Source organism: Brevibacterium sp. CFH 10365 (assembly GCF_009299785.1).
Lineage (GTDB): Bacteria > Actinomycetota > Actinomycetes > Actinomycetales > Brevibacteriaceae > Brevibacterium > Brevibacterium limosum.
The window spans coordinates 56,474-114,144 of the sequence record NZ_VIGO01000005.1 but is presented as its reverse complement, the minus strand read 5'-3'; the positions used below and the strand labels follow the sequence as shown (position 1 = coordinate 114,144).

Annotated in this window: 47 protein-coding genes (2 of these 47 running past the window's edge); 25 read left to right on the top strand and 22 right to left on the bottom strand. The window is 64.9% G+C overall.

Annotation, left to right across the window (positions count from 1 at the left end; translation table 11 throughout):
- On the bottom strand, nt 1-860 hold the beginning of the coding sequence (locus FHG09_RS11345; RefSeq protein WP_152347778.1) for a heavy metal translocating P-type ATPase. 1,318 nt of this gene lie to the left of the window's left edge; 860 of the gene's 2,178 nt are visible here — the first part of the coding sequence; it begins with the start codon at nt 858-860; its stop codon lies beyond the left edge, outside the window.
- Nucleotides 861-1,249: 389 nt separating this feature from the next.
- Between FHG09_RS11345 and FHG09_RS11340 the strand changes: the two genes are divergently transcribed.
- The 5 genes from FHG09_RS11340 (at nt 1,250) to FHG09_RS11320 (ending at nt 7,727) form a co-directional block, all read left to right on the top strand.
- Complete coding sequence (locus tag FHG09_RS11340; protein WP_193627365.1) at nt 1,250-2,692, top strand: GntP family permease; 1,443 nt, start codon at nt 1,250-1,252, stop codon at nt 2,690-2,692.
- Nucleotides 2,689-4,098 carry a four-carbon acid sugar kinase family protein gene (locus FHG09_RS11335; RefSeq protein ID WP_227492716.1) on the top strand — a complete coding sequence of 470 codons (1,410 nt, stop codon included), beginning with the start codon at nt 2,689-2,691 and terminating at the stop codon, nt 4,096-4,098. Before FHG09_RS11340 ends, FHG09_RS11335 begins: the two co-directional genes overlap by 4 nt.
- A 65-nt stretch (nt 4,099-4,163) precedes the next feature.
- On the top strand, nt 4,164-5,210 hold the full coding sequence (pdxA, locus tag FHG09_RS11330; RefSeq protein ID WP_152347777.1) for a 4-hydroxythreonine-4-phosphate dehydrogenase PdxA: 1,047 nt from the start codon (nt 4,164-4,166) through the stop codon (nt 5,208-5,210).
- Between the two features lie 69 nt (nt 5,211-5,279).
- Nucleotides 5,280-6,005, top strand: a complete 726-nt coding sequence (locus tag FHG09_RS11325; RefSeq protein WP_152347776.1) for a DeoR/GlpR family DNA-binding transcription regulator — start codon at nt 5,280-5,282, stop codon at nt 6,003-6,005.
- Between the two features lie 360 nt (nt 6,006-6,365).
- Entirely contained in the window at nt 6,366-7,727 is a 1,362-nt protein-coding gene (locus FHG09_RS11320; RefSeq protein ID WP_152347775.1) for an MFS transporter, read from the top strand.
- A 128-nt stretch (nt 7,728-7,855) separates the two neighbouring features.
- On the opposite strand, the gene FHG09_RS11315 is transcribed toward FHG09_RS11320, so the two are convergent.
- Nucleotides 7,856-8,500 (bottom strand): TetR/AcrR family transcriptional regulator, encoded by a 645-nt coding sequence (locus FHG09_RS11315; protein ID WP_152347774.1) that lies wholly within the window; start codon nt 8,498-8,500, stop codon nt 7,856-7,858.
- 237 nt (nt 8,501-8,737) lie between these two features.
- Between FHG09_RS11315 and FHG09_RS11310 the strand changes: the two genes are divergently transcribed.
- On the top strand, nt 8,738-9,904 hold the full coding sequence (locus FHG09_RS11310; protein WP_152347773.1) for an acyl-CoA dehydrogenase family protein: 1,167 nt from the start codon (nt 8,738-8,740) through the stop codon (nt 9,902-9,904).
- 12 nt (nt 9,905-9,916) lie between these two features.
- Here FHG09_RS11310 and FHG09_RS11305 read toward each other — a convergent pair whose 3' ends face one another.
- Nucleotides 9,917-10,888: an NADPH:quinone oxidoreductase family protein gene (locus FHG09_RS11305; protein ID WP_152347772.1), complete on the bottom strand. Its 972-nt coding sequence runs from the start codon at nt 10,886-10,888 to the stop codon at nt 9,917-9,919.
- 176 nt (nt 10,889-11,064) lie between these two features.
- Between FHG09_RS11305 and FHG09_RS11300 the strand changes: the two genes are divergently transcribed.
- From FHG09_RS11300 to FHG09_RS11285, 5 genes are all read left to right on the top strand, one after another.
- On the top strand, nt 11,065-12,087 hold the full coding sequence (locus tag FHG09_RS11300) for a phosphotransferase family protein (RefSeq protein WP_152347771.1): 1,023 nt from the start codon (nt 11,065-11,067) through the stop codon (nt 12,085-12,087).
- Entirely contained in the window at nt 12,084-12,644 is a 561-nt protein-coding gene (locus FHG09_RS11295; RefSeq protein ID WP_227492715.1) for an SDR family oxidoreductase, read from the top strand. The genes FHG09_RS11300 and FHG09_RS11295 overlap by 4 nt, the downstream gene beginning before the upstream one ends.
- Nucleotides 12,634-12,867: a hypothetical protein gene (locus FHG09_RS20030; protein WP_227492714.1), complete on the top strand. Its 234-nt coding sequence runs from the start codon at nt 12,634-12,636 to the stop codon at nt 12,865-12,867. The genes FHG09_RS11295 and FHG09_RS20030 overlap by 11 nt, the downstream gene beginning before the upstream one ends.
- Before the next feature lie 72 nt (nt 12,868-12,939).
- The gene (locus tag FHG09_RS11290; protein ID WP_152347770.1) at nt 12,940-14,145 is read left to right on the top strand and encodes an acyl-CoA dehydrogenase family protein; all 1,206 of its coding nucleotides are present in this window, start codon (nt 12,940-12,942) and stop codon (nt 14,143-14,145) included.
- An 85-nt stretch (nt 14,146-14,230) separates the two neighbouring features.
- Entirely contained in the window at nt 14,231-15,967 is a 1,737-nt protein-coding gene (locus tag FHG09_RS11285; RefSeq protein ID WP_152347769.1) for a class I adenylate-forming enzyme family protein, read from the top strand.
- A gap of 43 nt (nt 15,968-16,010) precedes the next feature.
- On the opposite strand, the gene FHG09_RS11280 is transcribed toward FHG09_RS11285, so the two are convergent.
- From FHG09_RS11280 to FHG09_RS11270, 3 genes are read right to left on the bottom strand one after another with little or no spacing between them, the layout of a single operon-like run.
- Nucleotides 16,011-16,244, bottom strand: a complete 234-nt coding sequence (locus tag FHG09_RS11280; protein WP_152347768.1) for a hypothetical protein — start codon at nt 16,242-16,244, stop codon at nt 16,011-16,013.
- A 38-nt stretch (nt 16,245-16,282) separates the two neighbouring features.
- Nucleotides 16,283-18,886, bottom strand: a complete 2,604-nt coding sequence (locus tag FHG09_RS11275) for an AAA family ATPase (protein WP_152347767.1) — start codon at nt 18,884-18,886, stop codon at nt 16,283-16,285.
- Complete coding sequence (locus FHG09_RS11270) at nt 18,883-20,016, bottom strand: metallophosphoesterase family protein (protein ID WP_152347766.1); 1,134 nt, start codon at nt 20,014-20,016, stop codon at nt 18,883-18,885. Before FHG09_RS11270 ends, FHG09_RS11275 begins: the two co-directional genes overlap by 4 nt.
- Nucleotides 20,017-20,238: 222 nt before the next feature.
- Here FHG09_RS11270 and FHG09_RS11265 point away from each other — a divergent pair, with 222 nt between their 5' ends.
- The 4 genes from FHG09_RS11265 to FHG09_RS20025 all read left to right on the top strand — a co-directional run bounded on the left by FHG09_RS11265 (nt 20,239) and on the right by FHG09_RS20025 (nt 25,946).
- Nucleotides 20,239-21,063 (top strand): ABC transporter ATP-binding protein, encoded by an 825-nt coding sequence (locus FHG09_RS11265; protein ID WP_152347765.1) that lies wholly within the window; start codon nt 20,239-20,241, stop codon nt 21,061-21,063.
- An 86-nt stretch (nt 21,064-21,149) separates the two neighbouring features.
- On the top strand, nt 21,150-22,193 hold the full coding sequence (locus FHG09_RS11260) for an iron-siderophore ABC transporter substrate-binding protein (protein ID WP_152347764.1): 1,044 nt from the start codon (nt 21,150-21,152) through the stop codon (nt 22,191-22,193).
- 3 nt (nt 22,194-22,196) lie between these two features.
- Entirely contained in the window at nt 22,197-24,323 is a 2,127-nt protein-coding gene (locus FHG09_RS11255; protein WP_152347763.1) for an iron ABC transporter permease, read from the top strand.
- 51 nt (nt 24,324-24,374) lie between these two features.
- The gene (locus FHG09_RS20025) at nt 24,375-25,946 is read left to right on the top strand and encodes an alpha/beta fold hydrolase (protein ID WP_227492713.1); all 1,572 of its coding nucleotides are present in this window, start codon (nt 24,375-24,377) and stop codon (nt 25,944-25,946) included.
- A gap of 46 nt (nt 25,947-25,992) precedes the next feature.
- Here the strand turns inward: FHG09_RS20025 and FHG09_RS11245 are convergent, their stop codons facing one another.
- Nucleotides 25,993-26,892: a LysR family transcriptional regulator gene (locus FHG09_RS11245; protein WP_152347762.1), complete on the bottom strand. Its 900-nt coding sequence runs from the start codon at nt 26,890-26,892 to the stop codon at nt 25,993-25,995.
- A gap of 64 nt (nt 26,893-26,956) precedes the next feature.
- On the opposite strand from FHG09_RS11245, the gene FHG09_RS11240 reads away from it, so the two are divergent.
- From FHG09_RS11240 to nhaC, 8 genes are all read left to right on the top strand, one after another.
- Nucleotides 26,957-28,447: a malate:quinone oxidoreductase gene (locus tag FHG09_RS11240; RefSeq protein ID WP_152347761.1), complete on the top strand. Its 1,491-nt coding sequence runs from the start codon at nt 26,957-26,959 to the stop codon at nt 28,445-28,447.
- A gap of 215 nt (nt 28,448-28,662) precedes the next feature.
- Nucleotides 28,663-30,225 (top strand): ABC transporter substrate-binding protein, encoded by a 1,563-nt coding sequence (locus tag FHG09_RS11235; RefSeq protein WP_152347760.1) that lies wholly within the window; start codon nt 28,663-28,665, stop codon nt 30,223-30,225.
- A 2-nt stretch (nt 30,226-30,227) separates the two neighbouring features.
- Nucleotides 30,228-31,340, top strand: a complete 1,113-nt coding sequence (locus FHG09_RS11230) for an ABC transporter permease (RefSeq protein WP_227492712.1) — start codon at nt 30,228-30,230, stop codon at nt 31,338-31,340.
- Nucleotides 31,337-32,272: an ABC transporter permease gene (locus tag FHG09_RS11225; RefSeq protein WP_152347759.1), complete on the top strand. Its 936-nt coding sequence runs from the start codon at nt 31,337-31,339 to the stop codon at nt 32,270-32,272. The genes FHG09_RS11230 and FHG09_RS11225 overlap by 4 nt, the downstream gene beginning before the upstream one ends.
- On the top strand, nt 32,269-33,060 hold the full coding sequence (locus FHG09_RS11220; RefSeq protein WP_152347758.1) for an ABC transporter ATP-binding protein: 792 nt from the start codon (nt 32,269-32,271) through the stop codon (nt 33,058-33,060). Before FHG09_RS11225 ends, FHG09_RS11220 begins: the two co-directional genes overlap by 4 nt.
- The gene (locus FHG09_RS11215) at nt 33,057-33,887 is read left to right on the top strand and encodes an ABC transporter ATP-binding protein (RefSeq protein WP_152347757.1); all 831 of its coding nucleotides are present in this window, start codon (nt 33,057-33,059) and stop codon (nt 33,885-33,887) included. Before FHG09_RS11220 ends, FHG09_RS11215 begins: the two co-directional genes overlap by 4 nt.
- A 23-nt stretch (nt 33,888-33,910) precedes the next feature.
- Nucleotides 33,911-35,053, top strand: coding sequence for a beta-aspartyl-peptidase (gene iadA, locus FHG09_RS11210; protein ID WP_152347756.1), 1,143 nt, complete (start codon nt 33,911-33,913; stop codon nt 35,051-35,053).
- Nucleotides 35,050-36,501 carry a Na+/H+ antiporter NhaC gene (nhaC, locus tag FHG09_RS11205; RefSeq protein ID WP_193627364.1) on the top strand — a complete coding sequence of 484 codons (1,452 nt, stop codon included), beginning with the start codon at nt 35,050-35,052 and terminating at the stop codon, nt 36,499-36,501. The genes iadA and nhaC overlap by 4 nt, the downstream gene beginning before the upstream one ends.
- Before the next feature lie 34 nt (nt 36,502-36,535).
- Here nhaC and FHG09_RS11200 read toward each other — a convergent pair whose 3' ends face one another.
- On the bottom strand, nt 36,536-37,447 hold the full coding sequence (locus FHG09_RS11200; protein WP_152347755.1) for a helix-turn-helix domain-containing protein: 912 nt from the start codon (nt 37,445-37,447) through the stop codon (nt 36,536-36,538).
- Nucleotides 37,448-37,465: 18 nt separating this feature from the next.
- Here FHG09_RS11200 and FHG09_RS11195 point away from each other — a divergent pair, with 18 nt between their 5' ends.
- A complete protein-coding gene (locus FHG09_RS11195) occupies nt 37,466-37,888 on the top strand; it encodes a VOC family protein (protein ID WP_152347754.1) in 423 nt (140 codons plus the stop codon).
- Here FHG09_RS11195 and FHG09_RS11190 read toward each other — a convergent pair.
- From FHG09_RS11190 to FHG09_RS11140, 11 genes are all read right to left on the bottom strand, one after another.
- Nucleotides 37,863-38,471 carry a hypothetical protein gene (locus tag FHG09_RS11190; RefSeq protein ID WP_152347753.1) on the bottom strand — a complete coding sequence of 203 codons (609 nt, stop codon included), beginning with the start codon at nt 38,469-38,471 and terminating at the stop codon, nt 37,863-37,865. The genes FHG09_RS11195 and FHG09_RS11190 overlap by 26 nt on opposite strands.
- Before the next feature lies 1 nt (nt 38,472).
- On the bottom strand, nt 38,473-40,011 hold the full coding sequence (locus FHG09_RS11185; protein ID WP_152347752.1) for a sodium/proline symporter: 1,539 nt from the start codon (nt 40,009-40,011) through the stop codon (nt 38,473-38,475).
- Nucleotides 40,008-40,223 carry a hypothetical protein gene (locus FHG09_RS11180; protein ID WP_152347751.1) on the bottom strand — a complete coding sequence of 72 codons (216 nt, stop codon included), beginning with the start codon at nt 40,221-40,223 and terminating at the stop codon, nt 40,008-40,010. Before FHG09_RS11180 ends, FHG09_RS11185 begins: the two co-directional genes overlap by 4 nt.
- A 122-nt stretch (nt 40,224-40,345) precedes the next feature.
- On the bottom strand, nt 40,346-41,977 hold the full coding sequence (locus tag FHG09_RS11175) for a molybdopterin-dependent oxidoreductase (protein WP_227492711.1): 1,632 nt from the start codon (nt 41,975-41,977) through the stop codon (nt 40,346-40,348).
- A gap of 19 nt (nt 41,978-41,996) precedes the next feature.
- Nucleotides 41,997-42,317, bottom strand: coding sequence for a hypothetical protein (locus FHG09_RS11170; protein WP_152347750.1), 321 nt, complete (start codon nt 42,315-42,317; stop codon nt 41,997-41,999).
- Nucleotides 42,318-42,370: 53 nt separating this feature from the next.
- Nucleotides 42,371-43,888, bottom strand: a complete 1,518-nt coding sequence (locus FHG09_RS11165; protein ID WP_152347749.1) for an aldehyde dehydrogenase family protein — start codon at nt 43,886-43,888, stop codon at nt 42,371-42,373.
- Nucleotides 43,885-44,781: a dihydrodipicolinate synthase family protein gene (locus FHG09_RS11160; RefSeq protein ID WP_152347748.1), complete on the bottom strand. Its 897-nt coding sequence runs from the start codon at nt 44,779-44,781 to the stop codon at nt 43,885-43,887. Before FHG09_RS11160 ends, FHG09_RS11165 begins: the two co-directional genes overlap by 4 nt.
- 303 nt (nt 44,782-45,084) lie before the next feature.
- Nucleotides 45,085-45,879, bottom strand: a complete 795-nt coding sequence (locus tag FHG09_RS11155) for a Bax inhibitor-1/YccA family membrane protein (RefSeq protein ID WP_152348029.1) — start codon at nt 45,877-45,879, stop codon at nt 45,085-45,087.
- 236 nt (nt 45,880-46,115) lie between these two features.
- Entirely contained in the window at nt 46,116-47,699 is a 1,584-nt protein-coding gene (locus FHG09_RS11150) for an AbgT family transporter (RefSeq protein WP_152347747.1), read from the bottom strand.
- A gap of 255 nt (nt 47,700-47,954) precedes the next feature.
- Nucleotides 47,955-49,040 carry an inositol-3-phosphate synthase gene (locus tag FHG09_RS11145; protein WP_152347746.1) on the bottom strand — a complete coding sequence of 362 codons (1,086 nt, stop codon included), beginning with the start codon at nt 49,038-49,040 and terminating at the stop codon, nt 47,955-47,957.
- A gap of 152 nt (nt 49,041-49,192) precedes the next feature.
- Nucleotides 49,193-50,785: a peptide chain release factor 3 gene (locus tag FHG09_RS11140; protein WP_152347745.1), complete on the bottom strand. Its 1,593-nt coding sequence runs from the start codon at nt 50,783-50,785 to the stop codon at nt 49,193-49,195.
- A gap of 239 nt (nt 50,786-51,024) precedes the next feature.
- On the opposite strand from FHG09_RS11140, the gene FHG09_RS11135 reads away from it, so the two are divergent.
- Nucleotides 51,025-51,402: a hypothetical protein gene (locus FHG09_RS11135; protein ID WP_152347744.1), complete on the top strand. Its 378-nt coding sequence runs from the start codon at nt 51,025-51,027 to the stop codon at nt 51,400-51,402.
- Between the two features lie 321 nt (nt 51,403-51,723).
- Here the strand turns inward: FHG09_RS11135 and hrpA are convergent, their stop codons facing one another.
- The 3 genes from hrpA to FHG09_RS11120 all read right to left on the bottom strand — a co-directional run.
- The gene (gene hrpA, locus FHG09_RS11130; RefSeq protein WP_152347743.1) at nt 51,724-55,941 is read right to left on the bottom strand and encodes an ATP-dependent RNA helicase HrpA; all 4,218 of its coding nucleotides are present in this window, start codon (nt 55,939-55,941) and stop codon (nt 51,724-51,726) included.
- Nucleotides 55,942-56,000: 59 nt separating this feature from the next.
- Nucleotides 56,001-57,320, bottom strand: coding sequence for an Nramp family divalent metal transporter (locus FHG09_RS11125; protein ID WP_227492710.1), 1,320 nt, complete (start codon nt 57,318-57,320; stop codon nt 56,001-56,003).
- 243 nt (nt 57,321-57,563) lie between these two features.
- Nucleotides 57,564-57,671: the end of a DinB family protein gene (locus tag FHG09_RS11120; protein WP_152347742.1), read on the bottom strand. The gene runs 480 nt beyond the window's last position; the window shows 108 of its 588 coding nt (coding positions 481-588); its start codon lies beyond the right edge, outside the window; its stop codon occupies nt 57,564-57,566.

Genomic DNA, 57,671 nt, shown 5'->3' with positions numbered 1-57,671 from the left:
ATCGCGGTGATCTCGACGCGGAGTCCGGAGTCGGTGGCGACGGTACCGGCCACAACGGATTCGCCTTCGCCCCGTCGAACGGCGGCTGATTCTCCGGTGACCATGGACTCGTCCATATCGGCCGAACCGTCGATGATCCGACCATCGGCGGGAATCGAGGAACCGGGACGGACGAGGACGATGTCGCCGACGACGAGGTCAGCCGGATCGACGCTCACCGTCTCCCCGTCGACGACCTTCTCGGCTTCATCGGGCAGCAGTGCGGCGAGGCTGTCCAGCGCCGAGGTGGTCTGCGCCAGCGAGCGCATCTCCATCCAGTGACCGGCGAGCATGATCACGACCAGCAGCGCCAGCTCCCACCAGAAGTCGAGCTGCGGGTCGAGCAGACCCAGCGACGACCCCCAGGAGGAGATGAAGGCAACCGTGATCGCCAGAGCGATGAGCAGCATCATGCCCGGGCTGCGGCCCTTGATCTCGTCGAGACCGCCGGTCAGAAACGGCCTGCCGCCCCAGACGAACATGACGGTGCCGAGGATCGGCGAGAGCCATCGGAGCGCACCGAGGAAGCCGGTTTCCGGAACCTCGTATCCGACGAGGTGGCCGAACATCGGGCTGAATGCGACGACGGGAACGGCGATGACCAGCATGATCCAGAACAGGCGCCGGAACTGCGCGACGTGATCGCCGTGGCCGGCATGACCCGAGTGGCCCGAATGGCCGGAGTGCCCGTCGTGACCTGCGTGCCCGCCATGACCGTCGTGGTCAAGTTGACCGCGTTCGGAGTGGTCCATGGTCTCAGTGTGTTCGGAGTGGCCTGTTTCAGCAGGCCGCATATGCTGATGATTCTGCTGTTTGTCCATGCCTCCAAGATATACCCCTAGGGGGTATAAATCAATGGTGATTCCCCTATGTGCAATCGCATGCAACCCTGGCTCACACGCTGCGAGCGCCTGAACGAGCTCATCACGGGCGGCTTCGACGAACTCATCAACAACAACGAGCAGCACGTGAAGATCATCGTCGATCCGCGCGCCTGATCTCACGGTCAGAAAGACCCCAGCCGCCACACCCGAGCAGAGCGGTAAGGATTCTCCGCATACATTGCATAAATGCGCAGTTATGACACATACTTGCTCATACTGTTCAACTTCGTTCTGATCATCGTTGCCCCAGGCATCGCAGGTCGTGTCGAAGTCAATGAGAACCACACACCCTGGCTCCCCGAGCCGGCCTCACTGCGGAGGACCTTATGGACCTGCAACTCATCCTGGCGCTGATCGCCGGAATCGCGACGATCGTCGTCATCGTGCTCGCGACCCGACTCGACGCCTTCATCGCTCTGCTCCTGGCATCCGTCGTCACCGGAATCGTCGCCGGCCAGGACCTGCTCTCGATCGTCGACGCCATCACCACGGGCTTCGGCGACACCCTGGCCAGCATCGGCATCGTCATCGGGCTCGGGGTCGGCATCGGCAAGATCCTCGAAGTCTCCGGTGCTGCCGACTCCCTGGCTCGGGCCTTCCTCCGCGCCTTCGGCAAGGGCCGTGAGCCCTGGGCGATGGGCACGGTCGGCTCACTCGTCTCCATCCCGGTCTTCTGCGACTCCGGGTACGTCATCATGAACCCGCTGGCTCGTTCGATCGCGCGTGTGAAGAAAGGCGGTTACGTCACCCTCGCCCTGGCTCTGGGCTGCGGAATGACGCTCACCCACCACATGGTGCCGCCGACGCCCGGCCCGCTGGCGGCCACCGGCATCCTCGGAGCCGACATCGGATCGGTCATCCTGGCCGGCGTCGTCTTCACGGTCGTCCTGCTGCCGGTGGTCGTCGTCTACGCCCGCTGGATCGGACCCAAACTCGAACCCGTCCTCAACGCCCAGGTCAAGCACGACGTCTACGCCGAGGCGGTCGTCGAGCCCGCATCCGGTTCGACAGGCGGCGTCCTCACGGGTGAAGGCGGAGACTCGGTCGTAACCGATTCCACCCCTGGTTCGCCGAAGAAGCCGGGGGCCTTCCTCGGATTCCTGCCGCTGATCGTCCCGCTCCTGCTCATCGTCGCCAACACCGTGAGCACCGCGATCGACAAGAACGCTCAGGGCGAACTCGCCGGCGACGCCTACGAACCCTCCGGCTGGGTCGCACCTCTGGCCTTCCTCGGCAACCCCGTCGTCGCGCTGATCATCGGCCTCGTCCTCGCCGTCTACACGCTCCTGCCCCGCGTGACCCCGCGCAGCCAGGTGCAGAGCTGGCTGGCCGACGGCGCGGCATCGGCCGGGCTCATCCTGCTCATCACCGGTGCCGGCGGCAGCTTCGGACTGGTGCTGCGCGAATCAGGTGTCGGTGACGCCCTCGCTGAGGCGATCGCCTCCATCAGCCTGCCGGCCCTCCTCGTTCCGTTCCTCATCGCCTCCCTGGTCCGCCTGGCCCAGGGATCGGGCACGGTCGCGATGATCACCGCCGCCTCGGTGACGGCTCCGCTCATCGCCCCGCTGGGACTCGACCCGCTCGTGGCCGTGATGGCCTGCACCGCCGGTTCGATGGTCTTCTCCTACTTCAACGACTCCTACTTCTGGGTCGTCACCCGGTTCACCGGCCTCGACGGAATCAACGCCATCAAGGGCTGGTCGGGAATCACCACCGCCGTGTGGATCTGTTCCCTTCCGCTGCTGTTCGTGCTCGACTTGGTCGTATGAGCACCTCCCACATGCCCGACTCCGACACGACCGCATCTGCCGCCTCGGCGCAGGCGAGCCCGCGCGTCCTCATCGTCGCCGACGACCTCACCGGCGGCAATGCCTGCGGGGCCCTGTTCGCCGAGGCGGGCCTGCGGACGATCACCGTCACCGATACCAGCCCGGCGGGCAGCATCGACCTCAGCGGCCTGCTCGATGAGTTCGACGCGGTGGTCGTCAACACCGATTCCCGGCACCTGCCACCGCGGCAGGCCAGCGAGCTCTATACCGAACTCATCGATTCCGCTGGCGCCGTCGACCTCGTGGCATGCCGCATCGACACCACACTGCGCGGCAATGTCGGGCCTGCTGCCGCCGCCGCTCTCTCGGCGCGCAGGCGCGGACTCACCGCCTCCGGCGGTCCGCAGCACCGCGTGCTGGGACTGTGCATGCCGGCCTTCCCCGCCGCCGGCCGGACCACCGTGCAGGGACGGCAGCTGCTGGGCGGCCGACTGCTCGAACACACCGAGCTCGCCCACGATGTCCGCTCCCCCATGCGCACCTCCGTCATCGATGAGATCCTGGCCGTCGGCACGGATCTCGATTGCCGTCTCATCGACATCGCCACGGTGCTGGCCGGCCGTGAAGCCGTCCGCACCGCTGTGCTCGACGCCCTCGGCGAAGGGGCGGAAGTGATCATCGCCGATGCTCTGACCACCGACCACATCGACCTCGTCGGTTCCGTCGTCGCCGAGATCAGCCACGACATCGCCGAGGCGACCGATCCTGACGTTCGCAATCGGGCAGGTCTGGCCGCCGGTGAGCAGCTGGACTGGGTGACCATCGATCCCGGCCCCGGCAGCCTCTCCCTGGCCCTGTCCCAGCTGCCGACCCCGGCCGACGGCGTCCTGCTCGGCATTTCGGGCTCGGCCACCGAGGTCACCCGCTCCCAACTGGCGGCAGCCGCCGAGGATCCCACGATCACAATTCTCCGCCCACCGTTGGACGACGCGGGCCTGCCCGACGTCCAGGCCACACTCGGCCTCATCGAACGGGCCGCCTCGGCGCGGGCGATCATCATCGCCACCGTCCTCGAAACCAGCGATCTGCGCGAACTCACCGATGCAGAATCCGAACTGACGACACGGCGCCTGGCACTCATCGCCTCAGCGGTCATGTCCGCGATGCCGATCTCCGGCCTCTACACCACCGGCGGCGACGTCACCGCCACGGTGATGCGCGAACTCGGCGCACTGGGCATGGAGATCGACAAGGAGATCGTGCCCCTGGCGGTGGGCGGTCGCCTCGTCGGTGGGCGCGCCGACGGACTGCCGATCGTCACGAAGGGCGGACTCATCGGTGCAGCCGGCACCGCCGTCGAGTGCCTCGAGTTCCTCTCGACCACTGCCCGCGTCAGGCGGAACTGAATCGTGCGGGACGAACCCTGCACCCCATCGACCGACAATCATCCGAACCATCTGAGGAGACAGCAATGACAGCACCAGCACTCGCCGTAACCGTGGGCGACCCCGTCGGTATCGGACCGGAGATCACCGCCACGGTGCTCGCGGAATTCGCCGGCGGGGACGATCAGCACGGAATCGCCGTGGCGGATCTGGCCGTGATGAAACGCGCCGTCGACGTCCTCGGACTCGACGTCGAGCTGCGCGCCATCTCCGACTGGGCGACCCCCTCGGCGGGTGAAGGCGTCATCGACGTCTTCGATATCGGCGTCCTCGGCGACGACCTGCCCGAATGGGGCGTCGTCGACGCTCGTGCCGGCCGGGCCTCGGTGGCCGCGATCGAGATCGCCGCGCAGGCGGCCATGGACGAGAAGGTCGCCGGCATCGTCACCGGTCCCATCAACAAGGAGGCCGTGTGGAAGTCCGGTTCGCAGCACCTCGGGCACACCGAGATGCTCGGTGAGCTGACCGGAGTGACGAAGCAGGACACGATGTTCGTCGTGGAGAACACGAAGGACCCCGATCACAAACTCCAGATCTTCTTCGCCACCCGCCACATGTCCCTGCGCAAGGCTCTCGACGCCCTCACCGTGGACACGCAGATCGACTCCATCGAACGCGCCCACCGCGCCCTTCAGCTCTACGGTGTCTCCTCGCCGAGGCTGGCCGTCGCCGCGCTCAATCCACACGGCGGTGAGAACGGAGCCTTCGGCGACGAGGAGATCGAGATCCTCCGCCCGGCCGTCGAGCAGGTCAATGCCGACGGTGCCTTCGACGTCGCCGGACCGATCCCGGCCGACTCCGTCTTCCATCAGGGACTGACCGGCCGGTACGACGGGATCCTCTCGCAGTACCACGATCAGGGACACATCGCGTCGAAGACCTTCGACTTCGACGGCACCATCTCCGTCACCGTCGGCCTGCCGATCCTGCGCACCTCCGTCGACCACGGCACTGCCTTCGACATCGCCGGTCGGGGAATCGCCGATGCGGGCACCATGCGCTCGGCCTACCGCGCCGCCATCGGATACGCTCCGTTCGTCGACGGCATCCGCGCCGAGTACCTGCCCAAGTAGGCTGAGTCGCATGCCCGATCGCGGCGATGACCGCTGCGATCGGCCCCGTGCCGAAGGAGAGGAAGACAGATGGCGATCCGATCGGGCACTCAGCGACGCCGCGAAGCCATTCTCGGCCTGCTCAAGACCGGTTCGTGGAGCATTCCTCGCCTGTCCGGGGAGCTCGACACGTCGGAATCGACGATCCGCCGCGATCTGCGTGAGATGGCAGCTGACGGTGAGATCATCCGCACCATCGGCGGAGCCGCCGCGGCCGGCTACGTCGAACCGCCGTTGGGTGAGCGGATGGAGCAGCAGGCCGAAGCGAAGGACGCCATCGCCGCCCGGGCTCTCGAACGGCTCGACGAGGCCCGGGTGCGCACTGTGTTCCTCGACGCCGGATCGACGACCGTGCGACTGGCCGAGCGGATCAGGGACCGCAGTGAGCTCACCGTCTTCACCCGCGGCCTCGAGATCGCACTGACCTTGGCTCATCCCGCCGGCCCCAAGGTGATCATGGTCGGCGGTGAGGTCTCGACTCTGTCGCACGGAACCACCGGGGCACTGTCCGATCATGCGCTGTCCCGCATCCATGTCGACATCGCGTTCCTCGGCGCCGATGCCGTCGACCCGGCGCAGGGACTCGGCGAACCGAGTCTCGACGAAGCACGCACGAAAGAGCTCATCGCCGAGCGGGCAGACCACGTCGTCGTACTGGCCGACAGTTCGAAAGCCGGGCGTGAGGTTGCCGCCTGGGCACTGCTTCCAGCCGGCTGGACGTGGATCGACGAACGTGGGGAGCACGCTCAGAGCTGAGGCGAGCTCCCAGTCGAACAGACGTGATCTGCCCACAGCTGGGAAATGGTTCGGAAGACGCGAACGAGAACCATACTCCTCAGGAACGAAGGGACAAATTCAGCCATTGATCGAATTTTCTGTCAACCGGATTTCCATAACGATAACTTCACTGTTGCCTGTGAAGCCGTCTTGTCGTTCCAATTCTGAACGACATGAGCATTTATCCTGGTCAGAAGCATCACTGACGACTATTCTGTTAATGACACGCCGCTGATTTGACACAGATTCTCGATTGAGAAGCTGAACACGTGCTCGTAATGTTGCTTCGGTTCGAAAGAAGGATCATTTCGACAGTGGTCCGCATGAATGGAGGAATTCATGAGCATCCCCAGCACGTCCCCCACCGAGCCCGATCTCAAGACGGTCCGCAAGGCAGTCGCCGCCTCGGCGCTGGGCAATGCGACCGAGTGGTTCGACTACGGCCTCTACGCCGTCTCGGTCACCTACCTCGCCCAGCATTTCTTCCCCGGCGAGCATGCACAGCTGATGGCGCTGCTGACCTTCGCCGTGTCCTTCGTCTTCCGCCCCCTCGGCGGAATCGTCTGGGGCCCGATGGGCGACCGCCTCGGCCGCAAGCGCGTATTGGCGCTGACGATTCTCCTCATGGCCGGTTCGACTTTCTGCATCGCCCTGCTGCCGTCCTACGCCACGATCGGCGTCGCCGCCCCCATCGTCCTCGTCCTGCTCCGGGTTATCCAAGGCTTCTCCTCCGGCGGTGAGTACGGCGGTGCCGCCACATTCATGGCCGAATACGCCCCCGACAGCCGACGCGGATTCTTCGGCAGCTTCCTCGAATTCGGCACTCTGGCCGGAATGGCCGCCGGCTCGCTGTTCGTCCTGCTCCTGCAGCTCGGCCTCGGAGAGCAGACGATGACGGACTGGGCGTGGAGGATCCCGTTCGTCTTCGCCGGTGTCCTCGGCGTCGTCGGTCTCTACCTGCGCTCTCAGCTCGACGAGTCCCCCGTCTACGAGGAGCTCGACAGCACCGATCAGGACAAGTCGGTCAAGGAAGTCTTCGCGACTCTGTTCGCGAACTACAAGAAGCAGCTGCTCGTCCTCGGCGGTATGGTCGTCGCGGTCAACGTCGTCAATTACACGCTGCTGTCCTATATGCCCACCTATCTGCAGAATCCGGTCGGCATGAGCCCGAACGCCTCGCTGACCGTGATGTTCCTCGCGCAGGCGTTTATGATGATCCTCATCCCGTTCGGCGGCATGCTCTCGGACAAGGTCGGACGCAAACCGGTCTGGTACTTCTCACTCATCAGCCTCTTCGTCGCGGCGATTCCGATGTTCATGCTCATGGCCAACGGCTTCGTGTGGGCGCTCATCGGACTGGCCGTCCTCGGCATCCTCTACATTCCGCAGATCTCGACGATCTCAGCGACGTTCCCGGCGATGTTCCCCGGACCAGTGCGCTTTGCCGGCTTCGCGATCGCGTACAACGTCTCGACCGCTCTGTTCGGCGGTACCGCTCCGTCGATCAGCGATGGCCTCATCGGAGCGACGGGCAACACCATCATTCCCGCCTATCTCGTCATGGCGGCATGTGCGATCGGCTTCGTCGCCACGATCTTCATGAAGGAGACGAATGGCGCCTCGCTGCGTGGCTGCGGTCTTCCCGAGGCCGGCGCGGACGTCGTCCTCGACGAAGCCGAGCTCGTCGGCGACACGAAATGATCCGCTCTGCGCCGAGGCGGTCGAACCACCCCTAGGCAACTGATCTGGGGCCGGTGCCGGAATCAGGCGACGACTCTGCAGGATGGACATTCGTCCTGCAGAGTCGTCAGTCTTCTCTGCCGCCGGGGTCAGTCGGGTGCCGCTCCCGACAGCAGAGTTCGTGCTGTCCGCTGCCAGGTGGCGAGCATCGGCTCCCGGTGCGGGTCACGTCGGGAGAACGTGTAGGTCACAGCCATTCCGCGCATGCTGGCGAAGATCATGGTGAAGAACTCGTCGAAGCCGGGGCGGCGGGTGAGTTCCGTGCCGAACAGCTCACGAGCGTTCTCTCGCACCCGATCGAGGACGGCCTTCTCGTGGCTGCGCACGCTGGCGGCGAGATCGTTATCGGTGCGCGAAGCCGTCCACAGTTCGAGCGCCGAGAAGAAGCTGCTGTGCATGAGTCCGGTCCACAGCGTGAGGATCGCCCAATCGCTGCGCGCACCGACATCAGCCTCGGCCGGTCGCTCCGCGCCGAGCATGCGATCGAATTCGTCGTCCTCGCCTTCCAGCCGACGGTTGAGCCTCTGCTCGCCGAGGCGGGCCACCGCCGCCGTGAGAAGGTCCTGTTTGGAGGGGAAATGATGGAGCAGACGTCCACGGGTCACGCCCGCCATCGCCTGCACCCGCACCGTCGTCGTCGCCGCGTAGCCCTCGCTGAGCAAGCACTCGATCGTGGCGTCGAGGATGAGCTCGCGAGAATGCGCAGTGCGATCGGCTTGATTGCGAACGTCCAATGCTTCCTCCTCGCAGCGCTCGAATCCGAGAGCAGCCGTTCAGGCCGATTCCATCAGCCGTCGACAGTGACTGTTTTTCGACTATCCCACACTTCCGGTCTGCATTGACTGTTTTTCAGGAGAGTGTCAGACTGAACGCACGATCAGTGACAAGGGCCACACAGTCACCACGGTCTCCCACCCCGTAAACGGGGCCCGGCACTCGGCCAATCGCTACTCCAGAAGAGGACCCATCCCGTGAAGAGGAACCTTTACAACGACGACCACGAGGCATTCCGAGGCTCTGTCGCAGCCTTCCTCGACCGCGAAGTCGTCCCCCACCTCGAGCAGTGGGAGGACGACCACTTAGTCGATCGGGAGATGTGGCGAAAGGCGGCGCAGTCGGGAATCATCGGCCTGGCCATTCCCGAGGAATTCGGCGGCGGAGGAGTCTCGGACTTCCGTTTCGAGATGGTGCGGGCCGAGGAGATCGCCCGCCGCGGCGTCGGCGCGGCCACAAGCGGCTGGGGCGTCTCCGACGGAATCGTCCCCGGCTATCTCATGGAGCTGGGCACACAGGCCCAGAAGGAGAAGTACCTGACGGGGCTGACCTCCGGCGACATGATCGGGGCGATCGCCATGACAGAGCCGGATGCCGGTTCGGACCTGCAGGGCATCACAACGAAGGCCGTCCGCGACGGCGACGATTGGGTCATCAACGGAGCGAAGACCTTCATCACCAACGGCATCCACTGCGATTTCGTCATCGTCGTCGCCCGTACGAACCCAGACGCCAAGGCGGCTCAGGGCACCTCGCTGTTCATCGTCGACGCCGACACACCCGGCTTCGAGAAGGGCCGCAAACTCAGAAAGCTCGGCATGGACGCCCAAGACACAGCCGAACTCTCGTTCTCTGACGTCCGGGTCCCCGCCGATGCCCTCCTCGGCGAACTCGACCAGGGCTTCATCCACCTCATGGTCAATCTCCCCACCGAGCGCCTCCTCATCGGATCGGGGACTCTGGCATCAGCGCGGGCGGCGCTGGAGTGGACGGCCGAATACGTCTTCGACCGTCCCGCCTTCGGGCAGACCATCGGCGATTTCCAGAACACCCGCTTCGAACTCGCCGAGCTCGAAACCCGCGTCGATGCGCTCGAGGCGTTCGTCGACCGGTGTGCACTGGCGCTCAACGACGGCGAACTCACCGCCGTCGATGCCGCCAAGGCGAAATATCTGGGGTCGGATCTCGAGATCGAGGTCGTCAATCGCTGCCTGCAGCTCTTCGGGGGATACGGCTACATGCTCGAGTTCCCCATCGCCCGCGTCTTCAAGGACAACCGCATCCAAGCGATCTTCGGCGGAGCGAACGAAGTGATGAAGGAGCTCATCGGACGCGACATCGCCAAGCGCCACCGCAGGTACTAGAGGCGTCGGAGGCTACTCTCCCGCGACCTCGAGGACGACCTTGCCCATCACGGAGCGCCCATCGAGTTCGTTGATCGCCGAGGAGGCCTCGGCCAGAGGATAGTTCGCGTGGATGCGCGGATTGAGGCTGCCTGCGGCGACGTGGTCGAGGACAGCCTCCCACTGCTCGTGGATATAGCGCGGGTGGCCCCATGCCGCCGCACCCCAGGCGACGCCGTCGACGGAGATGTTCTTCAGCAGCAGCCGGTTGACCTTGATCGAAGGGATCTCACCGGCGGTGAAACCGAGAACGAGGAGACGCCCGAACGGAGCGAGCACTCGCGTCGAATCGGTGAAGCGATCACCCCCGACGGGGTCGAAGACGAAGTCGACGCCGCCCGGACAGATCTCCTTCGTCGCGTCTTTGAAACCGTCGGCGAAGACGACGTGCGTCGCACCGAGTTCCCGCACCGCTTCGGCCTTCGCCTCGGTCGAGACGACGGCGACGACCTCGAGGCCCATGGCCAGGCCCAGCTGCACGGCGGCCGAGCCGAGTCCGCCAGCGGCACCGTGGACGAGGAGGCTCTGGCCCGGTTGCGCATGCGCGCGCACACGCAGTGCGAAGTCAGCGGTGAGCACGTTCATCGGCATACCCGCGGCGGCAGCCAGAGGGATCGAGTCCGGGACCTTCACGGTGGCCTCGTCACCGGCGATGAGGTATTCGGCGAAGGTTCCCTTCCCGGTGATCGCAGCGACACGGTCCCCGACGGAATAGCGGGAGTCCGGCCCGGCCTCGGCGACGATTCCAGAGGCCTCGGACCCGAGGGTGAACGGCAGATCGTGCTTGACCTGGTACATCCCGCGGGTCTGCAGCACTTCGGGGAACGTCACTCCGGCATAGGCGACCTTGATGAGCACCTGCCCCGATCCCGGAACCGGGCGCTCCACATCAAGGTGCTCCACATCATCGGGGCCGGTCAGAGCGGTAACGCGAATGGCTTTCATGGGTTCCTCGCTAACGTTTTGGTCCACACGGAACGCTTAAGCTCCGGTGTCGGCGGTCATCTCACCTCTATCACACCGAGAGGCTGTGACTGTGATCACTTTCACAGCTTGACTCCCTCGCTTGAGATGAATACTGTGAACTCTACTGAACGATTGTTCACTCGGGAAGGTCAAGGATGACGCAATCACCGGCAGGATTCGATGCGGACAGCATCGGCAGATGGATCGAGCGGAAATTCGGGATCAGCAATTTCGACGTCGACGTGCTGTCGGTCGGTCGATCGAATCTCACGTTCACCATCGTCGTCGACGGCAGTCCGCGGTGGGTCCTGCGACGCCCGCCGTTGGGCCACGAGGGCGGCAGTGCGCACAATGTCGCCCGCGAGGGACGGATCATGGCAGCACTCAACGACAGCAGTGTTCCGGTGCCGACCGTCCTCGACATCGTCGATGACCCCGAGATCCTCGACGTCCCCTTCGTGTTCATGGACCACTGTCCCGGATTCCCCGTCAACACCCCCGCAGAGTGGGAATCCATCCCTGCCGAGAACCGCCGTGACTGCGCCTTCGGCATGGTCGACGCGCTGGCGGCCATCCATTCCGTCGATATCGATGCCGTCGGATTGTCCGATCTGCGCAGGCCCGGCGGACTCATCGACCGACAGCTGCGCCGCTGGATCGGTCAGGTCGAGAAGATCGCGATGCGCGAGACCCCGATCATCCATGAGGTCCACGACGTCCTCCGCGAGGCCATGCCCGACCCGGCGGGCTCAGCTGTGGGAATCGCGCACGGGGATTTCAAACCGAACAATATGATCTTCGCCCCTTCCGGGGCGGTCAACGCCGTCGTCGACTGGGAGCTGACAGCCATCGGCGAGGTGCTCACCGACCTCGGCTACTTCGTCGCCATGCTCACGGTGCCCGAGGAATACACCAGCATCTGGGTGCCCCGGACCGACGACGGCTTCCCCACCGCAGACGAACTCATCGACCGCTACCAGGAAGCCAGCGGGCACGAAGTCCACGATGTCGGCTATTATTCGGCGTTTGCGATGTGGAAGCTCGCCTGCATCCGCGAAGGCGTCTACACGCGCCTGGCGACCGGGAAGATGGGCGACCTCGATATCGACCCCGAAGAGGCCGGAGCCGGTGTCGAGGATCTCGCCCGTCAGGCGCTCGACCTGCTGGAGAGATCATGACTTCGACGCTGAACGGCAAGCGTGCGGTGGTCACCGGTTCCGCCGGAGGAATCGGTGCCGCATTGGCCGCCGAACTCATCGACCGCGGCGCGTCAGTCGTACTCGCCGATATCTCCCCGGCGGTCAGCGACACCGCCGCCGCGCTCGGTGCCTCCGCTTCCGCTTGGACCGGGGACGTGGCCTCGGTGAACGGAATCGGCGCACTCATCGACTTCGCCGACGACCGCCTCGGCGGGATCGATCTGTACTTCGCCAATGCCGGGATCATCGGCCCGGCGATGCTGGGGGAAACCGACGCGGCCTGGGACGCGATCATCGACGTCAATATACGTGCTCATATCCGCGCCGCTCAGGCGCTCGTCCCCCGCTGGCAGGAAGCCGGTTCCGGATACTTCGTCGCCACCGCCTCGGCGGCGGGGCTGCTCACGCAGATCGGATCGGCAGCATACTCGGTGACCAAGCACGCTTCGGTCGGGTTTGCCGAATGGTTGGCCATGACCTACCGCGACGATGGAATCCGCGCCTCGGTGATCTGTCCGATGGGCGTTGCTCGATGACGCCGGCACCGACGGAGGTGCCGCGCAGAGGGCCGTGACGTCGGCCGGGACCGTCCTGGAACCCACCGAGGTGGCCGCCATCGTCCTCGACGCCGTCGAGGACGAACAGTTCCTCATCCTGCCGCACCCCGAAGTCCTCGAGATGTATCGGATGAAAGGCAGTGACTACGACCGCTGGCTGCGTGGAATGTCCCGCTACCAAGCCCGACTCAGCGAACAGTGACACCGAGCCTGACCACCGGATGAGACCAGAGCTCACAGCAGTGTGAGACCCACCGAGAGACAAGGAGCCCACGTGTTGGAAATCAGCGAACGCGGACGCGAATATCAGGAGCGCCTCAACGCTTTCATGGACGAATTCGTCTACCCCGCCGAGGCGGTCTACGCCGAGCAGATGGCTGCGGCGACCAGCCCCCATACGCAGCCGCAGATCCTCGAAGACCTCAAGGCCGAAGCGAAGACGCGAGGTCTGTGGAACCTCTTCCACCCGCACCCGGAATGGGGACCGGGCCTGACGAACCTCGAATACGCTCCGCTGGCCGAGATCACCGGACGCAGCCTGGAGATCGCGCCCGAAGCGATCAACTGCAATGCTCCGGATACCGGCAATATGGAGGTCTTCACGGTCTTCGGCACCGATGAGCACAAGGAGAAGTACCTCAAACCCCTCCTCGAGGGTGAGATCGCCTCGGCCTTCGCGATGACCGAACCGGCTGTGGCCAGCTCCGATGCGACGAACGTTCAGATGAGCATGGTTCGCTCCGACGACGGCTTCGTCCTCAACGGCCGCAAGTGGTTCGCCTCGAACGCGATGCATCCGAACTGCCGGGTGCTCATCGTCATGGGCAAGACCGATCCCACCGCCGAGGTGCACCGGCAGCAGTCGATGCTCGTCGTGCCCATCGACGCCCCAGGTGTCACCGTCGTGCGCAATCTGCCCGTGTACGGCTACGCCGATCGGGAGGGACATGCTGAGATCGTCTTCGAGAACGTGCTGGTGCCGTTCAAGGACATCCTCAAGGGTGAGGGTGAAGGCTTTGCCATCAGCCAGGCACGCCTGGGCCCTGGCCGCATCCACCACTGCATGCGCGCCATCGGAGCCGCCGAGCGGGCACTCGAACTCATGGTCAGGCGCGCCGAATCACGTGTGACCTTCGGTGAGAAGCTGTCGAACCGGGCGAACATCCAGGACTGGATCGCCGAATCCCGGATCGAGATCGATCAGGCCCGGCTGCTGACTCTGCATGCCGCGGACATGATGGACAGGTACGGCAACAAGGTGGCGAAGAACGAGATCGCCGAGATCAAAGTGGTCGCGCCGACGATGGCGCTGAAGGTCATCGATCGGGCCGTTCAGGTCCACGGCGGCGGCGGAGTCACCGAGGACTTCCCGCTGGCCCGGATGTGGGCACATATGCGCACTCTGCGTCTGGCCGATGGTCCGGATGAGGTGCACAAGCGCTCCATCGCCCGCAACGAGATCAAGAAATACCGTGGTTGAGGTCGTCTCCTCCGCGATACAGTGAGACCCCACCGGGCCCGCAGCATTCTGCACGGGTCCGGTACAGCCTGCGAAAGGATGTTCGATGACGAACAGTTGGTTTGAGGACCGCCCGTGGATCACCACGATGGGCGACCTTGCTCAGGAGCCCTATGTGCTGCCGGATTCCACGCCGTTGGCCGATCTGGCCGACACGGTCGAAGCCCGTGGCGATGAGGAGGGCATCAACTACTACGGATTCACCCTGACCTGGGCGGAGTTCGATCGCTGGTCCACGGCGTTCGCCGCCTTCCTGGCGGGCCGCGGCATCGAGCCCGGCGATCGCGTCGGCATCTACGACCAGAACACCCCCGCTTTCGTCATCTCCACCTATGGGATCTGGAAGGCCGGGGCAACGGTCGTTCCGCTCAACCCCATGTACCGCGGGGAGCTCGAACACATCTTCGCCGATTCCGAACTCAAGGGACTCGTCGTCTCTCAGGCCGCTTATCTCGACCGGGTCAAGGACTATGCTGCGAACCTGCCCCTGGTCGTGCTCAGTGATGACCGGAGCTTCCAAACTGCTGGTCCCGATGCGATCTTCGCGATGTTCGACACAATGCCGGAATCCGACGAGCTGCCCGCGGTCGAGGGGCGTTTCGCGTTCGCTGACGCTGTGAACGACAACCTCGACACCGACTTCACCCCGCACTCCCCTGCTCCCGCGGATCTCGGTCTCATCGCGTATACGTCCGGAACCTCGGGACGGTCGAAGGGAGCGGCGGCCAGTCATGCGAATATCTCGAGCAATTCGCGCTACTGCCTGCGCAATCCGGTCCTGGGTCCCGGCGACGGCTACGTCTCCTTGGCACCGCTCTTCCACATCACCGGGTTCATCTGCCAGTTCCTTGCATCCGTGGCCGGCGGTGCCCGGTTCATCCTCAACTATCGTTTCGAACCCGGTTCGCTCATCGCTCTGTGCGATCGGGAGAAGCCGGCTTATATGGCCGGCCCCGCCACGATCTACACGGCGATGATGGCGCATCCGGATTTCAGTGCGGAGAAGTTCGCTTCCTTCAAGTCCCTCATGTCCGGTGGAGCCCCGCTGCCTGAGGGATTGGTCAACAGATTCGAGGACCGCGCGAAGATCTATGTCGGTCAGGGCTACGGCCTCTCGGAGACCTGCGCTCAGGTCGCCACCGTGCCGCACGGTTTCCAGGCCCCGGTCGATCCGGACAGCGGGAATCTCGCCTGTGGTCTGCCGCAGCCGGACGTCATGATCCGCATCCTCGATGATGACGGTCAGCCGGTGGGCCCCGGCGAAGTCGGAGAGGTTGCGATCTCCGGGCCGCAGGTGGTCTCCAGCTACCTCAACAATCCTCAGGCCACGGCCGAGCAGATCCCGAATGGCGAGCTGCACACCGGAGACGTCGGATTCATGAATGAGGACGGGTGGCTGTTCATCGTCGACCGGAAGAAGGACATGATCAACGCGTCCGGCTTCAAGGTGTGGCCGCGTGAGGTCGAAGATGTGCTCTACACGCATCCTGCCGTGCAGGAAGCGGCCGTCGTGGGCATCCCCGATGACTACCGCGGCGAGGATGTGGCGGCCTTCGTCACTCTGCAGCCAGGCGCCGAGGCGACTGCAGAGGAGATCATCACCTTCTGCCGCGAGAAGCTCGCTTCCTATAAGGCTCCCCACCGGGTGACGTTCATCGATCAGCTGCCGAAGACGAGTTCCGGAAAGATCCTGCGGCGGACGATCCGCGCCGATGCCGTCGAAGCCGCCCAAGCAGCCAAAGCGGCAGCGGGAGCTGCCGGAGCGGCCGGGTCCGCCGACTGAGGCAGGAGCGCCAGGGGCGCTGCTTCACACCCGCAGGAGTCGATCAGGGGATGCGGGAGGCTGGATACTGATCAGCCTCACGAATGATCTCCGGAGTCTGGTCTTCGTCCTCGATGATGCCCGCCAGCTCCCAGCGGCCGTGAACCGGGCAGCGCTGAAAGCGGTACGCACCGAAGCGGATCGATTTGAATGAGACCAGCGGAATCCAGCGGGTCCGGTAGTAACCGCCGCCGGAGCATCCGACGATGACTTCATCGGCATAAGTCCTGTTGCTCATAACCTCAGGTTAGCGCATGGGTCCTTGTCGGCTGCGGTTCAGCTCAGGCTGACCGTTTCGGCGCCGCCGATGGAGCCGAAGCGGTCAGGCTGGCAGGTGAGCAGGATGACCTGGGCCCTGCGCCCGACATTGCCGAGGATGACGTTGAGTGCGGCCAGGCGCTTCTGGTCGGAGAAGCCGAAGGCATCGTCGAGGATGACCGGGGCACCGGAGTCCTCGTCGACGAGGGTGGCCACGGCGAGACGGCCGATGAGCGCCAGCTGTTCCTTAGTCCCGCCTGAGAGCGCATCGAAGGCAACGGTGCGTCCGTCGAGTGTGCGGGAGACGATCTCGAGATTCTCGGAGATCTCCACTGACAGGCCCTGGCCGAAGATCACCCGTCCCAGCTTTTCGATCGCGTCCTTGAACGGTGCGACATATCTGCGCTGGGCCTCTTCCTTGTGCGTGAGCACGGTGTCACGCAGCAGCCTGATCGCATTCGCCTGCCGTTGCAGGCGTGCCAGCCTCGACTGCATGGACTCCACGGTCTGCTCTGCGGCTTTGAGCTTGTCGTAGATGCCTTCTGCCGCACGATCGTCGATGAGGGCCGAGAGTTGGTCGACTTTTTGCCGGTCCTTCTCCTGCTGCTTCTGTTTGCTCTCGACGAGCTGGAGAGCGTTCTGCAGTCGCATCTCCAGGGTCTCGGGATCGGCGGCTTCATACTGAGAACGTGCGGCAGCGACCTCATCCTCCAACTGTGACAGTGTCGTCGCGGCTGCAGTCAGCGCTTCGTCGAGGGACTCATCGGAGTTCGCTTCCCTGTCCGTGCTCAGGCGGGTGCTGAGGTTGTGCAGCGTTGTCGCCGCCTGCTCATGCGCCGACTGCGCCCGCACTGCGGCCACACGCGCCTCGTCTCGGTCGACGCGAATGCGCTCGAGATCCGTCCTTGCCGTTTCGACCGCCGCGCTCGCGTCGTCGACGGCCGCCGCCGTCGACTCGACTCGGGCTTCGAGGTCGCCGATCGAGGACTCGGACTCAGTCGGCCCTGCTGAGTCCCTCGCCACGTGCTCGGCCCGGGACAGTGCCGCATCGAGTCTGTCTCGGTCGTCGTCTCCGATGAGCACACGAAGCGTCGATGTGGCTTCTGCCAGCACAGCCTCGGCGTCGGTGCGCACCTCACTGCGTTCGCGTGCCTGTTCAAGCGTGCCCACGCCGAGGCGGTAGAGTTCGGCGTCGAGCCGGGTCTGAGCGGTTTCGAGTGCCCGGTCGAGTTCCGCCGGCGACTGCCCCGGACGCACGGTGATATCGACGACGGAGTCGACGCGGATCCGCAGGTCGGTGGTGACGGCGAATTCCTCAGCGGAATCCTTCGGTACTTCGGTTCCGTCGATGCTCACCGCAGTGTCGCCGAGGCGACGGGCGACGATCTGTGCTGCGGCGGCGGTCTTCGCGTTCCGCGCAATACGCAGCTCGGTGATCAGGTCGCCGAGGTCCTCGACGTCCTTCGCGGTCACGGCGATCGACCCGATCGTCGCTTTCGCTTCGGCGGCTCTGCGTTCCTGTTCGCGGATATCGGCCAGCCTCTTCCGGAGAGAGTCGACTTCTCTGCGTGCGCGGGCTCGAGCGAGATCGACGGATGCGGCCTTCGCCGCTTCCTGCGCGCTCACGAGTTCGGTCTGCTTGGCTTCGAGGCTCTTCTGCGCCTCGGCGAGCGACGAGTCCTCCTCCTGCTGGGCGGCCGTGACTTTCTCGACTGCGTCGTCGGCAGTCTGGGCGGCCTTTTCAGCCGTGGTCACTTCGGTGATGAGTGCCTGGCGTCGGTCGCGTGTCTCCTCGGCACGCTGACGTTCTCGCTGTGCGGCACCTGCGCGTTCGAGGGCACGGTCGAGTTCGGTCTTGAGTCCGGCCACGGCCTGCACGGCCTCTTCGGCCTCTTCGCGCTCGGCCGCTGCCGATGTCAGTTGGGTGTGCACACTCTTCAGCCGGTCCGTCGCTCGAGCATGCCGGTCGACGAGCGCGTCCATGTCCGTGCTGCGAGCCTCCAGCTCACGATGCTGCTCTTCGGCGGCGGGGAGTTCCTCGGTGAGTCTGCGCAGCTCACCTGTCTCTTTGCCTTTGGCTGTGAAGAACCTCAGGTATTCGGTTTCGACTCTGTCAAGGAAGGCATCGTGGTCAGCCGGTTCCTCTCCAGCCTCGCCCAGAGCACCGTGCAAGGCCTTGATCTCGGCCAGTGAAGCCTGATCGAGGCTGCGGCCCTGAGCGACATCGAGGGCATCGAGCAGGTCGACGTCGACGGTTTCGTCGAGGATCGCCGAGAACCGCTCGTGTGCTTCGCTGCCGCTGAGCTGCTCGGGGACGGGCTTGACAATGCTCAGTTCGGTGAAGGGCTGTTTGATCCAGCGTTTGCGGTACCGGACTTCGTAGTCTCCGGTGCTCAGGTGCAGTTCGACCTGCGGACCGACGTCGGAGCCGACCGGCTGGGTGTCTTTGACACTGGCCTTGCGGGAGCTGTCTTTGTCCTCGCGCAGCTGTGTGATGGCCTGGTGGATCGAGGACTTCCCGATCTCATTCGGGCCTTCGACGATCGTCACTCCGGCGCCGAAGTCGACGGTGGCGTCGCTGATGGCCCGATAGTCGGTGAGGCGGATGGAATGGAGTCTCATGAACCGCTCCTGGAGAATCGGAAGAGCAGTCCGAGGGCGTCTTGGGCCGTGACTGCTGAGTCGTCGTCTGCTGCGGCTCGGGCAGAGAGCTCGTCGAGGGTCTCCTGCAGGTATCCGCTCAGTCCGAGGTCGGCGAAGTCCTCGTCGGCGGCGACGACCGCCAGGTCCATGTGCCGCTCCCAGAGCGAGACGAGGGCGAACAGGTCGGAGAAGTGTTCGAGCTGTTCATCGAGACGCGCTTTCGCCGCTGTCGGCAGAGTGCCGCGCAGGATCAGCCACACCGCTGTGCGGTCTTTGTCGGGAACGGCGTTCATCCGCTCTTCGAAATCGGTGACATCGTCGGCGGAGTTGAGGTCGGCTTCGATGACGGTGAAGGCCCATGTGCCGACGTGGATCTTCTCGACGTCGGCCCGATGGGTGTCGGCGTCGATATCGACGAGGAGCACATTGCCCGGGTCGGTCTCTCGCCGAGAGGTCACTTCCGGCGCTCCGGGGTACCAGATTCGGTCCGCGACTTCGAAGGTCGCATGCCGATCACCGAGTGCGACGAACTGGGCTCGGTCCTCACGCAGCAGCGTCTGCAGATGGTCGGTGTCGATTGTGGCCAGTGATTCCCTGTCCGGGTCGAGGACGCTCACCGCTCCGTGACCGGCGATGACGCGGATATCACCGGCAACCGCCTCGGCGAGGTCGTTCGTCGCTGCGGCGATGAGATCGCCTTGGGGATGTTTGGAGAACCAGGGCGCACCGACGATCTCGACTCCGGGGACGACGGCGAAGGGATCGCTGTCGCGCAGGACGTGGACATGAGAGGGCACCCGTGAGGTGAAAGCCTGGGAATCGTAGATCGATGCGGCGTCCAAGGGGTCGTGGTTGCCGGGCAGGAGCACGACCGGGACGGTGAACGCGTTGAGGACTTCGAAGGTGCGGGCGATGATCGCCCGGTCGAGCTGGTTGGTTTCGAACACGTCACCACAGACGAGGACGAACTCCGCGCGGGTCTCGGCGGCGAGCGCACCGATGCGGGCAACGGCGTCGAGGCGGGCGCGGTGGAACCTCGGTCGCGCTTCTTCGCTGAGGTAGTGCGCGGTCATGCCCAGCTGCCAGTCCCCCGTGGCGATGAATCTCATCAGCTCCTCCTCGTCTCGATCCCATCCTACGGTCGCGGGTTCACCATATCCGCCGACACTGACATAAGTGATACACAGCACACATCCGGTCGTGCTCAGCCGCCCCACCTGGGCGGATGCTGCCGACAGCCGAACAGATGCGTCCTGCGGGCGCGTTCGCACCACCGATTGCCGCCCCGCAGGCATACCCGCACTCCATGAGTTAGGTTAGGCTAATCATTTGTGAATGCGATTGCACTGACTGCCACCGGCCTCAATCTGGGCTACGACCGCACCGAAGTCGTCCACGACGTGAGCCTGACGATCGTTCCGGGTCGAGTGACCGCTCTGCTCGGACCCAATGGGTCGGGAAAGTCGACCGTCCTGCGGTCGTTGGCTCGGCTCCACCCGATCGCCTCCGGCGATGTCGTGATCACCGACGCCGACGCCCACACTCCGTCGAACACGCTGACGGCCAGAGAATTCGCCCGCTTCGTCACTCTGCTGTCTCAGTCGCGACCTCACCCGTCGGGCCTCAGCGTCCGTGAGATCGTCACTTTCGGTCGCCACCCGCACCGCAGGCGATTCGCCGGACTCACAGAGGCCGATCGCAGCGCCGTCGATCGCGGCCTCTCCCTCACCGGCACGATGACGATGGCCGAGCGTCCGGTCGACCAGCTCTCCGGAGGAGAACTCCAACGCGTCTGGCTGGCGACCTGTCTGGCGCAGGACACCGGTGTGCTGCTGCTCGACGAGCCGACGAACCATCTGGATCTGCGCTACCAAGCGGAGATCCTCGACCTCATGCGCGAACTCGCCGATGACCACACCATCGCCGTCGGCGTCGTCCTCCACGATCTCGAGCATGCGGCCACCGTCGCCGACCATGTGGTCCTGCTCGAACAGGGTCGCATCCGCTCGGTTGGCACCTGCGAGGAAGTCTTCACCGCCGATGTCCTCAGCGAGGTCTATGGCCTGCCGATCTCCACCCGAATCGATGCAGACACCGGCCTGGTCAGGGTCGAAGCCCTCCACCGACGGACTCGCCGCCCGGCCGCAGCCCTCTGAGCGCCCGCACCACACCTTTTGACGTTCATACCCAGAAATCGCACCACCTCATCTCCGATCGCCGATCGGTTCACAGAAAGAACACCATGACCACAACACCTCTGTCGCGCACCTCATTCGCCGCCTTCGCTTCGGCAACGGCGGTCTGCGCGCTGGCCCTGACCGGGTGCGGGACGACCGACACCGATGCCCCCGCCGATGCGAAGTCACAGACCTCGGCATCATGCGCGGACGACTCGAGCACCACCTCGGCGGATCCGGTCACAGTCACCGACGACACCGGCCATGACGTCAGCCTGGACAAACCGGCGGCGAAGGTCGTCTCCCTCGAGTGGCAGTACACCGAGGACCTCCTGTCCCTGTGCGTCGACCCGGTCGCCGTGGCCGATGCGAAGGGCTTCACCACCTGGGACACCGCGGAGAAGCTGTCCGAGGACGTCACCGATGTCGGCACTCGTCAGGAGCCCAATGTCGAGTCGATCCTGTCGGCAGACCCGGATCTCGTCATCATCGAAACGGCGAACCGCAAAGACAAGATCGTGGGCCAGCTCGAGAAGCAGGGAATCCCGGTGATGGCGATGGCCGGTGCCGATGGGAAGGATCCCGTCAAGTACATGAAGGACACGTTCACCACCGTCGCCGAGGCGACCGGCCGCACCGAACGTGCCGAGACCGTCCTCGACGACTTCGATGCGAAGCTCGCGGAGTCGAAGAAGGCCATCGCCGAGGCGGACCCGACCACCACCGAATTCGTCTACTTCGACGGCTGGGTCAATGGGTCGAATGTGGCGCTGCGTCCCTTCGGCCAGGGTTCGCTCATCGGCGAGCTCGGTGAGGAGCTGGGGCTGAAGAACGCGTGGACCGGTGAAGTCGACCCCGCGTACGGACTGGGACAGACCGATATCGAGGGCATCTCGAAGGTCGGTGACGCGAACTTCTTCTACACGGGAACCGAGGATCCCGAGTCCGAGGACTATGTGGAGCTGCTGAAGAAGAACGACATCTGGGCGAACATCCCGGCTGTGAAGGATGACCGGACCACGGCCTTCCCCGCCGGAATCTGGACCTTCGGAGGGCCCAAATCCTCCGAGCAGGCGCTCGACGCCTACGTCGACGCGCTGACCGAATAAGCCGTGGCCTCTCCCCTGACCCGCCCGACGGCTGTCGGACCGGAACCGATCTCACCGACGGTTCCGGTTCGCGGCCGCAGTTTCGTCGGTGCGCTCTCGGCCCTCGGTGTCCTGTTCGGGCTCGCCGCCGTCCTCGTCGTCGCCTCCGCATGGCATATCACCCAGGGAACCTCGGGCATCGGTGTCAGGGAGCTGTTCACGGCCGTGACCGGCACGCTCTCCCCCGCCGAGGATGGCCCCAGTGCCCGTGACATCCTCCTCGGTTCCCGACTGCCGCGCGTGGGGGCGGGCATCCTCGTCGGCATCGCCCTCGGTGTCGCGGGAGCGCTGTTTCAGTCCCTGGCACGCAACCCGCTGGCTTCACCGGACACGCTGGCGGTCACCGGCGGTGCGTACTTCGCCGTCACCGTGGTCACGGCTTTCGGCATCGCGATTCCGGTCTGGGCCTCGGGAGGGGTGGCCTTCCTCGGCGGTCTGCTCGCCGCAGGCCTGGTCATGGGCCTGGCCGGAGGTGCCGGAGCCTCGACGACTCGGCTCGTTCTGGCCGGCACGGCCACGGCGATGGCGCTGCAGGCGGGGACGTCGACCCTGCTCATCCTCTTCGCCGAGGAGACGACGAGTCTCTTCTCCTGGGGTTCGGGCACTCTCAATCAGCTCGACGGCACCGCTGGTCTGCGCAGCATTCCGGTCATCGTCGTCATCGCCGGCGGAGCGATCCTGTTGTCGAGGCGGCTGGATCTGCTCGGCCTCGGTGATGATGCCGCCTCCGTGCTCGGGGTTCCGGTCCGGTCGACTCGCGCCCTCGGAATCCTCCTCGCCGTCATGCTCACCGCCACTGCGGTGACTCTGGCCGGGCCGATCGGTTTCGTCGGCCTCTGCGCCCCTGTCATCGCCCGGCTCCTCGCCCGTGTCGTACCGGCACTCGGCCGTCATGCGGTGCTCTTTCCGGCCGCCGGTCTCATCGGTGCGATCATCGTCATCGTCGCCGATGCCCTGCTGCGTGCCATCGTCGGCGCCACCGAGGCGATCACCCTGCCGTCGGGAGTGACGACGACCGTGCTCGGGTCGATCGTCCTCGTTCTGCTGGCGCGGTCGATGCGCACGGCATCTCCGGCGGCGGCCACCTCGGCGGCGAGGTCGACGGTGGTCGGTCCGCGCCGGGCCGGTCTCGTCATCGTCACCGGCGTCGCCGTCCTCATCGCCGTCGCCGCATTCGGTCTGCTCACCGGGGAACGGTTCTACCTCCTCGGCGATGTGCTGCTGTGGTTCCAGGACCGGGCGGCTCCAGTCATCGACTTCGCTTTCGACTCTCGGGCGCCGCGGGTCGCAGCTGCCCTGGCTGCCGGTGGCGCGCTCGGCCTCTCCGGCACTCTCGTCCAAGCCAGTGCGCGCAATCCTCTGGCCGAACCCGGGCTGCTCGGAATCACCGGCGGAGCGGGCTTGGGCGCCGTCATCGTCGTCACTCTCATCCCCGGTGCCGGGGTCGGGCTCGTGTCTGGAGTCGGCATCGTCGGCGGGCTGGTCGCCTTCGCCGTCGTCTATGGACTCTCATGGCGGGGCGGGATGAATACGGATCGCCTCGTCCTCATCGGCATCGGCCTGTGGTTCGGGTTCACTGCTCTGACCACCCTGTTCCTCGTCCGGGCGAATCCCTGGGACACTCCTGCCCTCTTCACCTGGCTGTCCGGTTCGACCTACGGGAGGGTGTGGGCCGATATCGCACCGGTCACCCTCGCTCTGCTCGTCGCAGTCCCGGTGGCCTTCGTCTGGACGCGTGAGCTCGACCTGCTCGCGCTCGATGATGACACCCCGCGACTGGTCGGAGTTCCGCGAGAACCGGTGCGCCTGGCGGTGCTCATCACGGCGGCCGTGCTCGCGGCGGTGAGCGTGTCGGCTGTCGGCGTCGTCGGATTCATCGGTCTCGTCGCCCCTCATGCTGCCCGCGCCCTGGTCGGCGCCCGCCATATCCGGGTCGTGCCCACGGCGATGCTCCTCGGGTCCGTGGGTCTCGTCGTCGCCGACGCCGTGGGTCGCACGGTCATCGCTCCGGCGCAGATACCGGCTGGTCTCATCGTCGCGCTCATCGGTGCCCCGTATTTCGTCTACCTGCTGGCGCGGTCGCGGGCGTGAACGCGGTGTAGGATCTGTCGTATTCTCATCCATCTCCGACAGGGGCGTCTGGTGGAGCTCGTCAAGTTCGACGGCATCGAGCTGGCCGTGGACCGCTTCGGGGCGTGCCAGGACGATACGGTGCTGCTCATCGCCGGTGGCGGACAGTCGATGGACTGGTGGACGCCCGATTTCTGCCGGATGCTCAGCGGGCACGGCTTCCAGGTCATCCGCTACGACCATCGGGACACCGGTCGGTCGACTGCGAGTCCGCCCGGCCGCCCGAGACACACCGGAGAGGATCTCGTCACCGATCCCCTTCGCATCCTCGACCAGCTCGGAATCGCGTGCGCTCATCTCATCGGGCTGTCGTTGGGAGGCGGCATAGCCCAGGTCATCGCTGTCAGATTCCCCGAGCGGGTGCGCACCCTGACGCTCATGGAGTCCTCCCCTGCTGGAGGAGACCCTGGACATCTGCCGCCACCGACAGCCGAAGTCCAATCGACCTTCGCCGCAGATCCCCCGGACATCGACTGGTGCGACCGGGCCGCTGTCGTCGACCATCGCGTCAACGTCGAACGCCCGTATGCGGGGTCGTCGGGATTCGACGTCCGCCGCACTCGGGAGATCGCCGCAACTGAGGTCGACCGGACCACGGACATGGAATCGTCGATGACCAATCATTTCCTCGTCGCCGCGGGCCCCGACGTCGATCCCGCCGCTATCGCCGCCCCCACGCTTGTCATCCACAGCACCGCGGACCCGTTGTTCCCCGCAGCACATGGTCGGGCACTGGCCGAGATGATCCCCCACTGCGACATTCTCATGCTCGAGGGAACGGGCCACGAAGCTCCTCCTCCGAGCCAGTGGAGCACGGTGATTCCCCGACTGCTCACTCACCTGCGGCAACCGACCGGTCCGGTCGGCAGCCTCGGCGACACCCCATCGTCCGACTCCAGCTGGTTGGACGATATCCGCAGGGGCTACGACATCGACGCCGAAAGCTACGCCCGCGAAGTGGAGGGGCTGCTCGAGGCCAGCCCCCACCTTCGGGCAAGTCTGCGCGTCTTTGCGGAGCTGATCGGCGAGGACACGGGAGAGCGCGTCGCCGACGTCGGCTGCGGCACGGGCTACGTGACCGGCTATCTCAATGATCTGGGAGTGAATGCCTTCGGCATCGACATCTCTCCTGAAATGCTGAAGATCGCTCGCCACGATCATCCCTCATGCCATTTCGAGATCGGCACGATGACGCAGCTGAGCGCAGAGGATGCACAGCTGGCGGGAATCGTCGCCTTCTGGTCGATTGTGCACGTTCCCGACAGTGCCATGCCCGGCGTCATGAACGAGTTTAGACGGGTTCTGCGGTCCGGAGGACTGCTGCTCGTGGGATTCCACGTCGGCGACGGTGCGGAACACACGTCACGGGGATATTCCGGACGGGCCGTCAGCTTCGACAGCTTCCTGAGACATCCGAACACCGTCGCGCAGTGGATGCGCGACGCCGGCTTCACGGTGCTCTCTGAGTTGGCTCTTCGCCCCGCTGATCCTTCGCCGGGTGCCCTCCTGCTCGCCCGTGCAGATTCTCAGCCGTCGGCCGCCTGCGCTGGGCCTGCCTCCAGTCCCGGGAGCGTTCACGAATGAGGTCGATGCGACGGGCTTCGGCGGCTCCAACCCGATCGCCCCGGTCTCACCTGCCCAGATCCCACTCCGCCACGAAGTCCCGCAGTCGCTGGACCACGCGGCTGGGACGGCGGACGGCCGTACATAGTGCGATCTCACGGACATAGCCGGGCCCCCGCAGCCCCACCTCGGCGATCGAGCCCATCGGCCGCACCGCCCGAGGGATCAGAGCCACGCCCATCCCTCTGCCGACGAATTCGCGGATCGTGGAGAACTCCGTCACCTCGATCTTGACCTGCGGGACGAAGCCGGCGGACTCGCACCACCGGTCGGTCAGCTCCCGCAGGTTGTACGTCGCGGGGGTGGAGATGAATTCCTCCTCAGCCAGCTGCGCCACGGTGACTTCGGCCCGATCGGCCAATCGATGATCGGCGGGCACGGCGGCGACGATCGATTGGTTCGCGACGATCTCGTGCGGAACCTCCGGCGGGGGCGGAATGATGATTGCCAAGTCAAGGACGCCGCGTTGCAGGTCGTCGACGAGTTCAGCACCGTGTGCCTGCTTGAGATCGAGGCGGATGCCGGGGTGGTCGCGATTGAAGGCGGCCAGCAGATCGGGCACCTCGCCGGCGCCCATCGTCAGGGGAAATCCGAACCGGATCGTGCCGTGTTCGGGGTCGGCCGCCTCGGCGCTGTCGATCAGCGCCGCATCGATCTCACGCAGGGGTGTGCGCACCCCATCCACGAGATCTAGAGCCGCCGTCGTCAGTCCGATCGCCCGGCCGCGCGGGACGATCAACGGCACACCGAGGTGGCGCTCGAGTGCGTGGATGCGTCGGCTCATCGTGGACTGAGGTATGCCGAGAGCGGCGGCGGCCTCGGTCAGGTGCCCGTCCTGGTCGGCCAGTTCGACGAGTTCCCGCAATGCCGTCAGCGGCGCCGTTCGAGCAGCGGGTGATCGTTCCATATTCGGATCATACAGTTCCGATAGCTCATTGGACGGATGATTCATTCGGGCGCAGGGTGAAAGCATGACGACGAACTCCGCACATTCCACGCACGTCCCCGATGCCGATGTCGTTCTCATCGGCGGTGGCATCATGTCAGCGACTCTGGGCTCGATGCTCGCTCTGCTCGAACCCCAGTGGCGCATCCTCATGCTCGAAGCCGCCGAGGACATCGCCGCGGAGAGCAGCGACCCGTGGAACAACGCCGGTACCGGGCATTCGGGGTACTGCGAGCTCAACTACATGCCCGATCCCGCGGACGGATCGAAGGCGTCCTCGATCGCCGAACAGTTCCACCTCTGTCGCCAGTGGTGGGCGCATCTGGTGCGGGAGGGACTGCTCGATCCGGACGAGTTCATCCATTCGTCCGCGCATATGAATCTCGTCTTCGGCACCGAGGATGTCGCGTATCTGCGCTCGCGCGTGGAAACGCTGCGCGTGGACCCTTTGTTCGCCGAGATGGAGTACACCGAGGACCCCGAGACCATTGCGCAGTGGGCTCCGCTGACGATGGAGGGACGACCGCACACCGGCGAGCCGATGGCCGCCGCCCGTCATCCTCGCGGCACGGACATCGACTTCGGTGCGCTGACTCGGGCGCTGACGGCGATCATCACCTCCGCCGCCGGTGAAGTGCGCACCGGCCACACTGTGACCGGGCTCGAACGCACCAGGGAAGTCTGGCAGGTCAGCGGGTCATCGGCGGTCGGACATTTCTCGGTGGGGGCGAAGGCAGTCTTCGTCGGCGCCGGAGGATTCGCGCTCAGGCTTCTCCAGAAGGCCAAGGTGCCGGAGGTGCGCGGCTATGCGGTGCTGCCGGTCGGCGCGGCGTTCTATCGGTGCTCGACCTCGGCCGTGACCTCCCGGCACCGGGCGAAGGTCTATGGTCAAACCGATGTGGGCGCCCCGCCGATGTCGGTGCCTCACCTCGACCGACGGATCGTCGACGGTCGGGAACATCTGCTGTTCGGCCCCTATGCGACCTTCAGCACGAAGATGCTCAAGCACGGTCGGCTCACCGATTTCTTCACTACTCTGCGACCGAACAATCTTCACGTCATCGCGGCGGCCGGCCTGCAGAACCTCAGCCTCGTGTCATTCCTCATCAAGGAGCTTGCGGCCCGGCCATCGCGGAAGTTCGCGCAGCTGCGTCGCTATTTCCCGCTCGCCCGACGGAACGAGTGGACGCTGCTGCCGGCCGGGCAGAGAGCACAGCTGGTCAAACCGGACCCGAGGAGGATCGGCGTCCTGCAGCAGGGCACCGAACTGGTCGTGTCCGCCGATGGGTCGATCGCGGGTCTCCTCGGAGCCTCCCCCGGAGCATCGACGGCGGTGCCGATCATGTTCGATCTGCTCAGACGGGCCTTCCCCGCCCAGTGGCACGGCCGCTGGAAGAACCAGATCGCCGAGGCGGTCCCCGACCTCGATCGCAGCGACTGGACCACCGAGGCGGTCGACCGCTCTCATACCGAGACCGATGAGGCACTCGGACTGGCTGAGGTCAGCTTCGGCTGATGCGCGCAGACTTCCGGTGTGCGTACTCACTCCCCCTCGCCAGGTGAGTCACCAGTGCGTCGACAGTAGCCGCAGATCAGAAACCCCGCATCGGCGATTGAGGCGTTGGCGGAAATGCACAGTGGAAAACACCCAGCATTGTGGCAGGTTGAATTGCATAGGAGGCTTTTCGACTCTAATGTGACTCACAACACTTACTGTTAGGGAGATCACACATGAGGCGTCTGACCCGCAATTTCGTCGCAATCTGCTCCACCCTCGCATTGACCGCCGGGCTTGCCGCCTGCGGCAGCGGCTCCGACGAAGCCGGCGGCGCCGGCGAAACGATCGTGGCCGAGACTGCCTTCAACCTCAAGACGATCGACCCGCATCGTCAGTTCGAGTTCACGGGATCGACCATCGACAATGCTGTCTACCAGACGGCTCTCGAATTCGAGGACGGTGACCTCACGAAACCGACCGATGGACTCTGCTCCTTCGAAATGTCCGACGACAGCAAAGAGATGACGCTGACCCTCAAAGATGAGGACGCGAAATTCTCCAACGGCGATCCCGTCACCGTCGACGACATCGTCTTCTCCTTCGAACGACTCCAAGGAATCAAGGGCAATCCCTCCTTCTTCCTCGACGGAGTGAGCGTCGAAAAGGTCGACGACGAGACCGTGAAGCTCATCAGCAAGGACCCCAACCCCGCATTGCCCTATATTCTTCCGAACGCCTCCATCGGGATCGTGAACTCGAAGGTGGTCAAGGAGAACGAGGGAACCACCGATGAGAACGACGGCGCCGAACAGTTCCTCAACGAGAACTCACAGGGCTCGGGACCGTACAAGGTGGAGAAGTACGACGCCGACAGTCAGGTCGTGCTGACCGCGAATGAGCATTACAACGGCCCCGAACCGAAGTACAAGCGAGTGGTCCTGCGCAATGTCTCGGCAGAGACCCAGCTGACAGATATCCAGTCGGGTCAGGCTCAGGTCGCCTACGATCTCAACTCCGATCAGGCGAAGCAGATCGACGAGTCCATGGGCAAGATCTCCAGCCTGCCCTCGACCCGCAGCCTCTACATCTTCAACAACACGGATGAGAAGATCGGCGGCCCCGCCGCAGATCCGAACTTCCGCAAGGCTGTGATGGCAGCGATCGACTACGACAAACTCATCGACCTCGCCGGTGAAGGATCACAGCGCATGGCCAGCCTGGTGCCGAACGAATTCGTCGGTGCGGTCTCGAAGGACGAAGCTCCTGAACGCGACCTCGCGAAGGCGCAGAAGCTGCTGAAGAAGGCCGGCTACGACGGGGAGAAGGTCCCCTTCCACTATTCGAGTGATCAGGCCGTCAACGGAGTCGACCTCGCGCAGCTCGCCGAGACTCTGCAGGCGCAGCTGAAGGAAGCCGACATCAACCTCGACCTCAAACCCGCCCCGAGCTCGACGCAGCTCGACGGCTTCCGATCCGCCAAACAGCCGATGGGCATCGGAACCTGGGGTGCGGACTTCCCCGATCCGACGAACTACAACGTCTTCATCCCCGGAGGCAGCGTCGCCGAACGCGTGAACTGGAACGAAGACCCACAACTGAAAAAGCTGGCGGACGAAGCAGCCAAGGCAAAGGGCGATGCGCGCGATTCCGCCTACGCGAAGCTGTTCAAAGCGACCACCGATACCGCGGTGTGGATCCCACTCGTCCAACCGGTCGACACCGTCGCCGTCGGTTCGAGCATCACGAAGTTCGTGTCCAACGCCGACGTCTCGTTCGACTTCGCAAAGGCAGAGTGAGGATGGCGGAAGCCACCACAGCACCACAGGGCGGGCAGACTGCGCCCGCGCCTGATGACACGGACGCGGCTCAGCGAATCAAACCGCCGAAGCTCCATCCGCTGCTCCGATTCATCCTCATCCGGATCGGGATCTCGATCATCCTGATCTGGGGCGTAACTGTGGTGACGTTCCTACTCACCAACCTCGTACCCACCGACCCGGTCGCCGCCATCCTCGGCGACCGGGCCGCGGCGGATCCCGAGATCGTCGCGCAGACACGGGCGAAGCTCGGGCTCGACCAACCGCTCATCGTCCAGTACTTCACCTATCTCGGCAATCTCCTGCAGGGTGATCTGGGTGTGTCCAACCAGACGCGCACACCGGTGCTCGCGTCGATCGGGCAGGTCTTTCCCGCCTCGATCGAGCTCGGCATCGGAGCCATCCTCATCTCCGTCATCCTCGGTCTGCTGCTCGGACTGCTCAGTGCACTCAAGCAGAACACGATCGTCGATCACGCGATCCGCACGCTCAGCCTCATCGGCATCTCCGCACCGACCTTCTGGATCGCGACCGTCGCCTACTTCGTCTTCTTCTTCAGACTCCGCGTCGTTCCCGGCGCCGGACGACTCGACCCGTGGATCACACCGCCTCCTAAGGTCACCGGACTCTATACCGTCGATTCCCTCCTCGCTGGTCAGATGGCGACCTTCACGAACGCTCTCGGCCACCTCATTCTGCCCTCGTGCGTGCTCGCACTGTTCACAATCGGACTGCTCACCCGCTTCAGCCGCTCCAGCGTCCTCGACATCATCAGATTCGACTACGTCACCGCGGCGAAGGCCAAAGGCCTGCCAAGCAGAACCGTGGTGTTCAAGTACATCTTCCGCGGCGCACTGGTCCCGATCATCACCGTCGTCGGACTCGCCTTCGGATCCCTGCTCTCCGGAGCGGTCCTCACGGAGACGGTGTTCGCCTGGAACGGTCTGGGCCAATATGCCTACCGCGGGGCGACGACGCTCGATCTGCCGGTCATCATGGGCGTCGGCCTGGTCATCGGCGTCGTCTACATCCTCGTGAACTTCATCGTCGACCTGATCTACGGCTTCGTGGATCCGAGAGTGAGGGTGAGATGAGCATCGGCACCCCGAAGCACCCGGCCAATGCCCCTACCGGCACCGAGGCGGCTCCGCGCGATCCCGTCGACCCCGGGCTGAAGAGGTGGCAGATCCGCTTCCCGAAGGCTCTGCGCACTCCGTTGGGGTTCGTCGGTGCGGGCATCCTCGTGCTCTGGCTGATCGTGGCGATCTTCGCACCGCTCCTTGCCCCGTTCGATCCTCTGGCTCAGAACTTCCCCCGGCTCTCGGCCCCAAGCAGTGAGAATCTGCTCGGCACCGACACCCTGGGGCGAGACGTGCTCTCCCGTATCCTCGTGGCCGCCCGGACCACCTTGCCCGCCGCGGTGTTCGTCGTCATCTGTTCGGCACTGCTCGGCTCGGTCCTCGGTGCCATCGCCGGATACTTCGGTCGAGCCGTCGATGAGATCATCATGCGCATCGCCGATCTGGTGTTCGCCTTCCCTACGATCATCCTCGCCATGGTCATCGCAGCCGCACTCGGGCCGGGACTGAAGAACGCGATCATCGCGATCCTGCTCGTGTCCTGGCCGTCCTACGCACGTGTCACCAGGTCACTGGTGATGACCGCGCGCAGCAGCGAATACGTCATCGCCGGGCGCCTGCTCGGCTTCAGCGCGGGCAGATCATTGGTCCGCGAAATCGCTCCGAACGTCATCTCTCCTGTGGTTGTGCTCGCCACCCTCGACGTCGGTTCGGCGATTCTCACGATGGCAGGACTGTCGTTCCTGTCTCTCGGCGCCGTTCCGCCGACCCCGGATTGGGGCGCAATGATCAGCGAAGGAGTCTCCCAGTTCGCTGCCTGGTGGATCGCGTTCTTCCCCGGTCTGTGCATCCTCACCATCGTCATGGCGTTCAATTTCATCGGTGACAGTCTGCGCGACAGTCTTGACCCGCATACTGCCCAGGAAGTTGGTGAGACGACCTCATGAGCATGATCAGCATCAGAGATCTCAATCTCTCTGTCACCACGGGCAAGCAGACTACTCATATCCTCAAAGATGTCTCTTTCGACCTCGAAGCAGGTCGCATCACCGGAGTCGCAGGGGCGTCTGGTTCCGGTAAGACCCAGACCGGCCTGGCCATCATGGGGCTCTCTCCCGCGGGCGCGGAGCTGAGCGGGAGCATCGACTTCGACGGAGTCGAACTGGTGGGTATGCCGGGCAAGCAGCACAACCGTCTGCGCGGGGTGCAGCTGTCCATGGTCTTCCAGGATCCGGCCTCGGCGTTCCATCCCATGCTCACGGTCGGCGACCAGATCACCGACCACTTTCGACACCACCAGAAAGTGTCGAAGAAGGAAGCCCTGGCCAAAGCCATCGACATCCTCGGTCAGACCAGGGTCCCGCACCCAGAGGAAGCGGTGAAGAAGTACCCGCACCAGTTCTCCGGCGGACAGCTGCAGCGAATCGCCTTCGCCTCGGCAATCATCTGCGACCCGAAGGTTCTCATCGCCGACGAACCGACCACGGCACTCGATGTCACTGTTCAGGCAGGCATCCTCCGTCTGCTCAGGGACCTCTGCGACGACCTCGACCTCGCTGTCCTTCTCGTCACTCACGATTTCGGTGTGCTGTCGTCGGTGGCGGACACCATCGTGGTGATGAAGAACGGCGTCGTCGTTGAGACCGGAGACCGGGAAACGGTCATCACAGCGCCTGAGCACGAATACACCCGCTCACTTATCGAATCACTGCCGGGAGCAGAGGTTACACAATGACATCGGTTGACTACTCGCAGACCGCGGCAAGCGACGAGACCACTGCCTCGGAAGCACCCCTGCTCTCACTCGATTCCGTGTCATGCGAATACAAACTCGATGGCGGGGGACGCTTCCGCGCCGTCGACGGAGTCTCGTTGCAGCTCGGCCGTTCTGAAGTGCTCGGGCTCGTCGGAGAATCCGGCTGCGGCAAATCCACGCTGGCCAAACTCATCTGCGGCCTGGAGAAACCAGCCGGTGGACAGATCTCCTTCTACGGCAACTGCGTGAAAGCGCTGGGATTGAAGAAGCGTGCGAAGAGCCTGCTGGGAATCCAGATGGTCTTCCAGAATCCCTACGCCTCGCTCAATCCACGTCGACGCATCCGCGACCAGCTCGAAGACGCGCTGGCCCTGGATCCGTCTGGACGCTGGACTGTCGAGTCACTCCTCGACGCAGTCGACCTTCCAGCCAACGCATCAGGACGCTACTCGCATTCGTTCTCCGGGGGTCAGCGTCAGCGCATCGCGATCGCTCGTGCTTTGGCGGCGGGCCCGAAAGTGCTCATCGGCGATGAGCCGATCGCCTCTCTTGATGCTTTCCTGCAGGCCCGAATCGCACGCATGATGCGCGACCTGGCCATCAGTTCCGGGGCGTCGATGATCTTCATCAGCCATGACCTCTCGGTGGTCCGTGACATCGCCGACCGTGTGGCAGTGATGGAGGCAGGCAGGATCGTCGAGGTCGGTTCGACGGAACAGATCTGGAACGATCCGCACCATCCCTATACAAAGAAGCTCCTCGCTGCCATCCCACAGGTCGACGGCAAGGGGATCATACCTGGTTAGCCGCGGCAAGGAGAGGACATGACATGGTGACATTGTTGCAAGGGGCCGAAGTCTTCGCCCCGGAACGACTCGGACGGCAGGACATCCTCATCGAGGGGCGGCAGATCACTTTCATCGGTGACGTTCCCGTCGAAGCAGTGACCGACCTGCCTCATGCCACTGTCATCGATGCCCGCGGTCTGACCGCCACACCGGGATTCATCGACCCGCACGTCCACATCGCCGGTGGCGGCGGTGAAGGCGGGTACGCCAACCGCACCCCGGAGATCCTCGTCAGCGACATCGTCAGCGCCGGGGTGACCACGGTGGTCGGCTGCTTGGGAACCGACGGGGTGACTCGCAGCCATGCGGATCTCCTCGCCAAGGCCCGAGGGCTCGAGGGCGACGGCATCTCCACGTATATCTACACAGGCAGCTACCAGGTCCCGGCACGAACGCTGACCGGCACCGTCGTCGACGATGTTGTCCTCATCGACAAGGTCATCGGCGTCGGCGAGGTCGCGATCTCGGATCGGCGTTCTTTCCAGCCCACCGTAGAAGCATTGGCCGAGCTCGTCAGCCACAGCTACGTCGGTGGGCTGCTCAGCGGAAAAGCGGGCGTCACCCACTTCCACGTCGGACCGTACGCGTCGCGTCTGACCCCGCTGCACCGGCTGCTCGACGAGTACCCGATCGCCCCACAGGCCGTCTATGCCACTCACGTCACCAGGAGCCCTGAGCTACTGGCCGATGCGGTGAACCTCGCGGCCAAGGGCGCCGCCGTCGACATGACCGCAGGTTCGACGACCGCAGAGTCGGTCAGAGACTACATCGAACTCGGCGGCGACCTCACCCGACTCACTCTGTCGTCGGACGCCAACGGCAGTCTGCCCGAATTCGACGTAGACGGAAGGCTGATGGGCCTGGGTGCAGCCAAGCAGACCACACTCTACGAACAGGTGTGGGGGTGTGCCGAATTGCCCGGTATGGATCTGTCTCAGGCCCTCGCCCTCGTCACCTCCAATACGGCAGATGCTCTCGCGCTCGGGCACAAGGGCCGCATCCGCAGCGGGTGCGACGCCGACGTCCTCCTCACCGATGACCAACACAGCATTCAACTCGCATTTGCCCGGGGACGCGAGATCGTCCGCGACGGCGAACCCCAGATCCGAGGGACTTTCGAATGAGCCACGAACCCGGCACCACGACCCCCACTGCCGACGTCGAGGGGAAGCTCCCGCCGCTGGGATGGTCTCTGGTTCCCCTGGCCGCGATGCTCGTGCTGCTGGCCGTGGGCTACGGCGTCCTCGGCCTCGCCCCGGAACCGTTGTTGATCCTGTCTGCGATCATCGCCGGCGTGGTGGCTCTGCGCATGGGGCTGACCTGGGAGGATATGCTGCTGGGGATCAGAGAGAAGCTCGATACGGCGATGCCGGCTCTGCTTGTGCTCATCTCCATCGGCATCCTCATCGGCACGTGGATGATCGCCGGAACCATTCCGATGATGATCTACTACGGTCTCGGCCTCATCAGCGCGAAGTTCATCGTCCTCATCGCCTTCGTCATCTCGGCGATCGTCTCGGTCATCACGGGAACGTCCTGGGGCTCGGCCGGAACAGTGGGCGTGGCCCTCATGGGCATCGCCACGGGCCTCGACGCCCCGCTGGCAGCGACAGCAGGAGCGATTGTCGCGGGCGCGTACTTCGGCGACAAGCTCTCTCCGCTGTCGGATACGACGAATCTGGCTCCGATAGCTGCGGGAACCACACTGTGGGAGCACATTCGCCACATGCTCTACACCACGGTCCCGGCCACAGCCGTGGCGCTGGCGCTCTACCTGTTCGTCGGCATCAATCAGCACTCGGGCGGCACCGATTCGGACCAGATCAGCGCCGTCACAGGGACCTTGGAGGGTCTGTTCTCCTTCAACGTCCTCCTGCTTCTGCCGATGGTCATCGTCCTCGCCGGAGCCGTGCTCAAACTGCCGACGCTGCCGACGATCATCGGATCGTCACTGGTGGCCGGGATCCTTGCGGCGATCTTCCAGAAGGTCAGCGTCGAATCGATCTTCGCCTCGACGGTCGACGGATTCACCCCGGACATGCTCGAAGTCGGGCCCTCGACGCTCGAGAGTCTGGACCCCGATGTCGTCGAGTTGGTGTCGCAGGGCGGGATGGCGTCGATGACCGGTGTCATTCTCATCGCGTTCAGCGCCTTCGCGTTCGCTGGGATAATGTCGAAGTCCGGAGCCCTCGAAACCATCATCCGCTCGCTGCTGAAGTTCGTGAAGCGCACGGGAGACCTCGTGCTCTCAACTGTTCTGTCATGCGTCACGATGGCCGTCGTGACCGGCAACTCCTATCTCTCGATCATCGTGCCGGGCGAACTGTTCAAGAAGGCCTACGCCGACCGCGGTCTGGATGCCAAGAACCTCTCGCGCACTCTCGAGGACTCCGGCACCGTTGTCGTCCCACTCATTCCGTGGTCCTCAGCGGGCGTCTACATGGCAGGCGTCCTTGGGGTCTCCGTCCTCGACTATGCGCCGTGGGCGGTGTTCTGCTACGTCGGCTTCGCGTTCGCCATCATTCTCGGCTACACCGGTTTCGGCATCGCCGAACGTCGCCGAGACAACTGATCTGATTTCTTTCCTCGACGCTTCCGGGCCACTTTCAGCTTCGGCTGATGCGCGCAGACTTCCGGTGTGCGTACTCGGCTGGGCTGTATCCGGTGACGCGAACGAAATCTGTGCTGAAGTGCGATTGGTCGAACCACCCGAAATGAGCACCGAGATCGGCCAGAGTCCCGCCCCAGCCGCGGTCGATCGCTCCGACCGCATCAATGACACGTGCCCTGGCCAAGATCTTCTTCACTCCGACCCCGCAGAAGCTGCTGAACATCCGCTGCAGAGTGCGCTCACTGATTTCTGCTCTCTCCGCGAGGATCTTCAGACTCACGACTTCTGGGTCGTCGAGAATGCCGAGAACGCGCTTCAATCGTTCGTACCCCGGGGTCATCTGCGGCCTCCAGGACAGCAGCCAGCTCTCGACCGACGCAGCCAGCTCGCCGAATTCCGGTGCCCCGTCCCTCTGCGACTGCGAAAACATGTCCGCCAGCCCGAGGTCGGCCTCCAACCTCGGAAACCACTGCTCGGCAGATACTGTCGAATCGCGGATGCTCACCGGCTTCTGGTCGGAAAAGGCCAGTGTCGCGCCCGGGTGAAAGTTCACCCCGAAGACTCCGCCACGACCGAAGATTCCCACATCGAATCGCCGTCGGGTGACCGGACCGGTCACCCAGGCTCCGGGACCGTCAACGTGTGCCCGCCGGCTGTTGCCGAACTCGAAGGTCAGATTGATGGTCGGTTCGGAGACTGTCGCCGTCTGGTAGCTCTCACCGTCCGGCAGGTCCCATTCGACGGCCCAATAGCGTTTGACGAAGGGACGCAGGCGCTCAGCGACGACACGAACGGAAGAATACTGCGCGTGCTCGAGCATCTCCCCCGGCTTGAGAACCCGCCCATAGAAATGCTGCGGCGTCTCTTCACTCTGTGACGCATTTTTCCTAGTGACGTCATCGTCCATGGAACAAGAATGTCAGACATGACTGACACACAGAAGACCGACACCGTCCCGAGCACCGCCGGCACCACCAGCGCAAAGCCCGTCGCCACACTCGCGATGGTCACACTCGATGCCCCGAACGCCGCCGAGCTCGGCGAGTTCTACTCCTCCGTCCTCGGCTGGCCCATCGCCTACTCGGACGAGAACTATGCGATGCTCACCGGCCCGACTCACGCTCTGGGCATCGGAACGATCCCCGACTTTCAGCGCCCGAGCTGGCCCGACGACGGGCACAAGCAGTTCCACCTCGACCTCGCCGCCGATGATGTCCGGGCCGCGGCCGATCGCTGCGTCGAACTCGGAGCCACCCGCGCGGACCCGCAGCCAGGAGACACATGGATCGTGCTCATCGATCCTGCCGGTCACCCGTTCTGCATCACGGACGTGGAGAACTGGGGCTGAGCTTTTCCACTCGAACGATGTAGTGGGAGGCATCGAGTCCGTCGACGAGGATCGTCGCCGCATATTTCTCGTTCCCACCGGTGACGAGCCAGTTGGGTTTGAGGACCTTGCGCGCTCCTCGATCGTCTGCCCCTGAGATGCCGATGCCCATGCCGAGTTTGACTGTTTTGAGCACCTTCGTGCGTGCGAGTGCCTGAGCGGTCCTCTCGGCTTCCGACTCGCTCGGAGCTTGCCGCTGTTCGCTGCGTGCGCCGATGATGTCGGCCCACTCCTGCGGCGCAGCGGCCTCGCCATCAGGTATGAAGTCAGCGATCATGCCGCGGCCGGACACCGCATTGACGAGGATGTCCATGCGCTGACCCGGACCGACCGCACGTCGCCGCAGCAGCCCGCGGGTTCGCACCGTCAGCGGTACCCACCAGAACGGGTGGAAGACCGCTCTGACCTCGGCGGTCGCGCCGGGGATCTTCCGCTGGAAGGCGGCGAGCGCCTCGGCGGAGGTGATGTGCGGATTCATCCGCACCGGCAGCTGAATCTGCGAGGCGGTGGACGTCTGCGAACCGGTTCCGATATCGGCACTCATCTCATGCGTCCTTCGGCACCTGCCCGGCCAGAGAATCATTCTGCCCGGTGAGCATGTGTGCGGGGATCGCGCCGATCTTGTCGGTCTCCTTCAGCGCCTCCACCACGTGGGCAGGCACCGGGTGCGAACGCTGGGTGGCCAGGGAGACGAGGATGAGCGCAAGCGTCGAACACACGATGCCCACACCCATCGGGTCGACGCCGGTGACGTCGACGAGTCCGGTCAGCTGCCACACGACGGATGACACGGTCCCGGCGATCATCGACCAGATGGCTCCGGGCACGTTCGCTTTCTTCCACCAGGCAGCGGCGATGTAGACGGGCACGAATGCGGCGCCGAGCACGGTCGTGGAGAAGATGACCACCTCGGCGACGGCCGGCGGATCGTTGACGGCGACGACGTAGCCGATGACGGCGAGGATGAGGACGGTGAATCGCGAGACCCATACCGACTGCTGATCGGACATGTCCTTCTTGATGAAGCGCTGGAACAGGTCCTGGCTGGCGATCGTGCCCGACTGCAGCAGCAGTGCGTCGGCGGTGGACATGATCGCGGCCATGATGCCGGCCATGACGATGCCGACCGCGAAGTTCGGCAGCACGGTGTCGGCGACCTGGAAGACCGCGAGCTCCGGGTTGTCGAGGTTGGGCAGAAGAATGAGCGCCATGATGCCGACGATATAGGGCGCCGGGATGAACAGCAGGTTGAAGCCGGTGGCGTACATGCTCGCTGTGCGGGCGACCGAGGGCCGCTTCATGGCCATGTGACTGACGTTGACGTGCGGCCACCCCATGTAGCCGATGGAGAATACGAGGACGGCGCCGATGATGACGCCCCACTGCACGGATTCGATTCCGTCCGGGCCCCACATGGTCAGCAGGTTCGGGTTGATCTGCCCGACCGCTTCGTTGCCCGCGGTCCACCCGCCGACGGCCTGAAGCGTGCCGATGAGGATCCACACCATGCCGATGAGCATGATGATCGCCTGCACGAAGTCCGTGTATGCGACGGCCAGGTAGCCGCCGAGGAACGTGTAGAAGACGATGACTCCCACGGCGATGAGCAGTGCCCAGGCGTAGGGGATGCCGGTGACCATCTCGAGGCCGCGACCGCCGGCGATGAATTGGCTCATGACGTAGAAGAAGATGCAGAAGACCGCTACGGGAGCCGCGATTGCGCGGATCCATTTCGACGGGTAGCGGTGTTCGAGGTATTCGATCGAGGTCAGGGAGCCGAGGATCTGGGAGAGCTTGCGCATCCGCCGGCCGAGGATGGAGAGGTTGAGCACGCCGCCGCCGATGTCGCCCATCGCGTACCACAGCGAGAAATACCCCTTCGTGTACGCCAGCGAACCCGCGCCGAGGAACATGTAGCCCGACATCGACGAGGACTGCAGACGCAGAGCGGTGACCGCCGGTCCCAGGCTGCGCCCGCCGAGCAGATACCCTTCGCTGCCCTTCGATCCGATCTTGAGCGTCCACACGCCGATGCCGGCCATCGCGACGAAGTAGATGACGAGGAACCAGGTTTCGAGATTCATGCCACTCCCCCGTTCCCACCCGCCGAGGCGGTCCCGCCGTTGGTCGCGGATCCGCCGTTGCCGGCCGCCCGAGATTGGGCCTGGGCTTCGTCCTCGACCACGTCCTCGGCTTTCCAGCCGCGGGAGAGAAAGACGAAGACGAGGGTGTAGATCACCCAGATGGCGGGGATTCCGAAGATGATGACGACCGTCGCCGTCGGCAGACCGAACACGTTGACCACCTCGTTGTGTCGCAGAGAATCAAGAAGCTGTGAGTGTGTTCACAGTATGGCCTGAAACCGTTCGCGCCGAGGCGTCGAGACCGAAAGGTGAGAATCGGCGGGTCGGGCCCCGGTCAGCTCACGGTGAATTGGCGGTCGTGGAGCCCGGTTGCGGCACTCGGGATGGCGGGGCGACGCTGGGAGGTCTGCACCGTGCCTTCGGCGTCGATGGCGCGCACCGTCACCGTATGCGTTCCCGCATCCAAGCCGGTGAACTCGCAGCGCCATTGCCGCCAGGTGTCGTTGTCCAGCTCTTCGCTCAAGTCGGCTTCGTGCCAATCACCGTTGTCGATGCTCACCTGCACCTTCCCGATTCCCGTGTGCTGGGCCCAGGCCATGCCCGCCGTGACCACCCGGTCGTCGCCCTTCGGCGTCACTGTGGCCCCGGGCCGGGGCACGTCGATCCGGGAGGCGACGAGCACAGGACCATGTGTCGACCAGCCGCGAGTCGTCCAATAGGCCTCCTTGTCCGCGAAGCGGGTGACTTCGAGGTCGGTCACCCATTTCGTGGCCGAGACATATCCGTAGAGTCCGGGGACGACCAAGCGCGCCGGGTACCCGTGGTCGCGCGGCAGGGCGTGACCGTTCATCCCTATGGCCAGCAGCGCCGCCCGGTCGTCGATGAGGACTTCGAGCGGGGTCGAGGCGGTGAACCCGTCATCGGAGCCCGAGAGCACCATGTCCGCACCGGCTGTCGGCTTCGCCCGTGCGAGCAGCTCCCGAATCGGATAGCCCAACCATTTCGCGTTGCCGACGAGGTCTCCGCCGACTTCGTTCGATACGCACGCCAGGGTCACATAATGCTCCTCCAGCGGCAGGTCGAGCAGTTCGGCCATGGTGATCGTGACTTCGTGCTCGACGAGGCCGTGGATGCGCAGCTGCCAGGTCTCGGCGTCGATCGACGGTGGGATCAGTGCGGTGTCGATGCGGTAGAAATCATCGTTCGCGGTGACCAGCGGGGTCAGTCCGGACACGTCGAGTTCGGCTCCTGCTGGGATCGCCGGCGCCGAGGTGGCCGGTCGTGGAAGGACGAGTTTCGTCACCGTTCCTGCCGCACTGCGGGCCAGTGTGGCCGCGGACTGTCCGGCCGCGACGGCGGCGACGCCGACCGCGCTCAGGCCTGCGGCCAGGCCGAAGAAGGCCCGCCGCCCGGGTCGGGCAGGAGATTGGTCCTGCTTGTCGGTTCCCGCCTCCGCAGAGTCGGCCGTGGAATGGTCCGCAGACGAGCCTGCCGAGGATGTGCCGGTCGGGCTTCCTCCAGCACGGGCCGGGGCATCGGCGAGCCGGAGGAGTACGGCGAAGACCACGGCACCGGCGGCGACTCCGCCGAGACTCGGTACGGTGGCCAGAAGTCCGGCGCCCGAGCTGAATCCGACGACGGCCGGCAGCAGTCCGAAGCCGATGAGCAGGGCGAGAGCGAGACCGCGGCGGCGGGCGCCGATCCACCCGATGATCGCCCCGAGACCGGTGCCGCCTGCGACGATGGTGATGACGAGGGCGAGTTTGTCGTGAGTGCCGAAGACTGCGATCGCGGACTTGATGAGAACGGTGGGCAGCAGCGGGATGAGGGCCTGGCCGATGAGCAGTGCCGGGGCTGACGCCGCTGCCAGTGAGAGGGCGATGAGTTCGGCGGCGCCGAAGTAGATGAGGGTGGCGACGATCCCGGCGATCACGGAGGGCCACGTACGTGGGGTGCTCGCCATCATGCCCGCCCTGTCCTCGTCCTCAGGCCAGGTTGCGACGCAGACGCACGGCCGCCTCGGTGAGGGCGTTGATCCGGTTCTCGCGATCGGGCAGTGTCTGGGCCGAATGCAGTCCGTGTTCGAGGAGCACGACGACCTGGTCGGCGAGGTTCTGGTCGCCGAGTTCCGGGACCGGGCGAGAGTCCGAGCCGATCTGTGAGAATTCGGTCAGGGCCCCACGAATCGCTGCGCGTCTGCTTGGAGCCGGTGGGGCCGCCTCGTCGAGTTGGGCAGTGGTCAGGGAGATGATCCGGATGCGCAGACGGCGCACCTCGGTCTCGAGTTCCGCCGCTGCTGTGGTCATGGACTCATGATAGTCCTCGTCCATCGGAACTGCGGCGGAACTCAAGACGCCGCTCAGGTGTCGGCCACCCAGACGGTCATGGTCTCCTGATAGGTCTCCAGCGCTTCCGGGCCGTTGTCACGGCCCCAGAATCCCGACTGTCGCATACCGCCGAACGGGGTGGCTTCGGTGCCTTCGCTGTAGCCGTTGACGGCGAGGGTGCCCACGCGGATCCGGCTCGCCCACCACCGCACTCGGGCGATGTCCTCGCACCACACGCTCGAGGCCAGCCCATAGGGTTCGCCGTTGATGAGGTCGACGGCGTCGTCGCGGCTGGTGCGCTGCAGCAGCTGGGTGACGGGGCCGAAGATCTCGCCGCGACCGAGTTCGCTGTCATCGGGCACGTTCTCGATGACGGTCGGCGGGTACCAGGTGCCCGTGTCGGGGACAGCGGCACGGGTGTTGAGGATCCGTGCTCCCTTCTCCACCGCTTCGTCGACCCAGGAGGTGATGCGATCGTGGGCGCGGACGTTGATCACCGGACCGACATCCGTATCGGCGTCGAACGGGTCGCCGACGGTGAGTGCTTCGGTCGCATTGATGAGCGCGGTGCGGAATTCGGCGAATCGCTCGTCATCGTCGCCGACATAGATCACCCGAGACGCGGCGGTGCAGTTCTGGCCGCTGGTACCGAAGGCGGCACCGGCGATGTCGGCGGCGATGGTCTCGAAGTCCGTGGCGTGGGCGGAGTCGACGATGTAGCCGGCTCGTCCGCCGAGTTCGAGGGACACCTTCTTGAGGTTCGAACGGGCCGAGGATTCGAGGAAGGACCTGCCGACGGGACCCGATCCGGTGAAGGTGAGCACGTCGATGCCCAGGTGCAGCCCCATGGCGGCGCCGATGCCCGCGCCGGTGCCTGTCAGGACGTTGAGGATGCCGTCGGGCACACCTGCCTCGGTGGCGAGCTTGGCGAGGTGGAGGGCGCTGAGCGTCGAATCCTCAGAGGTCTTGACGACCATCGCATTGCCGGCGGCCAGAGCCGGGGCGATCTTCCAGCCGAGCATGGCCACGGGGTAGTTCCAGGGCAGGATCGCCCCGACGACGCCACTGGGCACCTTCGTCACCCATCCCCACCCATCAGGGCTGCGCAGATACCGTCCGTCATCGCGGGAGATGAGATCGGCGCTGAGTCTGAGATTCGCGGCGACATCGGGGACGTCTTCCTCGACGCTGCCGCCGGCGACCTTTCCTGCTTCGATGCCGTCGAGATAGGCGATCTCTTCCGCGTCGGCTTCGACGAGGTCGGCGAGGCGGCGCAGCACCCGGGCCCGCAGCTTCGCGTCCTCGGCCCAGTCGGTCTCGTTGAAGGCGGTGCGTGCTGTGGCGACCGTTTCATCGAGCTGCTGCTCGCTCGCCGCGGAGAGGCTGCCGATGACCGTTCCGTCGCTCGGTGAGATGAGACCGATCTCGTCTCCGGTGCCGGTCTCGGCTCGGCCGCCGATCCACTGTCCGAAGTTGCCGTCGAGGATGGCCCGCAGCGCGGTTCGACCGCGGTCGATGAGGGTGTTGTCTGCTGTTGTCGTGGTGCTCATGCTGTGTGTTTCCTCTCCAGTTCGGCGATCGCGTCGAGCAGCGTCGCCAGTGCTTCGGGGCCGGCGGTCGGAAGGGGTGGACGCACGGGCCCCTGTTCGGGGCCGGACCGTCCGAGCGCCTGTTTGATGAGTGAGATGAATGCGGAGTCGTCCTCGATGAGTCCGAGAGCCGGCCCGAGGCTTCTCCATAGGTCGACGGCGCCGGCCCAGTCACCGCGCTCGGCAAGTCCCCACAGCCTCTGGCAGTGATCGGGCAATAGCCAGGCGGACGCGGCCACCCAGCCGCTGGCGCCCTGGGCGAAGCCCTCGAGTGCGATCCCGTCGGCTCCGACGAAGATCTCGGTGTCTTCACCGAGGCGGCTGCGCAGCTCCCGGATGCGGGTGGCCGCGCCCGAGGTCTCTTTGACGCTCCAGAGTCGACCGGTTTCCTTGAGCGAGGCGAGGTGGTCCGGGAGCAGGTCGGTGCCCGTGGAGTGGGGGTTGTTGTAGACCATGACCGGCAGTTCGGACGCCGTGAGGACCGGGTGAAGGGCGGCGATGACGGCTTCGGGTTCGAGCCCGCCGTAGAAGGGCGGGGTGACCATGACGGCGTCGGCTCCCCGTTCGGCGGCAGCGGTGATGTGGGCCGACATTTCGGCCGGAGTGTAGGCCATACATCCGATGACCACGTGTGCCCGGCCGTCGACGGCAGAGACGATGGTCTTGATCTGCGCTTCCCGCTCAGCGGCGCGCAGCGCCAGCGCCTCCCCCGTGGCGCCGAGGCCGAGGAGACCGGTCACGCCCGAGTCGAGCACCTCCTCGATGCGGCTGCCCAGGGCGTCGAGGTTCTGGTCTCCGTCCTCGGTATAGGGAGTCGTCGGAACGGCGAACACACCGCGCATCGGATTCGTCATCGAATCGTCCTCTCTGACAATGAGAATTTTGGTCCGCTCTTCGACGATGAAGACGGTCCGCCGACGCAGTTCGTCGGTAACTCAGACGATAGGCAGAAAAGTGATCACAAGCAATGGGGAGGCCCGATTTCCGTCGCTCAAGGTGAAGCGCGAATATCGAACAGTGCACCTGCCGGCAACCGCGCTGCGCCTTGATCGACGGTCGACGAGCCGGAATACGACGAAGGGCGGATCCCCACCTCGGGGATCCGCCCTTCATTCAGCGCTCGGTCGCAGCCCGTACGTATCGGCTGCGGGCCGCTCTCAGTCTCTGAAGTAGGAGATGAGGCGCAGGATCTCGATGTAGAGCCACACGAGGGTGACCATGAGCGAGAATGCGCACATCCAGGAGTACTTCTCCGGGATCTTGTGCTTGACGCCCTCTTCGATCATCTGGAAGTCCATGATCAGCGTCATCGCGGCGAGCACGGTGGCGACGATGCCGATGATGACACCGAGGGGGAACGTCATTCCCATGATGTTGATCTCGACGCTGCGGGCACCGCCGGTGCCGGTGAACATGGCGATGCCGAAGTTGATGATCGAGAAGATCGCGTAGCCGCCGACGGCGATCATCATGAACTTCATCATCTTCGAGCCGTAGCGCACGCCCTTGAACTTGAAGAGGGCGAGCATGACGCCGAAGACGCAGAGCGTGGCGAGCACGGCCTGGACGACGATTCCGGGGAACGCCGCCTCGAACATGGCGGAGATGCCGCCGAGGAAGACGCCTTCGAATGCGGCATAGCCGATGATCAGGGCCTTGTTCGGTTCCCTCTTGAAGGCGGTGACGAGGCCGAGGACGAGCGCGATGAGCGCCGCGGGCAGAGCGAGGACGGGCACGAGCCAGCCGACGACGGCACCGGCGAGGAGGATGGCGAAGAGCACGCCGGTCTTCATCATCACGTCGTCGTAGGTCATCGCACGGTCGGCGACCTGGGGGCCTGCGTTGCGGTTCTCGGCAGCCGGTTGGTTGAACAGGTTGTTGAGTTCCTGATCGGACATGACCGGCTGATTGCGGCCGGCCTGGGCTCCCTGATTGATCGCCCGGTTCATCATGGGGTTACTCACGGTCGAGATCCTTTCGATCTGAGCAGAATGTGCACAGCCGAGAGGCTGCACATATGTCGTTCACGGTCACAGTCTAACCGGACGGTCTGGACGGGAACTGTGGATTCCGGCCTGCGTCGCCCGACGTTGCATGATCGTGATGCTGTGGTGGACAACACTGGGATCGGGGCGAGCATTCCCGGCGACCGACGCGGAGGCGATGTTCGGCGGACAGCCGATGCGGCTCAGCCCATGTGGTAGTGGGTGGCTGCGCCCGGTCCCCATGGGATTCCCGTGGCCCACCAGATGAAGAACAGCAGTCCCCAGAGGACGAACATGGCGAAGGACAGCGGGATCGTGAATGAGAGCACCGTGCCGATGCCCGCATCCTTCTTGTACCGCTGGACGAAGCCGAGGACAACGACGAAGTACGGGCTCATCGGGGAGATGATGTTCGTCGTCGAGTCACCGATGCGGTAGAGCGCCTGAGTGGTCTCGGGGGCGATGGACAGGAGCATGAACATCGGCACGAGCACCGGGGCCATGAGTGTCCAGAGCCCCGACCCGGAGGTGAGGAAGAGGGCGCCGAGCGCCACGAGCAGCCACCCGCCGAGCAGGATGACGAACGGTCCCGTGTTGAGCGCTCCGAAGACGTCGGCGCCCTTGATCGCGAGAATCTCGCCGAGGTTGGACATCTTGAACAGGGCGAGGAACTGGCTGGCCGCGAAGAACAGGACGATGACCGGAACGAATGGCAGCAGCCCCTTGCCCATCATCTCCGGAATATCGGCGGTGTGTTTGATCGATCCGGTCGCGTAGCCGTAGACGATGCCGACGATGAAGAAACCGAAGCCGATGATCGCGGCGATCCCGGCCATCAGTCCTGATTCTGGACCGAAGCCGCCGGCTTCGTCACGGAGGAACGATCCGGTGGGCCAGGCGAGTGCGAACAGCACACCCGCACAGACGACGATGCTGATGACGGCGATGACGATGCCGCGCTTCTCATTGGCGTCGAGGGCCATCTTGACGTCGAAGTTGTCCGGGTCGTCGTCGGTCTCCTCGTCGAGTTCGATCTGGTCGGCTCGCTTGGACAGGACCAGCTCGGTCACCAGGGTCACGGCGGCGGCGACGACGAACATGGAGACGAAGTTGAAGTAGAAGTTCGCGACCGGGCTGACGGTGTAGTCGGCGTCGATGATCTGCGCGGCCGAGGTCGACAGGCCGCCGAGGATGGTGTCGAGCGAATTGACCATCGGCGCGGCCGAATACCCGCCCGAGGTCGCGGCATACGCGACGAGGCAGCCGAGCAGCGGGTTGCGACCGACGGCTTTGAACGCGAGCCCGCCGAGGGGAATCATGATCATGTACGAGGCGTCGGAGGCGATCGACGAGGCGGTTCCGGCCAGGGCGACGATGAACGTGATCCACTTCGGGGAGGCCCCGGCGATGGTTCCGCGCAGCATCGCCGGGATCAGACCGGACTGCTCGGCCACGGCCACACCGATGAGGACGATGAGGACGAGTCCCAGCGGCGGGAAGGTGACGAAGTTGTTCGTGGCTCCCGCGACGATCTCACGCAGCGAATCGGTGGCGAAGAGGTTCGTCACCGTCACCTTCTCGTCCGTGGCCGGGTTGACGGCGTTGAGTCCCGTGGCCGAGAAGATCGCTGAGAGGATCATGACGATGACCGCCAGCGACAGGAACAGCCAGAACGGGTGCGGCAGTTTGTTGCCGACTCTTTCGATGATGACGAGGACGCGCATCAGCCAGTTCAGCTCGGGTCCGTCACTCCTCTTCTCTGCGGCTGCAGGTGTGGTGCTCGACATCAGGTCTCCTCGGTCGGGGGTGGCGCTGGCGAATGCGTTGAGCCGGGTGCCGCTCATGTGAGTGCGATCACCTCAAGGAGCAAGTGTCACGGACAATCAGCGTTGTGTCACGGGAATCTCATATTCCGGATGCGCCGAGGCGGCGCGCCGCAACCTCCCGAGGCTGTCGTGCACGAGCGCCGTCCGCTGGGGGCGTGAATGCGAAAGGACGCCGATCGCAGTCAGCTGCGATCGGCGTCCCCATCGAATGTCAGATCAGCGTTCGATGTCTCCGCGGATGAACGCTTCGACGGCCTCGTGGGCGGCGTCGTCGTCCTTCTGCTCCGGAGGCGACTTCATGAAGTACGAGGAGGCGGAGATGAGGGCTCCGCCGATTCCGCGGTCGAGGCCGATCTTCGCCGCACGCACGGCGTCGATGATGACGCCGGCGGAGTTCGGCGAGTCCCACACCTCGAGCTTGTACTCCAGGGACACCGGGGCATCACCGAAGTTGCGGCCCTCGAGGCGGACGAAGGCCCACTTGCGGTCGTCGAGCCATTCGACGTAGTCGCTGGGACCGATGTGGACGTCACGGTCGGACAGCTGGGCGGAGGTGTTCGAAGTCACAGCCTGAGTCTTCGAGATCTTCTTCGACTCGAGACGCTGACGCTCGAGCATGTTCTTGAAGTCCATGTTGCCGCCGACGTTGAGCTGGTAGGTCCGGTCGAGGACGACACCGCGGTCTTCGAACAGCTTCGCCATCACACGGTGGGTGATGGTCGCCCCGATCTGGGACTTGATGTCGTCGCCGACGATCGGAACACCGGCGGCACGGAACTTCTCGTCCCATTCCTTGGTGCCGGCGATGAACACGGGCAGGGCATTGACGAACGCGACCTTCGCGTCGATGGCGGCCTGAGCGTAGAACTCAACGGCCTGCTGTGAACCCACAGGCAGGTAGCACACGAGCACGTCCGCCTCGGCGTCCTTGAGGGCCTTGACCACGTCGACCGCGTCGCGGTCGGATTCGACGATCGTGTCCCGGTAGTACTCGCCGAGTCCGTCGAGGGTGGGCCCGCGCAGGACCTCGATGCCGGTCGGCTCCACATCGGCGAGTTTGAGGGTGTTGTTCTCGCTGGCGGTGATCGCCTCGGCGATGTCGACGCCGACCTTCTTGCCGTCGACGTCGAAGGCGGCAACGAAATCGATGTCACCGACGTGATAGTCCCCGAATTCCACGTGCATGAGGCCCGGGACCTGCGTCCCCGTGGACGCATTCCGGTAGTACTCCACGCCTTGGATCAGGGACGAGGCGCAGTTGCCTAGTCCGGCAATCGCGACTCGAATCGATTTCGTTCCCACAATTCTCCTTTGTCTGTACGGGTTTCACCGAGCGGCGGGACTGTCCCCGCGGGCGGATCGCCCTGTGGGGCTTCGCTTCGGCCCCAACTATCCATAATAATGTCCGCGTCAAAAATGCCGGACACCGGCATCCGAACGCGGCTGCTGAGGACTCAGCTGACGACCAGGGGGTCGAGGACCAGGTCGGGGTGGTTCTTCTGCACACCCTGCAGCCGCCACCGATCGGAGAACAGTGCCAGCAGCTCACCGTCGGAACGGTGAAGCACCTCGACCGAGCGTTCCCGAGCCAGGGTCGGCACGCATTCGGGAGCGGTGCGTCGGGCGAGGGAGAAGTTCAGACGCTCCAGGGTGCAGGGAGCGTTGAATTCGTTGGTCATCCGGTCTTCGGCCACTTCGAACTGCATGGGTCCGACCGCGCCGAGCACCGGTGCCTGATCGCCGCGCAGGTCCGAGCGCAGCACCTGGATGACACCTTCGTGGTCGAGCTGTTCGATGCCGCGCCGGAACTGCTTGTACTTCGAGGAGTCCTTGGCGCGGATGACCATGAAGTGTTCGGGAGAGAACGTCGGAATACCCGGGAACTCAACCTTCTTGTCGAGGTAGAGGGAGTCACCGACCCGCAGTGCGGAGGCGTTGACCAATCCGACGACATCGCCGGGGAACGCTTCGTCGACGACGTCGCGGTCGCGTCCGAAGACCTGCTGAGCATACTTCGTGGCGAAGGGCTTGCCGGTGCTGGCGTGAGTGAGAACAGTACCGCGTTCGAAGACTCCCGAGCAGACTCGGATATAGGCGAGTCGGTCACGGTGGTTCGAATCCATGCCGGCTTGGACCTTGAACACGAAACCGGAGAACGGATCGTCGACGGGGCGGGGCTGATCGTCCTTGTCCAGGCGGGCTTCGGCGGCCGGGGCGAGGTCGACGAGGAGGTCGAGGAGTTTGTGGATGCCGAAGTTGAGCACGGCGGAGGCGAACATCACCGGGGTCGATCGGCCGGCGAGGAAGGTCTCCTGGTCATGGTTCTGGTCTTCCATCTCCAGCAGATCCGACTCATCGACAGCGGTCGTCCACGCATCGCCTTCGAGGTCGGCGGCCGCCTCGGCGGTGTGGGTCTCCTCACCGGCGATCGTGGCGCCTCCGTCGGTGCGGGCGTACTTCGTGTACTCGCCGCTGGACCGGTCGAGGACGCCGCGGAAGTCTCCGGACTGGCCGACGGGCCAGGTGATCGGCGTGGGCAGGAGGCCGGTGCGCTGCTGGACCTCGTCCATGAGTTCGAGCGCGTCGAGGCCGGGACGGTCCCACTTGTTGATGACCGTGATGATCGGGATATTGCGGTGGGCACAGACTTCGAAGAGCTTCATCGTCTGTGCCTCGAGGCCCTTGGCGGCGTCGATGAGCATGACGGCGCAGTCGACGGCGGAGAGGACACGGTAGGTGTCCTCGGAGAAGTCGGCGTGGCCCGGAGTGTCGACGAGGTTGAACACGGCGTCGCGGTACTCGAACTGCAGGGCGGCCGAGGAGATCGAGATTCCGCGGTCCTGTTCCATCTGCATCCAGTCGGAGACGGTGGCGCGGCGGCCGGCCTTTCCGTGGGTGGCTCCGGCCTGGCCGATGGCACGTGCGTGCAGGGCGAGCGCCTCGGTGGTCGTCGATTTGCCCGCGTCGGGGTGCGAGATGACAGCGAACGTGCGGCGGCGGGACGCCTCGTGTCGGATGTCCTTGTCGGAATACTGGCCAGAAGTCACCGCAATATCCTATCGTTCTTCGCGCTCGTCCGGCGTGTCCGTTCAGTCACAGTGGCCGGCGCCGCTGTTCCCAGCTGGTCGGGGGCGCTGTTCCCAGCCGGTCGGAGGCGCTGTTCCCAGCCGGTCGGGGGCGCTGTTCCCAGGTGGCCGGGGGTTCGACGTTCGGTCTGTGTGGGTCGCTCATCCTGTCGGCGGTGCGTCCAGCGTCCTGTCGGAATCTGCCCATATGCTGGTGTGCGATGTCTGAGGAATTCGTCGAATACGCCGGCCGTTCGGAGCCCAAGGAACGCTGGCTCAAAGCCCTACCGCTCATCATCGCGGGGATCCTGGGCGTCCCGCTGCTCGCGGCCGATATCTGGCTGTCACTGCAGATCGCTCAGATCACGAAATACCTCTTCGACCTCGGCACCTCCGGGTGGGAGGCCACCGGCTATGTCCTGGCCAGCCTCTCGGGCGGTTTCTGCGTCATCTTCTTCATCGCCTTCCTCTTCATCGGCACTCGACGACGCACCTGGAGCTGGCGCATCTGGTGGGCAGCTGCCGCCTTTCTCGCCGCTGCCGCCCTGCCGCTGTGGGTAGTCATCGACTGGCTCCTCAGCGGCGCCCAGCCCATCTAGACACCTTCCGCCTCGCTGCCGCCTCGGCGGGTACCGGCCATGCACCCAACGCCCCGCCTATTCACCCAGCGTCTCGCACTGCCTACTCTTCGCGGCATTCCTCCCACGTCGCGGCGTTCCCTACCGCGGTCGACTTCTCCTACAGGTGGTGGCGCATCCATCACCGTTCGTGCCATAACGCCCCGAAGCAATGAGTCGTTGTGCCGCGACCGGTGAGGGATGCCTGAATCGCGGGGCAAAAGACCGTACGACCAACCACCGCAGCGGGGCGTTGTGCCGCTGCGGGTGAGGGATGCTCAGAGCCGCACGCGAGTACCCACGTCAGAGCTGAGCGAGGGCCTTCGAGATGCGCTTCTCCGACACCGGGTGCGCGGTGCCCAGCGAATTCGCGAACAGCGACACTCGCAGCTCTTCGAGCATTGTGACGACCTCGAGCCACGCCTCAGGCAGGGAGGCGATGAGCTGCGACCATTCAGCCCTCGCCAGCGCCGGGAAGCGATTGCCGATCTTCTTCACCACGTCATCGCCGCAGCCGGCCACCCGGTCCATGAGCTGCTTGTCGCGGATCGGCGAATCCTGCATTCCGCCGATGCGCACCACTTCGGCCTGCACCCAGCGGGGCAGCTCGCGCAGCATCTGCGGAGTCATCGCCGCAATCGCCGCGGCGCTCGTCCGCGTGGCCCTCCACGCCTGCACATCGGCGAGATTGGCAAGGATCGCCAACGAGGAGGCCTTCGACACGAGTCTGTCGAGCTCGGTCGCCGTCTTGAGCGCCTTCATCAGGAACGGCAGCAGCGACGAACAGGTCACCGGCAGCCCGGCGTCGACGTCCTGACGCAGCCGTTTGAACTCAGCGGCGGTGGCCACCCACGACGTCTCTGCCGGACCCAACCGGTCGGCGACGAGTCCGCGGATCCCGACCCTGATGAGGCCGCTGAGCAGCTCGTCGGCGGTCTTCTGATGACCGGCGAGGATGAGCTTCTCCTGGGTGGTCAGCCCGTCCTGCAGGTATTTCAGTGCTTCACCGGTGTGCTGCGCCAGCAGGGTGATGATCGCTTCTCGCGTGGCCAAACGTGCTTCTGGTGCGGTGTCGAAGGCCACGAGGTCGACCGACGTCAACCGATCTGCGAGCCCCGGAACGACACCGGCCGCAGCTTGGTCGGGGTCGGCCAGTTCGCCGAACGACCAGTCCGTCAACCCGGTCTGCGAGGTGAACGCGCTCTGCTTCTGCCGGGCCTTGCGCACCTGCGGTCTGGCCTTCGTCGTCAGTGCGGCCAGGTCCTCCCCGAGGCCGACGGTCGTCTTCCCGTCGACGACGCGGAACGTCAGCCGCAGGTGAGCAGGGATGCGCGATCGGTCGAAATCGTCGGCGGTGACCGTGATCGGCACGAGGTCGTTCAGCCCTCCCCCGCCGGCGCGTTCGCTCAGATGCGCGGCAAGCACGTCCGGCAGGTTTCCTCGGTATGGGGTGAGCGCGGGCAGGATCTCGCGGGCGACGTCCGGGGCCGGAACGAAGTAGCGGCGCTTGTTCTTCGGCAGTGAGCGGATATAGGCAGCGACGAGTTCTTCGCGCAGCCCGGGGACCTGCCAGCTGAGTTCGTCCGCGTCGACCGCGGGCACCGCCTCGGCGGGGATCTCCACGGTCACCCCGTCCTCGGTGCCTCCGGGATCGAAGGAGTAGCGCAGCTTCGCCTGTGTGCCGTCGGCCAGTTCCCATTCCATCGGGAAGTCAGAGGCCACCGAGGCGGTGAGCTCCTCACTGTCATCGCTGAGCAGCACCGAGGTGGTGAGGTCGAGCAGGTGCGCGTCCCGTCGTTTCTGCTTCTTCCACCACCCCCGGAAATCCGCCGCCGAGGTGATGCCTGGCGGAATCCTTTCATCGAAGAATTCGAAGAGGGCATCGTCTTGGTCGAGCACGCGACGATTCCGTGTCCGCGAGGCCAGGTCCTCGGCCTCGTCGATGACGGCCGCGTTGTGGTCGAGGAAGCCGAAGCGTTCGTGCCAGTCGCCTTCGATGAGGCCCTTGCGGATGAACGCGTCGCGTGCGGCTTCTCGGTCGATGTGCCCGTATCCGACGCGGCGGTCGCTGACGAGCGTAACCCCGTAGAGGGAGATCTTCTCGTACACCATCGAGGCGCCGGCCTTCGTCGACCAGTGAGGGTCCGAATGCTGGCGGGTAACCAGGTCGCCTGCGGCTTCGACGACCCAGTCCGGGTCGATCGCGGCCACGGTGCGTGCCCACAGCCGGGAGGTTTCGACGAGCTCGGCGGCAATGACGAAGTCGGGATTGACCTTGAAGAGCCCGGATCCGGGGAAGATGGCGAAGCGTGTGCCGCGGGCGCCCTGATAGTCCTTGTGTCTCTCCGATCGTGAGCCGATCATCGTCAGCAGTCCGGTGAGCAGGGACCGGTGGATGGCGGCGGCATGCGGGTCAAGTCTGGCTGCGGCCACCTGCTTGCCGGTCTCTCCGGCCGGGCCGGTCGCTCCCTGTTTCTTCGCGCTGCGTTTGGCGGCGCTGAGTTCGGCGAATCCGATTGAGCCGTTCGCACCCCGGCCGGAACCCTCGGCAGCCTCGGAGACGGCCGCCTTGCCGTCGTCGGCCCTGAGATCGGGCCCTTCCGCCGCGAGCCCCGCGGCGGTCGGCTGCCAGACGGACTTCTCGATCCGGATCCCGGCCGAGCCGAGCAGTGAGCGCAGCTGTCCGACGAGGTCCTGCCATTCGCGGATGCGCACGAAGTTGAGGAACTCCGACTTGCAGCGGCGACGGAACTTCGAGGATCCCATGTCCGCCTGCAGGCTCTGCAGGTAGTTCCACAGGTTGAGGTAGGACAGGAAGTCACTGCCGCGGTGGGTGAATCGGGCGTGCTTCTCATCGGCGGCGGCACGGACTTCGGCCGGTCGCTCCCGGGGGTCCTGGATGGACAGTGCGGCGACGATGACGGTGACCTCTCCCCCGCAGCCGGCTTCGGCACCGGCGATGACCATCCGGGCCAGGCGGGGGTCGATCGGCAGCACGGTGAGTTTCCGACCGATCTCGGTGACGTGGATCTTCCCAGCAGAGTCACTGGTCAGCGCCCCGAGTTCGGTGAGCATCGTGCGCCCGTCACGGACAGCCCTGGCCTCCGGCGGGGTGAGGAACGGGAAGTCGAGGATCTCCTGATCGCTCGAGGCGAATCCGAGCGAGGCCATCTGCAGGATGACGCTGGCGAGGTTCGTGCGCAGGATCTCCGGGTCGGTGAACTCGGGGCGTGACTCGAAGTCGTCCTCCGAGTACAGCCGGATGCAGATGCCGTCGCTGGTGCGCCCCGACCGGCCCTTGCGCTGGTTCGCGCTGGCTTGGGAGATCCGCTCGATCGGCAGCCTCTGCACCCGAGTGCGGTTGGAATAGCGAGAGATGCGGGCGGTGCCGACGTCGATGACATATTTGATTCCCGGCACCGTCAGCGAGGTCTCAGCGACGTTCGTGGCCAGGACGATGCGGGGTCGCGAATGCGCTTGGAAGACCTTCTGCTGTTCCCCGGCCGAGAGTCGGGCGAACAGCGGCACGACCTCCCAATTGCTCATCCGCGGACGTCTGCGCAGGTGGTCGGTCAGGGCGTCGGCGGTGTCACGGATCTCGCGCTCGCCGGAGAGGAAGACGAGGATGTCACCGGGGGCCTCGGCGGCGAGTTCGTCGACGGCGGCGATGATGCCATCGGTCTGCTCCTCGACTCCGGCCTCGTAGTTCCCGGATTCGCCGGGACCGTCGACATCGTCATCGGCGACCTCGTCGCCGAGCGGCCGGTACCGAACCTCGACGGGGAAGGTGCGGCCTTCGACGGAGATAATCGGAGCATCGTCGAAGTGAGCGGAGAACGATTCGGGGTCGATCGTCGCCGAGGTGATGATGACCTTGAGGTCGGGGCGTCTGTCGAGGACTTCCCTGAGATAGCCGAGGAGGAAGTCGATGTTGAGGCTGCGTTCGTGCGCCTCGTCGATGATGAGGACTTCGTAGTCGCGCAGCAGTTTGTCGCGCGAGAGCTCGGACAGCAGAATGCCGTCGGTCATCACCTTCACACGCGTGGACTCGGCGACCTGCGCGGTAAATCGCACCTGGTAGCCGATGGTGTTGCCGAGTTCTTCATCGAGTTCGTCGGCGATGCGCTCGGCCACGGTCCGGGCGGCGATGCGCCTGGGTTGGGTGTGGCCGATGAGTCCGTCAATCCCGAGGCCGAGGTCGAGGCAGATCTTCGGCAGCTGGGTGGTCTTTCCCGATCCCGTCTCACCGGCGATGATGACGACCTGGTTGTCACGGATCGCCTCCGCGATCTCGTCCTTCGCAGCGGTGACCGGCAGATCCTCGGGGTAGGTGACGGTCACCGGGTGGGCGGCCCGGGCGTCCTTGAGCCGGGCCCGGCGCTGCTGGTGGTGGGCTGCCGTGGACTTGCGTCGCTGCTGCGAACGCCCCGACGGTGTTCGTCCTGTGTTCCGGCGCCGAGGCGGCCGCTGCGGAGTCTGGCCCGGTGGCGTGGTCGACGGGGTGGGGTTCTCTTCTGCCATTGCCCTCCCAGCTTAGCGTCAACCCCGCAGCAGAGACCGCCGGCGGTGCGGAGTCCGGCTCAGCTTCCGCCGCCCCAGAGCGGGGCGATAGCCGAGTAGAGCTGCTGGACGCCGAGGATGATGAACAGCAGTGCGGTGATCGCCAAAGCGATGTTCGTGTGCAGCTTGTTCGCCCATTCCTTCGGGATCTTCTTGCCGTTGAGCAGACCGAGGAGGGTGATGGCGAGGAACGGCATGAACAGCGACCCGAGCACTCCGTAGGCGAGGATGAGGCCGATCGGCTTGCCGAGGATGAACAGCAGCATCGGCGGGAAGGTCAGCCACAGGACATAGAACTTGAAGTACTTGCCCCCGGTCAGCGTGTCCGGGTGCCCGCCCGGCTTCTTGCGCATATGGCCCCAGAAGTCGGCGAACATCAGCGACACTCCGTTCCACACGCCGATGATCGAGGAGAACGAGGCGGCCCAGAAGCCGATGAGGAATCCGATGCCGACGACATCCCCGTAGCGGGCTTTGAGGACGTCGCCGAGCTCGAGCAGTCCCTTGTCGTCGGCGGAGATCGACACGCCTGCCGCACGCACGACCTCGGCACCGACGACGAGCATGGCGATGACGAAGATTCCCGTCATCACATAGGCCATGGAGTTGTCGATGCGCATCACTCGCATCCACTTCGGGGTGTGCCAGCCCTTCTCACGCAGCCAGTACCCGTAGGCGGCCAGGGTGATGGTTCCGCCGACTCCGCCGGCGAGTGCGAGAGTGTAGATCACTCCGCCTTCGGGGATGAGCGGGATCAGTCCGGTGAGCATATCGGGAATGTTCGGGACGGCGATGATCGCGAGCCCGACGACGGTGATGAACATGATCCCGACGAGGACGGCGGTGATCTTCTCGAACACGGCGTAGCGGCCGAACCACACCATGGCGAATCCGGCCAGGCCCATGAGCACCGACCACAAGGTGAGGTTGAGTCCGGGGAAGAGCGCGGCCAGCGGCAGTGCCGCCGAGCTCATGGCCGTCGCTCCGTAGACGAAGCCCCAGATGATGATGTACGGGCCGAAATACCACGTGGTCCAGCGGCCGAGTGAACGCCAGCCTTCGAAGATCGTCTTTCCGGTCGCGAGGCTGAACCTGCCTGCTCCTTCGACGAGGACGATCTTGAGGATGACGCCGACGATCACCGCCCACAGCAGTCCGTAGCCGAACTGGCTGCCGGCCACAAGAGTCGCAACCATATCGGCGGCACCGACACCGGTGGCAGCGACGACGAGACCGGGGCCGATGACCTTCCATTTGGCCGGCCCGGAGGCCTCTTCGATGCCTGACACTGCCTCGGGGTCGCGTCCGGAGGCGCCGGGTCCGTGAGTGTGCTCGCTCATGCTGTTTCAACCTTCGTCTTCGGCCGTGCGCGATCCCGGTCGCGGATCGCCCCACGCGGGGGTCCTGCCGACAACGGCGGCGCAGCGGTCTCCGTCTGTCTCTGGACATGATATTCGACAGGACCGCCTGCTGTGACATCCGTAACGCAGGCAATTGGGGTTGTATACAGGCGATTGAGATCGTGACCGTCGAGAGTCGCTCTGCGCACCCCGACCAAGCAGATCGGCACCTGGTGTCCGGTTTCAGAACCGGTCGGCGATGCCTCGCAGACGCTTGAGATACGCTGCACGGTCGGCTGCCGGCGGCAGGTTCGAAGCCGACTCGGACAGTCCGGCGGCACCGTCGATGCC

Excerpts from the sequence above, each read along its gene's own strand:
- FHG09_RS11340 (WP_193627365.1), top strand. The coding sequence starts at position 1,250 with ATGGACCTGCAACTCATCCTGGCGCTGATCGCCGGAATCGCGACGATC.
- FHG09_RS11335 (WP_227492716.1), top strand. The coding sequence starts at position 2,689 with ATGAGCACCTCCCACATGCCCGACTCCGACACGACCGCATCTGCCGCC.
- pdxA (WP_152347777.1), top strand. The coding sequence starts at position 4,164 with ATGACAGCACCAGCACTCGCCGTAACCGTGGGCGACCCCGTCGGTATC.
- FHG09_RS11325 (WP_152347776.1), top strand. The coding sequence starts at position 5,280 with ATGGCGATCCGATCGGGCACTCAGCGACGCCGCGAAGCCATTCTCGGC.
- FHG09_RS11320 (WP_152347775.1), top strand. The coding sequence starts at position 6,366 with ATGAGCATCCCCAGCACGTCCCCCACCGAGCCCGATCTCAAGACGGTC.
- FHG09_RS11305 (WP_152347772.1), bottom strand. The coding sequence starts at position 10,888 with ATGAAAGCCATTCGCGTTACCGCTCTGACCGGCCCCGATGATGTGGAG.
- FHG09_RS11300 (WP_152347771.1), top strand. The coding sequence starts at position 11,065 with ATGACGCAATCACCGGCAGGATTCGATGCGGACAGCATCGGCAGATGG.
- FHG09_RS11295 (WP_227492715.1), top strand. The coding sequence starts at position 12,084 with ATGACTTCGACGCTGAACGGCAAGCGTGCGGTGGTCACCGGTTCCGCC.
- FHG09_RS11285 (WP_152347769.1), top strand. The coding sequence starts at position 14,231 with ATGACGAACAGTTGGTTTGAGGACCGCCCGTGGATCACCACGATGGGC.
- FHG09_RS11280 (WP_152347768.1), bottom strand. The coding sequence starts at position 16,244 with ATGAGCAACAGGACTTATGCCGATGAAGTCATCGTCGGATGCTCCGGC.
- FHG09_RS11275 (WP_152347767.1), bottom strand. The coding sequence starts at position 18,886 with ATGAGACTCCATTCCATCCGCCTCACCGACTATCGGGCCATCAGCGAC.
- FHG09_RS11270 (WP_152347766.1), bottom strand. The coding sequence starts at position 20,016 with ATGAGATTCATCGCCACGGGGGACTGGCAGCTGGGCATGACCGCGCAC.
- FHG09_RS11260 (WP_152347764.1), top strand. The coding sequence starts at position 21,150 with ATGACCACAACACCTCTGTCGCGCACCTCATTCGCCGCCTTCGCTTCG.
- FHG09_RS11245 (WP_152347762.1), bottom strand. The coding sequence starts at position 26,892 with ATGGAACGATCACCCGCTGCTCGAACGGCGCCGCTGACGGCATTGCGG.
- FHG09_RS11240 (WP_152347761.1), top strand. The coding sequence starts at position 26,957 with ATGACGACGAACTCCGCACATTCCACGCACGTCCCCGATGCCGATGTC.
- FHG09_RS11235 (WP_152347760.1), top strand. The coding sequence starts at position 28,663 with ATGAGGCGTCTGACCCGCAATTTCGTCGCAATCTGCTCCACCCTCGCA.
- FHG09_RS11230 (WP_227492712.1), top strand. The coding sequence starts at position 30,228 with ATGGCGGAAGCCACCACAGCACCACAGGGCGGGCAGACTGCGCCCGCG.
- FHG09_RS11225 (WP_152347759.1), top strand. The coding sequence starts at position 31,337 with ATGAGCATCGGCACCCCGAAGCACCCGGCCAATGCCCCTACCGGCACC.
- FHG09_RS11220 (WP_152347758.1), top strand. The coding sequence starts at position 32,269 with ATGAGCATGATCAGCATCAGAGATCTCAATCTCTCTGTCACCACGGGC.
- FHG09_RS11215 (WP_152347757.1), top strand. The coding sequence starts at position 33,057 with ATGACATCGGTTGACTACTCGCAGACCGCGGCAAGCGACGAGACCACT.
- iadA (WP_152347756.1), top strand. The coding sequence starts at position 33,911 with ATGGTGACATTGTTGCAAGGGGCCGAAGTCTTCGCCCCGGAACGACTC.
- nhaC (WP_193627364.1), top strand. The coding sequence starts at position 35,050 with ATGAGCCACGAACCCGGCACCACGACCCCCACTGCCGACGTCGAGGGG.
- FHG09_RS11200 (WP_152347755.1), bottom strand. The coding sequence starts at position 37,447 with ATGGACGATGACGTCACTAGGAAAAATGCGTCACAGAGTGAAGAGACG.
- FHG09_RS11195 (WP_152347754.1), top strand. The coding sequence starts at position 37,466 with ATGACTGACACACAGAAGACCGACACCGTCCCGAGCACCGCCGGCACC.
- FHG09_RS11190 (WP_152347753.1), bottom strand. The coding sequence starts at position 38,471 with ATGAGTGCCGATATCGGAACCGGTTCGCAGACGTCCACCGCCTCGCAG.
- FHG09_RS11185 (WP_152347752.1), bottom strand. The coding sequence starts at position 40,011 with ATGAATCTCGAAACCTGGTTCCTCGTCATCTACTTCGTCGCGATGGCC.
- FHG09_RS11175 (WP_227492711.1), bottom strand. The coding sequence starts at position 41,977 with ATGATGGCGAGCACCCCACGTACGTGGCCCTCCGTGATCGCCGGGATC.
- FHG09_RS11170 (WP_152347750.1), bottom strand. The coding sequence starts at position 42,317 with ATGACCACAGCAGCGGCGGAACTCGAGACCGAGGTGCGCCGTCTGCGC.
- FHG09_RS11165 (WP_152347749.1), bottom strand. The coding sequence starts at position 43,888 with ATGAGCACCACGACAACAGCAGACAACACCCTCATCGACCGCGGTCGA.
- FHG09_RS11160 (WP_152347748.1), bottom strand. The coding sequence starts at position 44,781 with ATGACGAATCCGATGCGCGGTGTGTTCGCCGTTCCGACGACTCCCTAT.
- FHG09_RS11155 (WP_152348029.1), bottom strand. The coding sequence starts at position 45,879 with ATGATGAACCGGGCGATCAATCAGGGAGCCCAGGCCGGCCGCAATCAG.
- FHG09_RS11150 (WP_152347747.1), bottom strand. The coding sequence starts at position 47,699 with ATGTCGAGCACCACACCTGCAGCCGCAGAGAAGAGGAGTGACGGACCC.
- FHG09_RS11135 (WP_152347744.1), top strand. The coding sequence starts at position 51,025 with ATGTCTGAGGAATTCGTCGAATACGCCGGCCGTTCGGAGCCCAAGGAA.
- hrpA (WP_152347743.1), bottom strand. The coding sequence starts at position 55,941 with ATGGCAGAAGAGAACCCCACCCCGTCGACCACGCCACCGGGCCAGACT.
- FHG09_RS11125 (WP_227492710.1), bottom strand. The coding sequence starts at position 57,320 with ATGAGCGAGCACACTCACGGACCCGGCGCCTCCGGACGCGACCCCGAG.